The 55,963-nt window shown below is 72.1% G+C and carries 53 protein-coding genes, 2 pseudogenes and 1 riboswitch (2 of these 56 only partly in view); of the genes and pseudogenes, 29 read left to right on the forward strand and 26 right to left on the reverse strand.

Going from position 1 to position 55,963, the window contains the following annotated elements; translation table 11 throughout:
• Both FHR82_RS35675 and FHR82_RS46760 read right to left on the reverse strand, forming a co-directional pair.
• A protein-coding gene (locus tag FHR82_RS35675; RefSeq protein ID WP_184815006.1) for an AbeC-like domain-containing protein crosses the window boundary here: on the reverse strand, positions 1–1,583 show its 5' portion. The gene continues 103 nt to the left of window position 1, outside the view; only the first 1,583 of its 1,686 coding nucleotides appear in the window; the start codon lies at positions 1,581–1,583; the stop codon falls past the left edge of the window.
• Positions 1,580–2,254 carry a serine/threonine kinase C-terminal domain-containing protein gene (locus tag FHR82_RS46760; RefSeq protein WP_225943855.1) on the reverse strand — a complete coding sequence of 225 codons (675 nt, stop codon included), beginning with the start codon at positions 2,252–2,254 and terminating at the stop codon, positions 1,580–1,582. The genes FHR82_RS35675 and FHR82_RS46760 overlap by 4 nt, the downstream gene beginning before the upstream one ends.
• Before the next feature lie 84 nt (positions 2,255–2,338).
• On the opposite strand from FHR82_RS46760, the gene FHR82_RS35685 reads away from it, so the two are divergent.
• The 4 genes from FHR82_RS35685 (at position 2,339) to FHR82_RS35700 (ending at position 4,700) form a co-directional block, all read left to right on the forward strand.
• Positions 2,339–2,791: a hypothetical protein gene (locus tag FHR82_RS35685; RefSeq protein WP_184815007.1), complete on the forward strand. Its 453-nt coding sequence runs from the start codon at positions 2,339–2,341 to the stop codon at positions 2,789–2,791.
• A gap of 166 nt (positions 2,792–2,957) precedes the next feature.
• Entirely contained in the window at positions 2,958–3,701 is a 744-nt protein-coding gene (locus FHR82_RS35690; protein ID WP_184815008.1) for an EI24 domain-containing protein, read from the forward strand.
• The gene (locus FHR82_RS35695) at positions 3,702–4,133 is read left to right on the forward strand and encodes a tetratricopeptide repeat protein (protein WP_225943856.1); all 432 of its coding nucleotides are present in this window, start codon (positions 3,702–3,704) and stop codon (positions 4,131–4,133) included.
• 9 nt (positions 4,134–4,142) lie between these two features.
• Positions 4,143–4,700 (forward strand): GNAT family N-acetyltransferase, encoded by a 558-nt coding sequence (locus FHR82_RS35700; protein WP_311771433.1) that lies wholly within the window; start codon positions 4,143–4,145, stop codon positions 4,698–4,700.
• 18 nt (positions 4,701–4,718) lie between these two features.
• Here FHR82_RS35700 and FHR82_RS35705 read toward each other — a convergent pair whose 3' ends face one another.
• Positions 4,719–5,945 carry an acyl-CoA dehydrogenase family protein gene (locus FHR82_RS35705; RefSeq protein ID WP_184815009.1) on the reverse strand — a complete coding sequence of 409 codons (1,227 nt, stop codon included), beginning with the start codon at positions 5,943–5,945 and terminating at the stop codon, positions 4,719–4,721.
• Between the two features lie 57 nt (positions 5,946–6,002).
• Positions 6,003–6,713 (reverse strand): TetR/AcrR family transcriptional regulator, encoded by a 711-nt coding sequence (locus FHR82_RS35710; protein ID WP_184815010.1) that lies wholly within the window; start codon positions 6,711–6,713, stop codon positions 6,003–6,005.
• Between the two features lie 49 nt (positions 6,714–6,762).
• Here FHR82_RS35710 and FHR82_RS35715 point away from each other — a divergent pair, with 49 nt between their 5' ends.
• The 8 genes from FHR82_RS35715 (at position 6,763) to FHR82_RS35750 (ending at position 14,461) form a co-directional block, all read left to right on the forward strand.
• Positions 6,763–7,773, forward strand: coding sequence for an NADP-dependent oxidoreductase (locus FHR82_RS35715; protein WP_184815011.1), 1,011 nt, complete (start codon positions 6,763–6,765; stop codon positions 7,771–7,773).
• A 185-nt stretch (positions 7,774–7,958) separates the two neighbouring features.
• Positions 7,959–8,813, forward strand: a complete 855-nt coding sequence (locus FHR82_RS35720; RefSeq protein ID WP_184815012.1) for an SGNH/GDSL hydrolase family protein — start codon at positions 7,959–7,961, stop codon at positions 8,811–8,813.
• 87 nt (positions 8,814–8,900) lie between these two features.
• Positions 8,901–9,830 carry a DUF3048 domain-containing protein gene (locus tag FHR82_RS35725; protein ID WP_184815013.1) on the forward strand — a complete coding sequence of 310 codons (930 nt, stop codon included), beginning with the start codon at positions 8,901–8,903 and terminating at the stop codon, positions 9,828–9,830.
• Positions 9,831–9,914: 84 nt separating this feature from the next.
• Positions 9,915–10,244, forward strand: a complete 330-nt coding sequence (locus FHR82_RS35730; protein ID WP_184815014.1) for a spore germination protein GerW family protein — start codon at positions 9,915–9,917, stop codon at positions 10,242–10,244.
• Between the two features lie 3 nt (positions 10,245–10,247).
• Positions 10,248–11,021, forward strand: a complete 774-nt coding sequence (locus tag FHR82_RS35735) for a hypothetical protein (protein ID WP_221464677.1) — start codon at positions 10,248–10,250, stop codon at positions 11,019–11,021.
• A 30-nt stretch (positions 11,022–11,051) separates the two neighbouring features.
• Positions 11,052–11,924, forward strand: coding sequence for a nitroreductase family protein (locus FHR82_RS35740; protein WP_184815015.1), 873 nt, complete (start codon positions 11,052–11,054; stop codon positions 11,922–11,924).
• 121 nt (positions 11,925–12,045) lie between these two features.
• Entirely contained in the window at positions 12,046–13,308 is a 1,263-nt protein-coding gene (locus FHR82_RS35745; RefSeq protein WP_184815016.1) for an AMP-binding protein, read from the forward strand.
• Positions 13,309–13,540: 232 nt separating this feature from the next.
• Positions 13,541–14,461: an LLM class F420-dependent oxidoreductase gene (locus FHR82_RS35750; protein WP_184815109.1), complete on the forward strand. Its 921-nt coding sequence runs from the start codon at positions 13,541–13,543 to the stop codon at positions 14,459–14,461.
• 17 nt (positions 14,462–14,478) lie between these two features.
• Here the strand turns inward: FHR82_RS35750 and FHR82_RS35755 are convergent, their stop codons facing one another.
• Complete coding sequence (locus tag FHR82_RS35755; protein ID WP_184815017.1) at positions 14,479–15,165, reverse strand: TetR/AcrR family transcriptional regulator; 687 nt, start codon at positions 15,163–15,165, stop codon at positions 14,479–14,481.
• A gap of 78 nt (positions 15,166–15,243) precedes the next feature.
• Between FHR82_RS35755 and FHR82_RS35760 the strand changes: the two genes are divergently transcribed.
• Complete coding sequence (locus FHR82_RS35760) at positions 15,244–16,110, forward strand: NAD(P)H-binding protein (protein ID WP_184815018.1); 867 nt, start codon at positions 15,244–15,246, stop codon at positions 16,108–16,110.
• A gap of 3 nt (positions 16,111–16,113) precedes the next feature.
• Here FHR82_RS35760 and FHR82_RS35765 read toward each other — a convergent pair whose 3' ends face one another.
• The 7 genes and pseudogenes from FHR82_RS35765 to FHR82_RS35795 all read right to left on the reverse strand — a co-directional run bounded on the left by FHR82_RS35765 (position 16,114) and on the right by FHR82_RS35795 (position 23,318).
• Positions 16,114–16,470: a hypothetical protein gene (locus tag FHR82_RS35765; protein WP_184815019.1), complete on the reverse strand. Its 357-nt coding sequence runs from the start codon at positions 16,468–16,470 to the stop codon at positions 16,114–16,116.
• A 177-nt stretch (positions 16,471–16,647) separates the two neighbouring features.
• Positions 16,648–18,672, reverse strand: a complete 2,025-nt coding sequence (locus FHR82_RS35770) for a CocE/NonD family hydrolase (protein WP_184815020.1) — start codon at positions 18,670–18,672, stop codon at positions 16,648–16,650.
• A gap of 2 nt (positions 18,673–18,674) precedes the next feature.
• Positions 18,675–19,976 (reverse strand): ATP-grasp domain-containing protein, encoded by a 1,302-nt coding sequence (locus FHR82_RS35775; protein WP_184815021.1) that lies wholly within the window; start codon positions 19,974–19,976, stop codon positions 18,675–18,677.
• A gap of 117 nt (positions 19,977–20,093) precedes the next feature.
• Positions 20,094–20,990: a DUF4349 domain-containing protein gene (locus FHR82_RS35780; protein ID WP_184815022.1), complete on the reverse strand. Its 897-nt coding sequence runs from the start codon at positions 20,988–20,990 to the stop codon at positions 20,094–20,096.
• 82 nt (positions 20,991–21,072) lie between these two features.
• Positions 21,073–21,348: a YggT family protein gene (locus FHR82_RS35785; protein WP_184815023.1), complete on the reverse strand. Its 276-nt coding sequence runs from the start codon at positions 21,346–21,348 to the stop codon at positions 21,073–21,075.
• Positions 21,349–21,458: 110 nt separating this feature from the next.
• A pseudogene (locus FHR82_RS35790) lies at positions 21,459–22,547 on the reverse strand (aminotransferase class V-fold PLP-dependent enzyme); the annotation flags it as partial.
• An 18-nt stretch (positions 22,548–22,565) separates the two neighbouring features.
• Complete coding sequence (locus FHR82_RS35795) at positions 22,566–23,318, reverse strand: SDR family NAD(P)-dependent oxidoreductase (protein WP_184815025.1); 753 nt, start codon at positions 23,316–23,318, stop codon at positions 22,566–22,568.
• A gap of 86 nt (positions 23,319–23,404) precedes the next feature.
• Between FHR82_RS35795 and FHR82_RS35800 the strand changes: the two genes are divergently transcribed.
• Positions 23,405–24,241 carry a helix-turn-helix transcriptional regulator gene (locus FHR82_RS35800; protein ID WP_184815026.1) on the forward strand — a complete coding sequence of 279 codons (837 nt, stop codon included), beginning with the start codon at positions 23,405–23,407 and terminating at the stop codon, positions 24,239–24,241.
• A gap of 257 nt (positions 24,242–24,498) precedes the next feature.
• On the opposite strand, the gene FHR82_RS35805 is transcribed toward FHR82_RS35800, so the two are convergent.
• Entirely contained in the window at positions 24,499–25,071 is a 573-nt protein-coding gene (locus tag FHR82_RS35805) for a sigma-70 family RNA polymerase sigma factor (RefSeq protein ID WP_184815027.1), read from the reverse strand.
• 73 nt (positions 25,072–25,144) lie between these two features.
• On the opposite strand from FHR82_RS35805, the gene FHR82_RS35810 reads away from it, so the two are divergent.
• A complete protein-coding gene (locus tag FHR82_RS35810; protein ID WP_184815028.1) occupies positions 25,145–25,882 on the forward strand; it encodes a zf-HC2 domain-containing protein in 738 nt (245 codons plus the stop codon).
• Here FHR82_RS35810 and FHR82_RS35815 read toward each other — a convergent pair.
• Both FHR82_RS35815 and FHR82_RS35820 read right to left on the reverse strand, forming a co-directional pair.
• On the reverse strand, positions 25,800–27,071 hold the full coding sequence (locus FHR82_RS35815) for an MFS transporter (protein ID WP_184815029.1): 1,272 nt from the start codon (positions 27,069–27,071) through the stop codon (positions 25,800–25,802). The two genes, FHR82_RS35810 and FHR82_RS35815, sit on opposite strands and share 83 nt — an antisense overlap.
• A gap of 107 nt (positions 27,072–27,178) precedes the next feature.
• The gene (locus FHR82_RS35820; RefSeq protein ID WP_184815030.1) at positions 27,179–28,030 is read right to left on the reverse strand and encodes a LysR family transcriptional regulator; all 852 of its coding nucleotides are present in this window, start codon (positions 28,028–28,030) and stop codon (positions 27,179–27,181) included.
• Between the two features lie 69 nt (positions 28,031–28,099).
• Between FHR82_RS35820 and FHR82_RS35825 the strand changes: the two genes are divergently transcribed.
• The 3 genes from FHR82_RS35825 (at position 28,100) to FHR82_RS35835 (ending at position 30,694) form a co-directional block, all read left to right on the forward strand.
• Entirely contained in the window at positions 28,100–28,975 is an 876-nt protein-coding gene (locus FHR82_RS35825) for an EamA family transporter (protein WP_184815031.1), read from the forward strand.
• 165 nt (positions 28,976–29,140) lie between these two features.
• Positions 29,141–29,494 carry a YciI family protein gene (locus FHR82_RS35830; RefSeq protein WP_184815032.1) on the forward strand — a complete coding sequence of 118 codons (354 nt, stop codon included), beginning with the start codon at positions 29,141–29,143 and terminating at the stop codon, positions 29,492–29,494.
• A gap of 6 nt (positions 29,495–29,500) precedes the next feature.
• Positions 29,501–30,694, forward strand: a complete 1,194-nt coding sequence (locus FHR82_RS35835; protein ID WP_184815033.1) for an RNA polymerase sigma factor — start codon at positions 29,501–29,503, stop codon at positions 30,692–30,694.
• Between the two features lie 50 nt (positions 30,695–30,744).
• Here the strand turns inward: FHR82_RS35835 and FHR82_RS35840 are convergent, their stop codons facing one another.
• The 3 genes from FHR82_RS35840 to FHR82_RS35850 are packed head-to-tail and all read right to left on the reverse strand — an operon-like array spanning position 30,745 to position 33,476.
• Positions 30,745–31,953 carry a serine/threonine-protein kinase gene (locus tag FHR82_RS35840; RefSeq protein ID WP_184815034.1) on the reverse strand — a complete coding sequence of 403 codons (1,209 nt, stop codon included), beginning with the start codon at positions 31,951–31,953 and terminating at the stop codon, positions 30,745–30,747.
• Positions 31,954–32,010: 57 nt separating this feature from the next.
• Entirely contained in the window at positions 32,011–32,757 is a 747-nt protein-coding gene (locus FHR82_RS35845; RefSeq protein ID WP_184815035.1) for an ABC transporter permease, read from the reverse strand.
• Positions 32,754–33,476 (reverse strand): ABC transporter ATP-binding protein, encoded by a 723-nt coding sequence (locus FHR82_RS35850; protein WP_184815036.1) that lies wholly within the window; start codon positions 33,474–33,476, stop codon positions 32,754–32,756. Before FHR82_RS35850 ends, FHR82_RS35845 begins: the two co-directional genes overlap by 4 nt.
• Before the next feature lie 112 nt (positions 33,477–33,588).
• Here FHR82_RS35850 and FHR82_RS35855 point away from each other — a divergent pair, with 112 nt between their 5' ends.
• On the forward strand, positions 33,589–34,689 hold the full coding sequence (locus FHR82_RS35855) for a sensor histidine kinase (protein WP_221464678.1): 1,101 nt from the start codon (positions 33,589–33,591) through the stop codon (positions 34,687–34,689).
• The gene (locus FHR82_RS35860) at positions 34,686–35,330 is read left to right on the forward strand and encodes a response regulator (RefSeq protein ID WP_184815037.1); all 645 of its coding nucleotides are present in this window, start codon (positions 34,686–34,688) and stop codon (positions 35,328–35,330) included. Before FHR82_RS35855 ends, FHR82_RS35860 begins: the two co-directional genes overlap by 4 nt.
• A gap of 1 nt (position 35,331) precedes the next feature.
• Here FHR82_RS35860 and FHR82_RS35865 read toward each other — a convergent pair whose 3' ends face one another.
• A complete protein-coding gene (locus FHR82_RS35865) occupies positions 35,332–35,880 on the reverse strand; it encodes a GNAT family N-acetyltransferase (RefSeq protein WP_184815038.1) in 549 nt (182 codons plus the stop codon).
• 14 nt (positions 35,881–35,894) lie between these two features.
• Positions 35,895–36,209, reverse strand: coding sequence for a DMT family transporter (locus tag FHR82_RS35870; RefSeq protein ID WP_184815039.1), 315 nt, complete (start codon positions 36,207–36,209; stop codon positions 35,895–35,897).
• A 6-nt stretch (positions 36,210–36,215) separates the two neighbouring features.
• Positions 36,216–36,281: riboswitch (guanidine-III (ykkC-III) riboswitch) on the reverse strand.
• 177 nt (positions 36,282–36,458) lie between these two features.
• Between FHR82_RS35870 and FHR82_RS35875 the strand changes: the two genes are divergently transcribed.
• The 3 genes from FHR82_RS35875 to FHR82_RS35885 all read left to right on the forward strand — a co-directional run bounded on the left by FHR82_RS35875 (position 36,459) and on the right by FHR82_RS35885 (position 40,615).
• Entirely contained in the window at positions 36,459–38,819 is a 2,361-nt protein-coding gene (locus tag FHR82_RS35875; RefSeq protein ID WP_184815040.1) for a phosphoketolase family protein, read from the forward strand.
• Entirely contained in the window at positions 38,807–39,886 is a 1,080-nt protein-coding gene (locus FHR82_RS35880) for an acetate/propionate family kinase (protein ID WP_311771434.1), read from the forward strand. The genes FHR82_RS35875 and FHR82_RS35880 overlap by 13 nt, the downstream gene beginning before the upstream one ends.
• An 81-nt stretch (positions 39,887–39,967) precedes the next feature.
• Positions 39,968–40,615: a response regulator gene (locus tag FHR82_RS35885; protein ID WP_184815041.1), complete on the forward strand. Its 648-nt coding sequence runs from the start codon at positions 39,968–39,970 to the stop codon at positions 40,613–40,615.
• Position 40,616: 1 nt separating this feature from the next.
• Here FHR82_RS35885 and FHR82_RS35890 read toward each other — a convergent pair whose 3' ends face one another.
• A complete protein-coding gene (locus FHR82_RS35890) occupies positions 40,617–42,335 on the reverse strand; it encodes a GAF domain-containing sensor histidine kinase (protein WP_184815042.1) in 1,719 nt (572 codons plus the stop codon).
• 422 nt (positions 42,336–42,757) lie between these two features.
• Between FHR82_RS35890 and FHR82_RS35895 the strand changes: the two genes are divergently transcribed.
• On the forward strand, positions 42,758–44,866 hold the full coding sequence (locus FHR82_RS35895) for a vWA domain-containing protein (RefSeq protein ID WP_184815043.1): 2,109 nt from the start codon (positions 42,758–42,760) through the stop codon (positions 44,864–44,866).
• A gap of 96 nt (positions 44,867–44,962) precedes the next feature.
• Here the strand turns inward: FHR82_RS35895 and FHR82_RS35900 are convergent, their stop codons facing one another.
• The 3 genes from FHR82_RS35900 to FHR82_RS35910 all read right to left on the reverse strand — a co-directional run bounded on the left by FHR82_RS35900 (position 44,963) and on the right by FHR82_RS35910 (position 48,596).
• Positions 44,963–45,298 (reverse strand): hypothetical protein, encoded by a 336-nt coding sequence (locus tag FHR82_RS35900; protein WP_184815044.1) that lies wholly within the window; start codon positions 45,296–45,298, stop codon positions 44,963–44,965.
• Positions 45,299–45,390: 92 nt separating this feature from the next.
• The gene (locus tag FHR82_RS35905) at positions 45,391–46,965 is read right to left on the reverse strand and encodes a succinic semialdehyde dehydrogenase (protein WP_184815045.1); all 1,575 of its coding nucleotides are present in this window, start codon (positions 46,963–46,965) and stop codon (positions 45,391–45,393) included.
• Positions 46,962–48,596: a GMC family oxidoreductase gene (locus FHR82_RS35910; protein WP_184815046.1), complete on the reverse strand. Its 1,635-nt coding sequence runs from the start codon at positions 48,594–48,596 to the stop codon at positions 46,962–46,964. Before FHR82_RS35910 ends, FHR82_RS35905 begins: the two co-directional genes overlap by 4 nt.
• 111 nt (positions 48,597–48,707) lie before the next feature.
• Here FHR82_RS35910 and FHR82_RS48115 point away from each other — a divergent pair.
• From FHR82_RS48115 to FHR82_RS35920, 3 genes and pseudogenes are all read left to right on the forward strand, one after another.
• A pseudogene (locus FHR82_RS48115) lies at positions 48,708–48,911 on the forward strand (acyltransferase family protein); the annotation flags it as partial.
• A gap of 53 nt (positions 48,912–48,964) precedes the next feature.
• A complete protein-coding gene (locus FHR82_RS46770; protein ID WP_260418157.1) occupies positions 48,965–49,366 on the forward strand; it encodes an acyltransferase family protein in 402 nt (133 codons plus the stop codon).
• 1 nt (position 49,367) lies between these two features.
• Positions 49,368–51,653 (forward strand): bactofilin family protein, encoded by a 2,286-nt coding sequence (locus FHR82_RS35920; RefSeq protein WP_184815047.1) that lies wholly within the window; start codon positions 49,368–49,370, stop codon positions 51,651–51,653.
• Between the two features lie 27 nt (positions 51,654–51,680).
• Here the strand turns inward: FHR82_RS35920 and FHR82_RS35925 are convergent, their stop codons facing one another.
• Positions 51,681–53,318 (reverse strand): AMP-binding protein, encoded by a 1,638-nt coding sequence (locus FHR82_RS35925; RefSeq protein WP_184815048.1) that lies wholly within the window; start codon positions 53,316–53,318, stop codon positions 51,681–51,683.
• 315 nt (positions 53,319–53,633) lie between these two features.
• Here FHR82_RS35925 and FHR82_RS35930 point away from each other — a divergent pair, with 315 nt between their 5' ends.
• Positions 53,634–54,878 carry a GDSL-type esterase/lipase family protein gene (locus tag FHR82_RS35930; protein WP_311771435.1) on the forward strand — a complete coding sequence of 415 codons (1,245 nt, stop codon included), beginning with the start codon at positions 53,634–53,636 and terminating at the stop codon, positions 54,876–54,878.
• A gap of 51 nt (positions 54,879–54,929) precedes the next feature.
• Here FHR82_RS35930 and FHR82_RS35935 read toward each other — a convergent pair whose 3' ends face one another.
• Positions 54,930–55,856, reverse strand: a complete 927-nt coding sequence (locus FHR82_RS35935; protein WP_184815050.1) for an ArsR/SmtB family transcription factor — start codon at positions 55,854–55,856, stop codon at positions 54,930–54,932.
• A 79-nt stretch (positions 55,857–55,935) separates the two neighbouring features.
• Here FHR82_RS35935 and FHR82_RS35940 point away from each other — a divergent pair, with 79 nt between their 5' ends.
• Positions 55,936–55,963, forward strand: partial view of an MFS transporter gene (locus FHR82_RS35940; protein WP_184815051.1) — the start only. Its footprint extends 1,181 nt past the window's final position; 28 of the gene's 1,209 nt are visible here — the first part of the coding sequence; the start codon lies at positions 55,936–55,938; its stop codon lies off the right edge, out of view.

Below are 55,963 nucleotides of genomic sequence, written 5' to 3' on the forward strand. Positions count from 1 at the left end.
ACCACCGCCGCCGCCTGCGCGTCGAACGACGCGGGCGAGTACCCGGCAGTGCGCATCATCCGGCTCACCGCGCGGATCAGCCTGCCCTCCAGCATCTTCACGTAGCGGTCGACGTCGGCGAGCTGGAAGTAGTTGTGCACGGCGCGGTCCGCGGCCAGCTCCCGCAGGCTCGCGGCGGAGCCGTACATGCCGGGGTTGACCACGCCCCGGTCCTGCGGCAACGGGCGCAGGAACGACAGCAGGTGCACGAGCCTGCCCGGCACCGACGCGGGCAGTGCCAGCAGGTCCAGCACGGCGCGCGCGGCCGGCCGCAGCGGTGACCGGGACATCCCGTCGATCTTGCGGTAGGACCGGCGGATCGGCCGCAGCACGCACGGCGTCCACTCGACGTACAGCGCGCCCTCGCCGACGGCGACGTGCACGAACACGGTCACCACGAGGTCGCGGTCCCACGTCTCGACCTGGAAGCACTGGTAGTAGCGCGCCCACTCGAGCGGGTCGTCGCGGATCGCGGCCGCTCGTTCGCGGCGCAGCATCGTGAACGGCGCGACGCCGGGCTCGGTGAGGAAGTCGGCCGCCGCCGGCTCGGCGAGGTGGTCGATCAGCTCGTCCGCGGAGACGATCACCAGTTCGCCGATGCTGAGCTCACCGAGCCGCTGCCCCGGCGACAGTGTGCCGGCGGCCCGCAGCGACGTGATCTCTTCGTTGATGCCCGCGTACAGGGCGGTGGTCGTCAGGGCACCGGAGAGCTTCGCGTCGGGCAGCCGCTCCAGTGGCACCGCGATCGACCACGGGTCCTCCGGCAGTCCGGCGCCGACGAACGGCATGAAGTCGCGGTACACGACGAGGGGCACCGGTGGGCCGTCCCCCGAGGGTCCCGCCATGGTGTGGTGCGGCTCCGCGTACCGCCACAGCCCGGCGAGCTGGCGGTCGGGGCTGACCTGGAACACCGGCCGGTCCCGCAGCCACGGCCGCACCCTGGTGAGCCGGTTCGGCCAGAACCGCGTGGCGAGGTGGCGCCACACCACGAACCGGTCGGCGGCCAGCACCGCGAGCAGCAGCGCGGCGACGAACGCGGCGGCGATGACAGCGGCGTCCGGCGTGGCGCCCTCGGGATCGCCGGAGTAGCCGGAGGACCCGTACGGGTCCTCGCTCAGCTCGGCCAGCAACTGCGGGACCGCGAACACGAGCAGGGTCGCGACGACCGCCACCGCGACCAGGTAGGCGGTCACCTTCGCCGGGGCCTGCGTCCTCACCGCGGAGCCGATGGCGGGCAGGCTCACCACGATCGCGACGACGACCCACAGCACGAGGAACTCGATCGCGAGGAGGAACACCAGCCCCGCGAGCAGCAGGACCACGGCGAGGTCGCGGAGCTTGCGCCGGGTGCGGGCGGCGACCGCCTCCGCGAGCACCGCGGCGGCGTCGACACCCGGCGAGGACGGCACCGGGCGGGTGGGTTCGACGAGGAACTCGCGGATCGCGCGGTCCGCGAACGCGGTGTCCATGTGGGCGGCGGCGCACAGGTAGCGGGTGGTGTCGTCCCTGCGGGCCCGGCCGTAGTGCGGTGAGGTCGTGGTCATGGCGTCGAGTAGGTCAGCATGACGTCGAGGATCTTCCTGGTCTGTTCCCAGATCGGGACGGGTGAGGACGCGTAGACGAAGTACTCGTGGCCGTCCGCGAGCCAGTACACGGACCGCACGTGCCTGCGCACGTCGGCCGCGTCGTACTCGAACTCCCAGTCGATGGCCGGCATGCCGCGCACGACCGTCCTCTCGAGACGGATCGACACGTAGGCCTGTTTGCCGGAGGCGAACGTCCGTTCGTAGTCGGCGTGCACGTCGTAGGTGTCGGTGGCCGGGGTGGCGGACCCGCCGTAGCGCAGCATCGTCGTCGTGCCCGTCGGGTCGTCGGCCTGCGTCGAGCCCTTCCCGGAGGCCCTCTTGGTCGGCCAGCCCGCCGGGATGCGGGTGGTCATCCCGCCAGGGCCGGTGACCTCGGTGAACCCGCCGCCGAGGCCGGGGGCCTGGCCGGCCGTCGGCTCGTCGCGCGGGACTGGTTCGGTCCGCTGGGCCGGTCCGTCGCGAGTCGGTGGTGCTCCGGTGGTCGTGGCCGGGGTGAACGCGGCGGGTGTGCTCCCGTCGCGGGCGGCGCCCAGCACCGCGACCACCCCGCCGCAGACCACGAGGTTCGCGACCACGACCACCGCCGCGAGGGCGCGGCTGCTCGGTTGCCCGTTCACCTGTCCTGTCACCGGTCCCCCAGTTCGATTCTCGCTTTTCCGCGGTGCGCGTGGGTAGCATCCGGCTGTCCGACCGGCACCGCGAAAGGAATTACGGTGTACGACGAACCAGCCGACCGGCACCGAATTGCCATGGATATCCGCGCCGAGGCGTTCGCCGCGTTGAGCGTGACCCGGGACAACCAGGTGGAAATCACCAGCGTCCGCCAGTTGCGCGTCCTCGAAGAAGCCGCGAAGCGCATTCTCGACATGCGCCTCGAGGACGAGACGGTCAACGACCTCGCACGGTCGATGCTGGACCGGGTGGCGTTCGCACGGCGGTGGACATGGGTGGACGTGCCCGTCGCCGCCGCGCTGGCGGTCGTGGCGCTGGCGACGGGTGTCGGCGCCGCGGTGCTCGGCGGAACAGGGGGCAACATCGTCCTCGCGGTTATCGGTGGGATTGTCGGTAGTGTGCTGCTCGGCATTGTGGTGATCAGATACCGCCGCGAGAACTGGCGAATCAGAGCGGAGCGGATCGCGCCGATGATCTGGCACCACGGGGTGTAGGTCGCAAGACTACCCCGCGCCGTTCCGGCCGTTTGCCGGAATTCACCCACTCGGGTATGACAAATCAAGGACAATTCCAGGGCCCCGCCCCTGATTGGTCCACAATGGACAAATAGCGCGACCGCCCGGTGCCGATGATGATCACGGTTACTGGTAGAAGTACGCCGTGCGCGATTTCATCCTCGGTGTCCGGTTCTTCGGGCGTGGACTGGGCATCCTGCTCCGGTCCCCGCGACTACTGCTGCTGGGCGCCCTGCCCGCTGTCCTGACCACTGCCCTGCTGAGCGGCGGGCTGATCGCGCTCGCCGTCTGGATCGACGACCTGGCCACACTGGTCACGCCGTTCGCGGACGACTGGTCGACGACCTGGCAGACGGCCGTCCGGATCGCCGCCGGGATCGGCGTGTTCGGGGCGGCACTCGTCATCGCGCTGATCACCTTCTCCGCGCTGACGCTCGCGATCGGCGCGCCGTTCTACGAGCTGATCGCGGAGAAGGTGGAGGACGGCCTCGGCCTCGCGCCCGCCGAGGACATGACCTGGTGGCGAGCACTGGGCCTCGGTCTCCGGGGCGGGCTGGCGCTCGTGCTGCGGTCACTGCTGTTCACGATCCCGCTGGTGATCGCCGGGTTCATCCCGGTGGTCGGCCAGACCGTGGTGCCGGTGCTGCTGGCACTGGTGACGGCGTGGTTCTTCGCGCTGGAACTGGTGGCGGTGGCGTACTACCGCCGCGGCATGTCCCTGAAGGAGCAGCGGACCACCCTGGCCAAGCGCCGAGGGCTCGCGCTCGGCCTCGGACTGCCCGCGTCGCTCCTGTGCGTGGTTCCCATCGCCGCGATCGTCGTCATGCCGATCGCGTTCACCGGCGGTGTGCTGGTCGCCCACGAGGCGCTCCGGAATGAAGCAAGATAGTTGAGCGTTGAACCGCCCGTGATCGACAACTTCGACGACTACCGGCCCAACGGCGAGGTGGCCCCCGACCGCTGGGTGACCGCCACCCACCTGTTCGAGACACCGCACGAGGAGACGACCGCCGAGCACTGGGAGCGGGCACAGGCCCTGTTCGACGCGAACGACTACACGGCGGCGGCGACGCTGCTCGCCGAGGTCGTCGCTGAGCACCCCGAGCAGACCGGACCCCGCCTCCTGCTGGCCCGCGCTTACTTCCACTCGGCACAGCTGCGGCGCGCCGAGGAGGAGCTGCGGGTCATCGTCGAGCGCGACCCGGTCGACCACTACGCGCACCTGATGCTGGGCCGCACCCTGGAACGGCAGAGCAGGCACGCCGAGGCCGCACCGTGGCTGCGAATGGCGGCGGCGTTCGCGGGGGAGATCACCGGATAGGGTTCTCCCGTGTCCCAACCAGTTCTGCGCGCGGCGAGGCCGTCCGACGTGACGGCCATCGCCGCGCTGATGCGCCAGTCGGTGCTCGACGTGTTCCCCCGGTTCCACGACGAGGCCGAGACGGCGGCCGCCGCCCGCTACCTGACCGAACCGGACACGGTCCTCATCACCGACGGCACGTACTTCGTCCACGACGTGGCGGGCGAGGTCGTCGCGTGCGGCGGCTGGAGCAAGCGGGACAAGCTCTACACCGGCTCGGGCGCCACCCCGGCCGACGACCGGCTCCTCGACCCGGCCACGGAACCGGCCCGCGTCCGCGCGATGTTCGTCCACGGCGAGTGGACCCGCCGCGGCCTCGGCCGGGAGATCCTGAACAAGTGCGTGGCAGCGGCCCGCGCGGAGGGCTTCACGTCCCTCGTCCTCATGGCGACGCTGCCGGGAGTGCCGCTGTACCGGGCGTTCGGGTTCCGCGAGGTGACACACACCCGGCTTCCGTTGCCGGACGGCAGCTCCCTGGGCGGCGTGTCGATGGAGTACCCGCTCCAGCCCTCCGCCGCCATGCCCTGAAAAGACGCTTTCAGGGCATCAGCGGGCGGTCTTGCCGAACGACGGGTCGTAGCGGCGCAGTTCGGTCAGCGCGAGGGTGCGCTTGTGCACCTCGTCGGGGCCGTCGGCGATCGCCAGCGCCCTGGCCTGGACGTAGAGGTGCGTGAGCGGGAAGTCCTCGGTCATGCCGCCCGCGCCGTGGACCTGGATGGCGCGGTCCGCGATGAGCTTCAGCATGGCCGGGGCGGCGACCTTGATGGCGGCGATCTCCACGCGGGCCTCGCGGTTGCCCACCGTGTCCATGAGCCAGGCGGCCTTCATGGTCAGCAGCCGGGTCCGCTCGATCTCGATGCGGGCCTCGGCGATCCAGTCCTGGATGTTCGACCGCGCCGCGACCGGTTCGCCGAACGTCACCCGCGACAGCGCGCGCTCGCACATCAGCCGCAGTGCCCGCTCCGCCATGCCGATCGCGCGCATGCAGTGGTGGATGCGGCCAGGGCCCAGCCGGGCCTGGCCGATCGCGAACCCGTCGCCCTCGCCCGCGATGAGGTTGGTCGCCGGCACGCGGGCGTCGGTGAAGGTGATCTCGCAGTGCCCGCCGTGTTCCTGCATGCCGAACACGGGCATGCTGCGGACGACCTCGACGCCGGGCGTGTCCATCGGGACGAGGACCATGCTCTGCCGCCGGTGCGGGGCCGCGTCCCGGTCGGTCCTGCCCATCACGATCAGGATGCGGCAGTTGGGGTGCGCCGCGTTGGTGGCCCACCACTTGCGGCCGTTGAGCACGTAGTCGTCGCCGTCGCGGGTGATGTCCAGCTCGATGTTGGTGGCGTCGGAGCTGGCGACGGCGGGCTCGGTCATCGCGAACGCGGACCGGATCTCCCCCGCCAGCAACGGGTCGAGCCACTCCTTCTTCTGCTGGTCGGTGCCGAATAGGGTCAGCACCTCCATGTTGCCGGTGTCGGGGGCCGAGCAGTTGCACGCCTCCGCCGCGAGCATGCTCCGGCCGTGGATCTCCGCGAGCGGCGCGTACTCCACATTGGACAGACCGGCGCCGAGACCGGGGTCCGGGTGGAAGAGGTTCCACAGCCCCCGGCGCTTCGCCTCGGCCTTCAGCTCCTCCATCACGGGTGGCTGGAAGTGCGGGTCGCCCGCGGCGCGGAGCTGGTCGGCGTAGACGGGTTCCGCCGGCAGGACGTGCTCGTCCATGAAGGCGAGCAGGCGGTCCCGGTAGTCCTTGGCGCGGTCGGTCGGTGTGAGATCCATGAGCTGGCTCCTTGCGGCACGCGGGTGCCCCGAGCATCAACGAACTTGAACTCAGCGTCAAGTCTGGTCGCGGAGCCGCTCGATCTCGCCGAGCGCGGCGCGCAGCTGTGCGGCGGTCCGGTCGAGCGCCGCACGCCCGTCACCAGGGGGCCGGATCCGCAGCGCGTTGACCCACAGCGTGGTCAGCGTCGACACGAGCGCCTCGAAGTCGACGCCGGGTCGCAGGCCGAGCGCGAAGGTCATGTACGCGTGCCGGGAGACCATCGACGACAGCGCGGCGGCGGTCAGTTCCGGGTCCAGCGACGGGTCGGCGAGACCCTGTTGCTGCAACCTGCGGATGCCGCGCACGTTGCGTTCCTCGAACGCCCGCGCCCGCCCGAGCCGCAGCTCGAGGAACCGCTCGTCGATGCCAGTGACCTCTTCGAACGCCCGCAACAGCGCGGCGTTGTCCCGGTAGTAGACGAGGTAGGCGCGGGTGGCGTCCTCGATCGCCGCGACCGGGTCGGCTGCCGTGTTTCCGCTCGTGTCCTGGATGCCAGGGTGCAGCATCTCCTCCTGCACCTCGTGCCACAGCGCGACGAAGATCTCGTACTTGTCGGTGAAGTGGGTGTAGAAGGAGCCGTTCGCGACGCCCGCGGCCTTGGCGATCGTGGTGGTCGTGGTCGCGAGGTAGCCGTGCCGCGCGAACACCTCGCGTGCCGCGGCCAGCAGCGCGTCCCGCGTCTGCCTGCCCCGCCTGGTCTGTGGCAGCCCGCGTTCGGTCTCCATGCGCGGAGTGTACTTGAACTCGACGTCAAGTTCGGGCTAGGGTGCCGTCATGGCGACTCCCAACCGGCAGGTCCGGCTCGGCGCCCGTCCCGTCGGCCTGCCGACCGCGGCCGACTGGCAGCACACGACCGAGGACGTGCCGGAGCCCGGCGACGGCCAGTTCGTGGTGCGGGCCGAGTACGTATCGCTCGACCCGGCGATGCGCGGGTGGATGAACGACGCGCGGTCCTACATCCGGCCGGTGCGGATCGGCGAGGTCATGCGCGCGGCCGCGCTGGGCCGCGTGACCGCGTCGAACCACCCCGACTTCGCCGTCGGCGACCACGTCACCGGCACGTTCGGGGTGCAGGAGTACGCCGTGTCCGACGGACGCGGCGTCATCAGGGCCGACCCGGCGCGCGCGCCGCTGCCCACCTACCTCGGCGTCCTCGGGCTCACCGGCCTGACCGCCTACTTCGGACTGCTCGACGTGGGCAAGCCACGCGCGGGTGACACCGTGGTGGTGTCCGGCGCCGCGGGCGCCGTCGGCAGCGTCGTCGGCCGGATCGCGAAGCACCTCGGCTGCCGGGTGGTCGGGATCGCGGGCGGACCGGACAAGTGCAGGCTGCTGACCGAGGATCTCGGCTTCGACGCGGCGATCGACTACCGCGCAGGCGACGTGCGCGCCGGCTTGAAGGAACACGCGCCCGACGGCGTGGACGTGTACTTCGACAACGTGGGCGGCGAGATCCTCGACCACGTGCTCGCGCGGCTGCGCCTCGGTGCGCGGGTCGTGCTGTGCGGTGCGATCTCCCAGTACAACGCCACCGAACGACCCGCGGGCCCGGCGAACTACCTGTCGCTGCTCGTGAACCGCGCGTCGATGACCGGGATGCTGGTGTTCGACTACGAGAAGCGGTACGCCGAGGGCATGTCCGTGCTCGCCGACTGGCTGGCCGCCGGGGTCGTGACGGCGAGCGAGACCGTCGTGGACGGCACGATCGACGACTTCCCCGAGGTGCTGCTGAAGCTGTTCGCCGGGGAGAACACCGGCAAGCTGCTCCTGCGGATCGCGGACTGAGTCGACCCCTCGAGGTCCGCGCGACCTTCCTGTCCGTCGGCGGCGGTCCAGTCGTCGTTTCGGCGCCTCGGCGAAGCCGGGCGAACACCCACCGTTGACGCCCGGCTCCGCATGGCTCACGATTGGCTCGCTTACCTACTCGTGAGTAGTGTCCAGACGCCGTCATCGATGCCGGAAGAGGAACCATGTCTCGTCGTCTTTTCGCGGCCGGAGCCGCCGCGGTCGCCGCGCTGAGTCTCGTCACGACCTCGTCCGCCCAGGCCGAGACCGGGCCGCTGAACTACGTCGCGCTCGGCGACTCCTACAGCGCCGCCTCCGGGGTGCTGCCCCCCGATCCCTCAGCGCCGCTGCTGTGCCTGCGGTCCACCCGCAACTACCCGCACGTGCTCGCCGCCCAGACCGGCGCTGACCTGACCGACGTCACCTGCGGCGCCGCCGAGACCAGGCACTTCACCAGCGCGCAGTACCCGGGCGTCGCCCCGCAGGTCGACGCGCTCGGCGCGGACACCGACCTGGTCACGATGACCATCGGCGGCAACGACAGCGGCGTGTTCATCAGCGCGATCCTGGCGTGCGGCACGGCGGGCCTGCTCACGCTCGGTCACGGCAGCCCCTGCAAGAACACCTACGGCTCCCGGTTCGAGGACACCATCCGGAACACGACGTACCCCGCGCTGGTCTCGGCGTTGCAGGCGGTGCGGGCGAAGGCGCCCAACGCGGAGGTGGCGATCCTCGGCTACCCGTGGATCCTCCCGGCGACCGGCGGCTGCTTCGACAGGATGCCGGTCGCGACCGGTGACGTGCCGTACCTGCGGTCGCTGCAGACCACGCTCAACGACGCCGTCGGGCGCGCGGCCGCGGCGACCGGGGCGACCTATGTGGACATGAACGCGGTCTCCGAGGGCCGCGACGCGTGCCAGCGGCTCGGGGTGCGCTGGATCGAGCCGGTGCTGCAGACCACCAACCCGGTGGTCGTGCACCCGAACGCGCTCGGCGAGGCCGCCATGGCCGCACAGGCGATCGCGGTGCTCGGCCTGTAGCAGGCGAGCAGGTGCGACTTTCCCCGCCACGGCGAACAATGACAACCGGCGAGGCAACCGACCGGGCCGTGGACGGGGAGGTCGCACATGGCGAGACGGGTGTTGGCGACCACGGTCGCTGCCGCGGTCGTCGCCGTGGTCGCTGCCGTGGTGGGCGCCTGTGACCTGCGGACAGGCGGGACCGACGAGGCACCGGACGGCACCCCCACGGCCCCGGTGCTGGCCGTCAAGATCGACAACGTGCCCGCGGCCCGGCCCCAGACCGGGCTCGGCGCCGCGGACGTCGTCTACGTCGAACCCGTCGAGGGTGGGCTGACCCGGCTCGTCGCCGTCTTCTCCGCGACGCTGCCCGACGAGGTCGGCCCGGTCCGCAGCGCGCGCCGCACCGACCTCGATCTGCTCGCGCAGTACGGGAAGCCGGTCCTCGCCTACTCCGGCGCCGCGCCGGAACTGTTGCCCGCGTTGCGGTCCGCCGACCTGGTGAACGCGTCACCGGCCGAGGCCGGGTCCGCCTTCCACCGCGACCGGGACCGGCGCGCACCGCACAACCTGTACGTGCGGCCCGCGGAGCTGCCGGGCGGCGCGACCGGGCCCGCCGAGGCGCCACTGCTGTTCGGGGCGGCGCCGGAGGGCGGTACGCCGAGTGCCGGGCACGACGTCGCGTACTCCGCCGCCCACTTCGGGTTCACCTGGTCCGCGCCGGACGGGCGGTGGCGGGTCGCGATGAACGGGTCGCCGATGACGTCCACCGAGTCCGGACCGCTGACCGCGGCGACGGTGGTCGTGCAACGGGTCGTCGTCACGGCGGGCGAGACCGGCGAGGACGCGGCCGGGTCGGCGTCACCGGTGGCCCAGACCGTCGGAAGTGGACAGTCGGAAGTGCTGCGGGACGGCCGGGTCTTCGCCGGCACCTGGTCGCGGCCCGCTCCGGACGCGCCGACGCGGTTCCGGACGGCCGCGGGCGCGGAGCTGCCGCTCGCGGCGGGTCCAGTGTGGGTCTTGCTGGTCCCGGCATGATGACCGTGCCTGCACACGATGGCGGGACGTAGTGCCCTGGCGACGGACGGCGTCCGGTAGCAGGGTGGACTCCAGGAGGTCGGCATGAAGATCGAGGAGCTGTTCACGAAGGCGCGGAACTCGGTCGAGGCGAGGATGGTCTTCGCGGAGCCCATCGAACGGGGCGGGCTCACGGTCATCCCCGCGGCGCGGGTCGCCGCGGGCGGTGGCGGCGGCAACGGCCGCGACCAGCACGGGCAGGAAGGTGAGGGCGCCGGCCTCGGGCTCACCGCCCGGCCCGTCGGCGCGTACGTCATCGAGGACGGGAAGCTGCGGTGGGAACCCGCCGTCGACGTGAACCGCATCGCGGCGGTCGCGGGCGCGATCGTGGTCGCCGCGCTGTGGTTGTCCAAGCGCAAAGCGGGCAAACCGTAGACCATGAGCATCCATCGCCCGCGGTTCCTGGCTGTCGTCCTCCTCGCGGCCGCCGCGGGTGCCGCCGCGTGCGGCCAGAGCCCACCAGCAGGCCAAGTGACCAACTCGACGACCAACCCGGTCGGCACGGCGGAAGCCCCCACGGACACCACCACGACCACAACTGCCGAGCGGGAGTTCGCGTACCAGCCGCTGTGGCCGTTCGCCGACGCCGACGAGGCGGCCGCCTGGCAGGACAGCTACCGCACGAGCGGCCACCAGCCGTGGCACCTCGACGCGGAGGAGACCGCGGTCGCGTTCACCACCGGCTACCTCGGCTTCGCGGAGATCGACCAGGCCCTGTCCAGCGACGTGGACGGCGACGAGGCGTGGGTGACGGTCGGCTACGCGGTCGAGCAGAGCGACCCGGGCCCGGCCGCGGTGGTGCACCTCGCGCGGATCGGCACGGGCGACGACGCGCCGTGGGAGGTCGTCGGGACCCGCGACACGACGCTCACCCTCACCGAACCCCGCTACGGCACCACGATCACGACGCCGGTCACCGTCGGCGGGCAGGTCACCGGCATCGATGAGAGCATCCGCGTGCAGGTCCGCAAGCTGTCGGGCGTGCTCGGCGAGTCCTGTTGCCTCGCCGCGGGCGGGGAGAACACGCCGTGGACGACCGCGGTGTCCTACGAAGGCGCGGACAGCGCGCCCCTGACCATCGTCGCGTCGACCGGCGGGCACGTCGCCGATGTCGAGCGGTTCGCCATCACGGGCGTGCGGCACGGCGCCTGACACCGGGATTCGACGCGAGGAGGCGTCGCGATGAGAACCACCACCACCCTTCCTGGGCACCAGACGGTGCTCCGCGCGCTCCGGCTCGCGAACCGGGCGCCGTCGGCGCACAACACGCAGCCGTGGCACTGGTTCGTCGGCGACTACTCGATCCACCTGATGGCCGACCGGTCCCGGCACGTGCCCGGCACCGACCCCTGCGAGCGCGACCTGGTGATCAGCTGCGGCGCGGCACTGCACCACCTCCGGACCGCGCTCGCCGCGGCAGGCTGGTACGCCGAGGTGGACCTGCTGCCCGGCGCCGACCCCGACCACCTCGCATCGGTCGAGATGTCGCGCCGCGCTCCGTCCGAAGAGGACATCATGCTGGCGAGGGCGATCCCCCGGCGCCACACCGACCGCGGCGCGTTCGCGTCGTGTCCGATGCCGGACGGGCACCTCGACCTGCTGGCGGGCCACGCCGCGGCGGAGGGTGTCGCGCTGGTGCCGGTGACCGATCCGGCGCACCGGCACGTCGTCACCACCGCCATCGCCGCGGCCGCGGGATGGCAGGACGAGACGGCCACACCCGAGGGCGGCGGGCCGTGCGCCGAGGAACTGGTCGTGCTCGCCACGCCGGCCGACGACGTCGTGTCCCGGCTGCGTGCGGGTGTGGCGGCGAGCGCGGTGCTGCTCGCCGCCACCAGCCTCGACCTGGCCACCTGCCCGCTGACCCGGCTGTTCCGGGTCGGGCACACCCGCGACCGGCTCCGCCACGAGGTGCTGTCCGGGGCCACGCACCCGCAGCTGGTCCTGCGGGTCGGCCGGGCCGCCGCCGAGCCGGTCGCCCGGTCACCGCGCCGGTCCGTCGACGAGACCGTCACCTACCTGCCCGGCACCGGCCCCCGGCGCGCCGGGCACTGACCGTTGCCCGGTCACCACGGTCTCCGTGCGGTCCGCCGCGGCAGCGTCGAGGTTCCCTCCTCACCAGGGCCCTTCGACCCCGGCCTGTGCGGTCGGCCGGGCATGCGCGCACGATCAGGACATGGCCATCGAGTTCGGCACCCCGGCGCGGTACCTGCCGGCACCCAGGGACAACGCGACCGGCGACCTGACCCGCAACGCGCTCAGCGTCCCCGACGCGCCCGCGTTCGCGCGGTGGCTGGGCGGCACGTGGCACACGATCACGTGGTCCGAGTTCGCCGACCTGGCCACCACGCTCGCCGCTGGACTCGTGGCGGCCGGGATCGCACCGGGCGACCGGATCGCGCTCATGGCGGCCTCGGGTGTCGAGTGGGTGCGCGCGGACTACGCGATCTGGCTGGCCGGCGCGGTGTCCGTGCCCATCCCGGCCACGGCGGCACCGGCGGAGGCCGAGTGGATCCTGCGGGACTCGGGTGCCGTCGCCGCCTTCACCGGTGACGACCGGCAGTACGCGCTGATCGAGGCTGCCGGGGTGCGGCACATCTGGTCGACCGCCGCGGGCGGGGTCGAGGAACCCGCCGCCCTCGCGGAGGTCGAGCGGCGCAGGCGGGCCCTCACCTCGGGCACGACGGCCACGATCGTCTACCCACCCGGCGCGGCGCACGGCTGCCGCCTGAGCCACGGGAACCTGACCGCGGCCGTGCACGCGGCCGCCGAGTCGCCCTTCGACCAGTACACCGAGCTGCTGATCGGCCTGCCGTGCACGGACGTCCTCGCCAGGGTGACGCAGCTGAAGGCGGTGCACAGCGGCGCGCTCACGGCACACGCGACCGATCCGGCGCACCTCGGCGACGCGCTCCTTTCCTTCCGCCCCACCGTGTTGCTGGCCGCGCCGGAGGTACTGGACCGGTTCGACCCGGGGACGGCACGGACCGCGGTGGCGTACGGGCAGGCCCTCGACGCGGGACGGGTGCCGCTCTCCGTGCGGCTGCGCCGCGGGCGCCACCCCAAGCAGCTGGCGCGGTTCGGGGGCCGCCTCACCCACGTCGTGACGGGCGGACCGCTGGTGCCGCGGCTCGCGTGGTTCCTGCGTGGCATCGGCCTGACGGTGCTCGACGGCTACAGCCGCGCGGAGACGAGCGGACCAGTCACGTGCAACCTGCCGGGCGGCACCCGCACCGGTACGGCGGGCAGGCCGCTGCCGGGCTGCCGGTTACGCATCACGCGGGACGGGGAGGTCCTCGTCCGCGGCGCCACCGTGTTCCAGGGCCACTGGTCCGCCCCGACCCCGGAGCTGGACGGGGACGGCTGGTTCCACACCGGCGACCTCGGCCACCTCGACGACGGCTACCTGACGATCACGGGCCGCCGGGGCGTGCGGTGAGCCCGGTGCGCCGGACCGGGGACGTCGCAAACCGGTGATCGACTAGTGTCCCGCGCCAAAAATGCGGTGATTGAGTCGGTGGATCCAGGTTTCTGCCGGCAAGGCGCCGGTTCGTCCTCGTACTGGATCGTACTTGGGCGGACCGGCAACGCCGCCGGCAGGAAGCTGGGCCGCCGAATCAGTTTCCTGATTTCCGGCTCGGGACACTAGCGTGCCGGTCGTGGACCTCGGCATGCGGCTCTTCACCGACCCCCACCAGGGCGCGACGTACGACGACGTGCTACGCATGGCGCGCTGCGCGGAGGACGCCGGTTACGACGCGTTCTTCCGGTCGGACCACTACCTGCGGATCACCCCGGGCGACGGGCTCCCCGGCCCGACCGACGCGTGGCTCACGCTGGCCGGGCTGGCGCGGGACACCACCACCATCCGGCTGGGCACCCTCGTCACCGCGGCGACCTTCCGGCAGCCGGGGCCGCTGGCGATCGCGGTGGCGCAGGTCGACCGGATGTCCGGCGGGCGGGTCGAGTTCGGGCTCGGGACCGGCTGGTTCGAGGCGGAGCACCGCGCGTACGGCATCCCGTTCCCGCCGCTGCGCGAGCGGTTCGACCGGCTCGAGGAGCAACTGGAGATCATCACCGGGCTGTGGCAGACGCCGGTGGGTGAGACGTACTCGTTCCAGGGCGAGCACTACACGCTGCGCGACTCCCCCGCGCTGCCCAAGCCGCTCCAGCGCCCGCGTCCGCCGGTCCTGGTGGGCGGTGGCGGCCGCACGCGCACGCCGGCGCTCGCGGCGCGGTTCGCCGACGAGTTCAACCTCCCGTTCGTCGACGAGGAGACCGCGGCCGCGCAGTTCGCCAGGGTGGACGAGGCGTGCGCCGCGGCCGGGCGCGCCCGGTTGCCCAAGTCGACCGCGCAGGTGCTGTGCGTCGGCCGCACCGGCGCCGAGCTGGCGCGCAGGGCCGAGGCGATCGGGAAGCCGGTCGACGAGCTGCGCGCGACGGGCCTGGCCGGCACGCCAGCGGAGGTGGTGGACCGGCTCGGCCGGTGGCGTGCACGCGCCGGCGTCAGCCGCGTCTACCTGGAGACCCTGGACCTGTTCGACCTCGACCACGTCGAGCTGGTGGCGGCCGAGGTGTTCCCCCAGCTCTGAAGAACAGTCCTGCCCGGTCAGTCGCGGTCCAGCCACTCCGACAGCAGTGCGCGTTCCGCCGGGGTGAGCATCGGCAGCGTGGGGGCGACGGCCCGGATCGCGACGGCCACCTCGGCCGGGCCGCCGGCCGGCAGAGCGGGTGCGGCGGTGAGGATCGAGCGGGCGACGGCCTCGTACATCGCGTCCGCCAGCCCGGGGTCGCGGGCCTCGGGCGGTGCCGACAGCAGGGTCAGCACCGCGCCGGTGCCCGCGGCGTGGATCAGCTCGACCGCGCGCCGTTCGGTGACCCGCAGCCTGCCCGCCTCCGCGACGCGGCGCACCCGCCCGCGCAGCACGGCGAGCCCGGCGTCCGCCGCCGGGGACGGTGTGTCGCGGGCGGGGTCGGTGAGCAGCCCGAACAGCGCCGCGTTGGCGAGACCGAAGCCGATGTGCGCGTCCCAGCCCGCCTTGAGGTCGGCCACGGGGTCGGCGCTCTCCTCGGCGAGTGCCTTCGCGGCGACGTAGTCCGCGAACACGTGCTCGGCCACGGCGTCGAGGAGCGCGTCCTTGTCCGCGAAGAACCGGTAGATCGTCGGCGCCTGCATGCCGGCGGCCTGCGCCACCGCACGCGTCGTGACCGCCGCCGCGCCGTCCTCGCGCAGCAGCCGCGCCGCGGCCGCCACGATCCGGGTGCGTGTCTCGAGCCTGCTCGCCACCTCCACCATGTTGCCGACGATAACGCATAACTGCTATCAATGTTGCTAACCTTGATAATAACGTTGCTAACAGCGGAAGGGGCAGTCATGATCATCATCACCGGAGCCACCGGCACCCTCGGTGCCCAGATCGTCGACCGGCTGCTCACGCGCATCCCGGCCGACCAGGTCGGCGTCAGCGTGCGCGACCCGAGCCGTGCGGCGGACCTGGCCGCGCGCGGTGTGCGGGTGCGGCGCGGCGACTACGGCGATCCTCGGTCCCTAGCGGAGTCGTTCGAGGGCGCCACGCAGGTGCTCGTGGTCTCCGCGGGCCAGACCGGCGCGGCGGGTGTGGCCCTGCACGTCGCGCCGGTCGACGCCGCGCTGGACGCCGGCGCGCGGCGGGTGCTCTACACCAGCCACCAGGGCGCGGCGGAGGACTCGCTGTTCGCGCCGATGCCCGACCACGCCGCCACCGAGCACTACCTGGCGAAGACGGGCGCACCGTTTACGTCGCTGCGGAACGGGTTCTACACGAGCACGATCACGGCGATGTTCGGCCAGGCGCTGGAGACCGGCGAGCTGGTCGCACCGGCCGACGGCCCCATCTCGTGGACCGCGCACGCCGACCTCGCGGAGGCCGCGGCGATCGCCATCGCCGACGAGGGCCGGTTCGACGGGCCGACCCCGCCGCTGACCGCACCGGTCGCGCTCGACCTGGATGACATCGCCGGGGTGCTCACCGACATCACGGGACGCACGATCCGCCGCGTCGTCGTCGACGACGAGGAGTGGACGGCCACGCTCACCAGCCGCGGTGTGCCCGCGGACCGGGCGGCACTGCTGCTCGGCATGTTCCTGGGTGCCCGCCGCGGCGAGTTCGCCACGGTAGCGCCGGATCTCGAGGAGCTCCTGGGACGCCCGCCGACCCCGGTCCGGCAGGTGCTGGCGGACGCCGCCGGCCTGCCGCGGTAGTCCTCACGACCCGACGCGCAGCACGCCCTGGCCACCGAGGACCGCGACCACGGTGAACTCCTGCGAGTTCAGCACCAGCTGCTTGCCCGCCGCACCCGCCGCGGACAGTTCCGAGGAGTTGCCCTGCCCGTCGTCCGAACGGGACGCGACCTCCAGCATGTCCTCCTCGATGGCGACCTCGACCCGGCCCAGGCCGGGGAGGTCGAGGACGTCCCCCGTCTCGACCAGCACCTCGCAGGTGCCGTCCGCGCACGCCCCGAGGTCCGCACCGTCGGCCGCGGCGGGGAGCGAGTCCTCCCCGCATCCCGACAGGACGAACACCAGCACCGACACGACCGCGAGCTTTCCTTTGCCCAGCATGGGAAAAGCGTAGGAGTCCGGCGGTGCGGCAGCGGGGTGGTCGGCAGGTTCCTGCCGACCACCCGGCCGCTCAGCTCATGGCGGCCAGCAGGTCGCGGCAGGCCTTCTCGCACGCCCGGCGGTGCTCGTGGCTCTCCGCGCGGGAGTCGTCGTGGCTTTCGGTGGCGCGCCGTCCGGTCAGACCAGGTTCCTCGGTACCGCGACGTCCCAGTTCCTGGAGCGGACGCGGACCGCGCCCTCGAACGCGTCCAGGCGGGCGTGCACGTGGAACTCGGTCGGGGTGCAGGTCATCACCTGGCAGGTCTCGACGCGGGTCTGCCAGTCGCCGCGGGCGAAGGTCATCGTCCACTCCGTCCGGCCGCTGGCGGAGGTGAAGTCGTCGGCCGCCCAGCTGTAGCGCTCGTGGACGCGTTTGCCGATCTCCACGCCGGTGTCCTCGTACCGCACGGTGCCGGTGTCCTTGACCACGTCGAGCGCCGACTCGTAGTTGATCATGTCGCGGGTGACGTCCCAGCGGTACTCCCCCGGGCTGCGCACCGTCGTCGCCAGCGGCGACGCCCCCTCCGGTTCGTCGAACGGGCGGAGCGTGACCTCGTCGGACACCGCGACCGGCCGGATCGGCAGCACGAGCGCGCTGCCTTCGGTGTGCACCGACAGCCGGACCGGCTCCGGCGGCGGCCACGCGAGCGGCCAGTACGAAGTGGACAGTGACAGCCGGATGCGGTGCCCGGCCGGGAACGCCTGCGCCACACCGTTGAGCGGGATCTCGACCCGGTAGCGGCGACCGGGTTCGAGCGGCTCCGGCTCTTCGTGGGAGTCCCGGTGCGCGAGGTTGAGCAGGCCGTAGGTGACACGGGTGGCGCTGCCGTCCTCGGCCACATCGGACAGACGGGCCGCGACCATCGCGGTGGGCCGGTTCGCGCACACGTCGAGCCGCACCACGGGCGCGCCGAGGATCTCGCACGGCTCGGTGAGCACGTCGGTCTCGAACACGAGCGAACCGCCGTCCTCCTCGCGCTGGTCGTAGGGCAGGTCCGGCGGTGCGTTGTAGGAGCACCACTTCCCGGCGAACTGCCCGACCGACAGCGGCGACTCGACCGACAGCACCTCGTCGCCGAGCGCCGCGTCGCGGGGCGCGATCCGGTGCGGGGCAAGGGGATGGACGTCGTGGCGGATGTTCGGTGACGGCCACGCGCGTTCGCCGACCCAGCGGCCCGGCCGCTCCTCGTACGAGGTGGACGGTGGCACGCTGTCCTGCATCCACGCCCGCAGCACCGGCTCGTCCGGCCCGTCGGCCGGTGCGTCACGCAGCCAGCGGTCGAACCAGCGGACCACCTCCTGCAGGTAGCCGATCGCCGGGCCCGGCACGCCGAGGTGCGGGTACTTGTGCGACCACGGGCCGATCAGCCCCATGCGCGGCACGTCGAGCCCTTCCATCAACCGCAGCACGGCGTTGGAATAGCCGTCTGCCCACCCGCACGACGCGAACACCGGCACCTGGATCGCCGAGTAGTCCTCGCACACCGACGCGTGCCGCCAGTAGTCGTCGCGGCGCTGGTGGTTCAGCCACTCGACCACCCACGGCCGCGCGGCGTCCAGCCGCTCCAGCCACATCCGCCGCCAGTCCTCTCCGGTCAGCGCGGGATCGGGCGGGCAGGCGCTGTAGGCGAACATCGTGCCGGACTCGGCGAGGTTGTCCGACAGCAGACAACCTCGCATGTAGTGCATGTCGTCGGCGAAGCGGTCGTCGGTGAACGACGCGATGCAGATCGCGCCCAGGCTCGGCGGCCTGCGCGCGGCGACCTGCAACGCTGCGAACCCACCCCACGAGATCCCCATCATCCCCGTGCGGCCGTCGCACCACGGCTGCGCGGCGAGCCACGCCAGCACGTCCTCTGCGTCGCGTTGCTCCTGCTCGAGGTACTCGTCGACGAGCACACCGTCCGACTCGCCGCTCCCCCGGATGTCCACCCGCACGCACGCGAAGCCGTGCCCGGCGATGTAGGGGTGCGCGATCGAGTCGCGGACGGAGGTGAGGTCCCGTTTGCGGTACGGGATGTACTCGAGCACCGCCGGCACCGGCCGGTCGTCGGAGTCCAGCGGACGCCAGATCCGGGCGGACAGCCGGGTGCCGTCCGCCACCGGGATCCAGACGTGTTGCTCCTCCTTGATGTCGGTGGGCAGCGAGGTGACGACTCGCATGCTCAGGTCTCCCCTCGTTCTTCCGCTTCTTCCGCCTCTTCCGCGAACTCGAACCGCAGCGCGGCGACGCACCGCTCGTACTTCTCCGCCAGCTGGTCCTCGTCGGCCGCGCCGACGATGATCTGCGCGAGCTCGTAGCTGTAGCTGTCCGCGTACCGCCCTTCGGACAGCCGCGTGCCGTCGGGGGCCTTGCGGTACACGCGCACCCCGTCGAGGTCTCGCTCCAGCGCCGCGATCTCGTCCTCGGCCGGCCCACGTAAGAGCGCGCCGTCGGTGAAGCGGCGCAGGTACCACCGCGCCGAGATGGCGTACGGGCCGTCGCCCGCCGCGGCGGGCGTCTCGCCGAGCGCGACGTTGACCATGTACCGGTGGTTCGGGTACCCGTCGACGTGCTCGAACAGCTCGGCGTGCGCCTGCGAGTGCCGAGGGTTGATCTCCAGCAGGTTGACCTCACCGGTGGCGGGGTCGCAGAAGTACTCGATGCTGAACGTGGTGTTGTCGAGCCCGATCCCCGCGATGACCCGCCGGGACACGTCCGCGAGGCGTTCGCACAGCCAGTCCGGCTGCTGCGACGGGTACTGGTGGCGCAGGAAGCTCGCCACGCCGGGGTACACCAGCGAGTCCAGCACGCCGTACACGACGACCTCGCCGTCGCGGACATAGCCTTCCACCGCCGCGCGGTCCCCCGACAGCGCCCGTTCGGCCAGCGCCGCCTGCCCACCGGCCTCCGCGATCTCCGGTGGCAGGTCGACCTGCTTGAGCAGGTACTCGAACGGCTCCCCGACAGTGCCGATCCCCTCGCGCAGCCGTTCGACCGCGTCGGCGAACTCCTTCTCGTCGGTCACCTCGAACGCCAGCTTGGAGGAGAACGACTTCACCGGCTTGAGCCAGCACGGGTAACCGACCTCGGCGGGAAGCCGCGGCGCGTCGAGGTCGACCACCGCGAACGGCGGGTACTCGTCGATGACCTCGCGCTGGACCAGTCTGCTCCAGTACTTGTGCTCACACCGCAACACCGCGTCCAGCCGCGCGCCGCGCAGCCCGAACCGCTCGCACAGCACGGGCACGATCGTGCTGACCGGGAAGTCCCAGAACCCGACGATGGCGTGCACGTCCCCGTCGAATGCCGCGATCCGCGCCTCGGCGGTGTCGAGGATCTCGCCGATCGGGATGCCGTCCTGCGACTGCATGTCGTGAATGGACATCAACGGGTGGAACTCGTACCGGTCCGCGTCCGGGATCCGTTTCAGCAGGTCCAGGTTGGTCTGATCGAGCCCGAGCACCACGACGTTCATCCGCGACATACAGCTCTCCATTCGGGTACGCGTCATCCGGATCTTCGGCACCGCGTACCCGATTCGCCGCGGGTTATGGCCCCCGTACGCGATCGGACGCCCTTCGCGCAGGTCAGACGGGGGTGTTTACGGCTGTGGCGCCACCGGTGCCGGGGTCCGGCGGCGGCGCCACCACCGGACGACCAGCACGGCGGGGATGCCGAGTGCGAGCAGGAACGGCAGCACGGCGCCGACCACCCGCGACGTGACCGCGCCCGCGTCGAGGAACGCGCCCCAGCCGTCGGACAGGCCGGCGAGGAACCCGCCCCGGTCCTCCTGCACCGGCGGGGGCGGCGGCGCGTCGGACTTGCCGACCCGCATGGTGACCGTGGACATCGCGACCTGGCCTGCCAGTGCCTGCCTGCGCTGCAGCAGCGACTCGAGCTCCGCCTCGCGGGTGGTGACCTCCTGCTCGATCCGCACGATCTCGTCGACCGTGCCCGCCCTGGCCAGCAGCGCCCGGACCCGGTCCACGCTGGCGCGCTGGGTCCCGATCCGGCTGTCCAGGTCGACGACCTGCTCGGTCACGTCCTCCGCGGACTGCTCCCGGGAGACCACCTCACCCAGCGCGGACAGCTCGTCGAGCGCGTGGTCGAACCGGTCGGAGGGGATGTGCAGGGCGAGCGTCGCCGACTCCTCCCGGACGGACTCCCGCCCCGCGTAGCCACCTTCGGCGGCGGCGATGTCCCGTGCGCGGTCGACGGTGTCGCGCACGTCGCCCGCGGACAACTCGAGGTCCGCGGTGCGCACCAGCGTCCGGTCCACGCCCGGCTGGCTGACGTTCCGCTCCCCCACCGCGCCCGGTTTCTCCCCCTGGCCGGTCGACTGCGACTCGTCCGCGCTGCCGGCACCGCCGCTCGCGTCCTGGGCGGCCTCCGGCGCCAGGGCCACGCTCTGCCCCGAGTCACTGGCGCCCGTGCACGCCGTGACCAGGCCGGTCGCGAGCCCCACCATCAGCGCAACGCCGACGAGTCTGCCGTTCATCTGTCCTCCAGGGTGTCGTCTGATGCCCGGAGGACGGAGGAACAGCGGGAACCCGTTGACCGCGCGGTGGTCACAAGTCGGTCTACAGGCTGAACGCGACCCCGCGCAGGATCAGGGCCAGGATGAACACGGCGGTGAACGCCAGGTCGAACGACAGCCCGCCGGCACGCACCGGCCGCAGCACCCGCCGCACCGGCGCGATCACCGGTTCCGTGACCGTGTGGGCGAACGCGCGGGCCTTGCGCACCCTCGGTGACCCGTAGGACACCGTGCCAGCCCAGTCCAGGATCATGCGCGCGACCAGCACCAGGATGAAGGCCGTCAGCACGTACCCGAGCAGTGTTCCGATGACGCTCATGGCGAACTCCTCCGCGGCGGCCACGTCGACCGCCTCACCGGGACAACGCTAGGCACCGGGCCTGAAGTGTCGCTTTCGCGCGTTTCTCAGCCGACTATCAGCCGAGGTCGCAGGCCCGCCAGGGCCGCGCGGACCCGTTCGACCGCACCCGCGCCCGTCGAGGCGTGCGGGGACAGCCGCACCTCGTCCGGGCGGACCGTGGCGGTCACCTCGGCGCCGGTGAGGGCGGCCGCCACCGCCGCGGTGGCACGGCCGGGCACCCGGAACGCCAGGATGCCGGCGCGCCTGCCGGTCTCGGACACGATCTCGGCGCCCGCCGAGCGCAGCAGCTCCTCGAGCTCGGCCACCCGGTCGGTGACGCGGCGGGCGATCACCGGCGGCCCGATCTCCTCGACCAGTTCCAGCGCGGTGGCGAGCGCACCCGAGGTCACCGGGCTCAGGTTGCTCACCGACCAGGACTGCGCGTCCGGTGCCTGCTCGTGGATCTCGTCGTCGAACACGCCAGGGTCGCGGGCGCCGGTCCAGCCCGAGATCAGCGGGTCCATGCGGGCCAGCGCCCGGTCGGACAGCACCGCGAACCCGGTGCCCCACCCCGCGCGCAGCCACTTCTGCCCGCCGCACACCAGCACGTCGGCGGCCGCCCACGGCTCGTCGACGACGCCGAACCCCTGGATGCCGTCCACCACCAGCAGCCGGTCGCCGACGACCTCGCGCAGTGCGGCGAGGTCGGCCCGGTAGCCGGTGCGGAAGTCGACCGCGCTCACCGAGACCACGCCCGTGTCCCCGGTCACCGCGGCGGCGACCGCCTCCGGGGTGACCGGGCCGCGCGGCAACCGGCGCACGATCAGCCTGCCCGCCCGCTCGGCCCGCGCCCACGGGTACGTGTTGGCCGGGAACTCGGCCGCAGACACCAGCACCTCGCAGGGCGGGACGGCGAACGCGGTCTGGAACAGGCCGTGGCTGGTGGTCGGCACCAGGACCACCCGGTCGGCGGTGGCACCGGACAGCCGCGCCACCGCCGCCTTCGCACGGTTCTCCCACGCCATCAGCTCGTCCACAGTGGACGAACCGGCGCGGGCCAGCGTGCCGAGCAACGCGGCGCTCGTCTCGACGACGGCTCGCGACGGCGGCCCCACGCGGGCGAAGTCGAGGTAGCCGGGCGACTCGTCGAACTGGTCGGACCACAGATCATCCGTCACCGCGACAGTCAAACACGGTCAGACGCCCGCGCCCCCGGTGACCGGCAGCACCGCGCCCGTCACGAACGAGGCGCGGTCGCTCAGCAGCCAGGCGGCCGACTCGGCGATCTCCTCCGGCGCGGCGGCCCGGCCAAGCGGTGTGCCCGCGACGATCCGCTCGACCACGCTCGGGTCGTGCCGGTTCCACTCCTCGACCATCTCGGTCATCGTGAGGCCCGGCGCGATCGCGTTGACGCGGATGCCCGCCGGGCCGTAGGTGACGGCCGCCGACTCGGTGAGGCTGTTGACGGCCCGCTTGGCCGCCCCGTACGCGGGCAGTGCCGGGTTGCCGATCAGGCTGCCCACGCTGCTGGTGTTGACGATCGCCCCGCCTCCGGTCCTGCTCATGGCCTTCACCTCCGCGGACACGGCGTAGAAGACGCCTTTCAGGTTGACCCGCAGGACGAGGTCGAACTGGTCTTCTGGGAAGTCCGCGACGGGGTGGGGCGGCACCCCGACGCCGGCGTTGTTGAAGGCGAGGTCGAGCCGCCCGTGGCGTTCGACGACGGTGGCCACCGCGTGCTCGACGCTCGCCACGTCGCCGAGGTCGGCGACCACGTACGAGGCGCCGGGGAGGTCCTCGGCGAGCGCCTTCAGCGCGTGCTCGGTGCGGGCGGCCAGCACCACCGTCGCACCCTCCCGGGTGAACAGGCGTGCCGCGGCGGCTCCGATGCCGCGGCTCGCCCCGGTGACCAGGGCGATCTTGCCGGTCAGCATTCCGTTCTCTGTCATGTCACCACCGTGCGGCGGCGCGGGCACCCCGTGACAGGCCCTGGCGGTACCTGGCTGATTCGCCGCCGCCGGGTCATGCTCGACAGGTGGACAAGCACGAAATGGGCCGTTTCCTGCGGCTGCACCGCGAGCGGCTGACGCCGTCGACGGTCGGCCTGCCCTCGGCCGGGCCCCGCCGCACACCGGGGCTGCGCCGCGAGGAGGTGGCCCAGCTCGCGCACATCTCGACGCAGTACTACACGCGCCTCGAACAGGCCCGCGGGCCGCACCCGTCGCGCCACGTGCTGGCCGCGATCGGCCGGGCGCTGCGCCTCAACGACGCCGAACGTGCCCACCTGTACACCCTCGGCGGTCAGCAGGCCGAGCCGCCGGGGCCGTCGGCCGACGTGCCCGACCGGATCCTCGACATGATCGAGCGGCTGCCGCACACCGCGGCCGTCGTGCTCGACGCGAAGTACGACATCCTCGCGTGGAACCCGCTCGCCGCGGCCCTGCTGGAGGACTTCTCGGCCCAGCCGCGCCGGGAACGCAACATGATCCGCCGGTACTTCCTGCACCCGGACCCGGCCCGCAGGCACTACGGCATCTCCGACGGCGCCGACTTCGGCCGGTTCGCGGTCCGGCACCTGCGTGCGGCCGCCGCCCGGTACCAGAGCGACCCGGCGACGCAGGACCTGGTTCGTGAGCTGCGCGCCGGCAGCCCCGAGTTCGCCGCGCTGTGGCCGAGCCCCGAAGTCTCCGGCCAGCGCCACCTGGTCAAGGTGGTCGACCACCCGCAGGTCGGCCCGATCACCCTGAACTGCGACATCCTGCTGGTCCCCGAACGCGACCAGCACGTCGTGCTGTTCACCGCCGAACCGGGCACCCCGGCTCACGACGCGCTGCGACTGCTGTCGGTGATCGGCCTCCAGCAGATGACCTAGCGCGCCGTACCGGGGGCGGGCTGGTTGCCGTGAAAGGCGCGTTCAGGACATCGCCGCCGCTGTGAAGGCGCGCAGGCGCGAAGGGGCGCGAGCCCCACACCACACCCGAGGCTGCCTGCCATCCCAGAGACCTGCCCCTCCGGCGAGGAGCCGCCGGAGGCAAACCCATCCGGCAAGGACAAACCACGAACCCACCCCGGCCACCGCAAGTGGACACAGCACCAGCAGCAGGGCCGGCGTACCCGGCGGAGTACGGCTCAGCCGGTGCCGTCCTGGCGGGCCTCGTCCGCGTCGAGGAGGTCCTGCCTGCCGCGTGACACGCGGGACCGGATGGTGCCGACCGGCACGCCGCAGATGTCGGCCGCCTCCGCGTAGGACAGGCCCAGCACCTGGGTCAGGACGAGTGCTTCCCTGCGCTCCGGCAGGAGCCCGTCGAGGAGGAGGTCGAGCTCGACGATGTCCTCGAAACCCGCCACGTTGTCGTGAGCGGCGGCCTGCCCCCGGTCGGCGACCTGGGTCCAGTCCACGGCGCCGGTGGTCCTCGGCCGAGACGTCACGGTCCTGATGTGGTCCACCACGACCCGCCGCGCGATCGACATCAACCACGTCCGCGCGGACGACCGGCCCGCGAACGACGACAGACTGGGCAGCGCCCGCAGATAGGTCTCCTGCGTGAGGTCGTCCGCGAGACCGACACCAGCGAGATGCGCGACAAGCCGCCACACGTCCCGCTGCGACGCCCGCACGAACCGCTCCAGCGCGCCGCGATCGCCCTTGCCCGCGGCGAACGCCGACTCGGTCAGCTCGTCGACGTCCCGAGGAGTCCCCACAGGCCCGGAGCGTATCCGACACACCGCCGGGAACCACACGCCTCGTCAGAACGACAATGAGACCGTGGATTGCGTGACGTGTCGTGAGTCCCTGTCGGCCAGGCTGGACGGCGAGGCCGAGCCCGCCCCCGCCGAGCAGGTCGACGCGCACCTGGCCGAGTGCGGTGCGTGCCGGGCGTGGCAGCGCCGGAGCGAGGAGCTGAACCGCTCGCTGCGGGTGCGCCCCGCCACCCCGGTCCCCGACCTCAGCGAGGCGATCCTGGCGAACGCGCCCGAGATCGAACCCGCGCAGGGCTGGTGGGTGCGGGGCGCGCTGGTGTGCGTGGCCGTCGCGCAGGTGACGCTGGGGCTGAGCCAACTCGTCGGGATGGGCACCACCGCCATGCACGTGGGGCACGAGACCGCACCCGCCGTCGCAGGCCACCTGTTCAACGAGAGCACCGCCTGGAACCTGGCGCTGGGCATCGGGATGCTGTGGGCCGCGTTCCGGCCGAGGGCGACGTCCGGGCTGGTGCCGGTGCTCGCCGGGTTCGTGGTGGTGCTGTTCGCGTACTCGGCCCACGACCTGGCCACCGGTGCGGCACCGGTCTCCCGCGTCCTGGGGCACGGCCTGCTGGTGCTGGGGCTGGGCCTGATGATCGTGGTCAACCGCCGCCACCGCCCGCACGCCCCGGACGGCACCAGGGCCGCCACCACGGACGGCACGGCGTCGGGTGCGGCGGGCGGCGTCACCGATCCGGCCGCCCCGGACGTGGCGGGCCCGACCGGACGGCCACACCTCCGCCCGGCCGGTCACCACCGCGCGGCCTGACCACCGGGCACAGCAACAGCGGGCTGGCCAGGGCGACCAGTCCGACGACGGTGATCGCGGCACGTGGGCTGGTGGCGGAGGCCAGCACACCGGCAAGGGCGGTGCAGGCGGCGATGGCGGCGCTGCTGCTGACCGACCACGCGGCCAGCGTGCGCGCGATCCGGTCGTCCGGGGTGTGTTCGAGCCGGTAGGTGGCGAGCACCGGGTTGAACAGGCTGACGCTGACGATGATCGCGAACTCCAGGACCATCACCAGGACCAGACCGCCGACCCCGGCCGGGGTGAACGCCAACCCGATCAGCCACACGGCGCGCAACGACCCCGCCACCCGGAGCACGGTCCCCCGCCCGTACCGGCCCACGACACGCCGGGCCAGCCGCGACCCGATGAGCCCGCCAGCACAGGGCACGGCGAACGCGAGCCCGAACTGCCATGGCGCGAACCCGAGCGGGCCGAGCATGAGCACCGCCAGCAGCGGCTCGGTGGCGATGATCGACCCGTTGACGAGCAGGACGTTGACGTAGAGCGCCCGCAGCCCGCGGTGCGCGAGGATGTGCCGCCAGCCCGCGACCAGCTCACGACCACGACGTCCGGGAGTCCGGACCGGACGCTCCTCCCGGCCGCGAACCGCGATGATGCCCAACGCGGACAACAGGTAGCCGCACGCGTCGGCCACCGCGGTGACGACCGGCCCGAACAGGCCGATCGCCGCGCCACCCAGCGGCGGCCCGATCGCGGTGGCACTCCACGTCGTCGACTCGAACCGGGCGTTCGCGACGAGCAGGTCGTCCGGCCGCACCACGGCCTTGAGGAAGGCCCCGCCCGCCGCGCCGAACGCGATCTTGGCCGCGGCCAGCGCCGCCGACACGACGAGCAGCTGAACGAAACCGAGCCACCCCAAGGCATACGCGACCGGTACGGACAGCATCGCGAGGAACCGCAGGAGATCCATGGCGATCATCACCGGCCGCTTGCGCCGGAACTCCACCCACGGCCCGAGCGGCAACGCGATCAACGCCCCCACCGCGGGCCCCACCGCGGACAACGCCGACACCTGCGCCGGACTGGCGTGCAACACGAGCACGGCGATCAACGGCAGGGCGCCGAACCCGAACCCGGAACCGTACGCACTGACGGCGTAGGCCGCCCACAACCACCCGAACCGCCGCCCCAGCCGCCGCCGCGCCACTTCCGCCGCCTTCCCTCGGTGAACGGCGCACAGCACAGCGGGCAACGACGGGCAAGATCCAACAACCGCGCCCGCGGCGCGTCACAACAGCCGGTTGTACCGGCCGGTCAGGTCCGGTACAGCTCGGTGAGCAGTGCGACGGCGGCACGGGTCGACGGGTGCGGGTCGTCGCGCCACCAGATCAGCCGCACCGGGATGGGCGTGGCGTCGCGGACGGCGCGGAACGTCACGCCGGGTCGCGGGTACTGGGCGACGGTGCTCTCCGCGGTGACGCCGACGCAGCGACCGGTGGCGATGACCGTCAGCCAGTCGTCGACGTCCTGGGTGTACTCCACCTCGGGCCTGCCGTCCGGCGGCCACAGGTCGGTGGTCGTCGTGCCGCTGCGCCGGTCGATGACGAGCCTGCGGTCCGCGATCTCGGCGAGCCGCAGGGACCGGCGGCGCACCCACGGGTCGTCCGAAGCCATGGCGCAGTACCGCCGCTCGAGGCCCACGATGACGCCGTCGAAGCGCCGCCGGTCGGGTTCGGTGCGCGTCACCGCGAGATCGCACGCGCCTTCCGCGAGCCCGCCGGTGGCGGAGTTGGTGCGCACCATGTGGAGTTCGACGTCCTGGTGCAGCACGGCCCAGCGGCGCTGGAACGCCACGGTGTGCCTGCCCATGGCGGACCACGCGTAGCCGATGCGCAGCGCGCTGTGCCCCGAGGTCGCCTCGCGCACCAGGTCGCCTGCCTCGGCCAGCAGGCGCCGGGCGCGCGTGATGACGCGGCCGCCGACCGCGGTGGGCACGACCTCGCGGCTGGTCCGCCGCAGCAGCCGGACGCCGAGCGCGGACTCGAGCGCGGCCAGCGTGCGGGAGACGGCCGCCTGGGACACCCCGAGCGCACCGGCCGCGTCGGTGAACGTGCCCTCGTCCACGATCGCGACGAGGCACCGCAGCTGCCGCAGCTCGACATCCATGACCAGAGCGTATAGCCGACGCGTCCGATGCATTTTGCGCAACCGTCGCGGTGGCGCAGTCTCGGTCCCATGCGGACGACGGCACAGCGGGCTCCGGCCGGCCCGGCGGCACCGGCGGAACCCGGCCGGGCCGCCGGGATCGCGATGATGCTGGGCAGCGGGGTGTCGAACCAGACCGGCGCGGCACTCGGCGCGACCGCGTTCGACGTGCTCGGCCCGGCCGGCGTGGTCGCGGTGCGCCAGTGGGTCGCGGCCGCGGTGCTGCTGGCGATCGGCAGGCCGAGGGTGCGGTCGTTCACCTGGGCGCAGTGGTGGCCGGTACTGCTGCTGGCGGCGGTGTACGCGACGATGAACCTGTCGCTGTACACCGCGATCGACCGCATCGGGCTCGGGCTGGCGGTGACGCTCGAGTTCCTCGGTCCGCTCGCGGTGGCGTTGTCCGGCTCCCGCCGCGCGCTCGACCTCGGCTGCGCGGCCGTCGCCGCGGCAGGCGTGGTGGCACTGTCCCGCCCGCAGCCGACCACGGACTACGTCGGCATCGGCCTCGGCCTGCTGGCCGCCGCGTGCTGGGCGTCGTACATCCTGCTCAACCGGTCGGTCGGGCGGCGGCTGCCCGGCGTGGCGGGGACGGCGGCCGCGGCCGGGATGTCGGGGTTGCTGTTCGTCCCGGTCGGTGTGGTGGTGCTGCTGTCGCACCCGCCGACACCGGCCGCGCTGTGGTGCGCCGCGGCGGCCGGGGTGCTGTCGTCCGCGGTGCCGTTCCTCACCGACGTGCTGGCGCTGCGGCGGGTCCCGGCCCACTTCTTCGGGGTGTTCATGAGCGTCAACCCGGTGGTGGCCGCGCTGGCCGGGCTGTTGTTCCTCGACCAGACCCCGGAGGCGATCGAGTGGCTGGCCATCACGGCCATCGTCACCGCGAACGCCATCAGCACCTGGCGCGGATGATCACCGGGCCGTCGCCGCGTTCCGCTACCTTGCGCGTACGCGGGTGGGTGGCCGTCGGAAAATTCTTCCTCGGTGGTGTCGAATGGCGTCGCGCCCGTTCGTGGCCTGGGTGAGAGACCGGCAACGGACCGGTCACCGCCTGTCTGATCCTCGGAGGGGTTCGCCATGAAGCAGTACCTGCTCGCCGTCCAGCTCGACGAGAGCGCGCCGGAGTCCGACGAGGAGACGCGGCGGCAGATGGCCGCGACGGGCAAGGTCACCGACGAGATGAAGGCCGCCGGGTCGTGGGTGTTCGTCGGCGGCCTGCTGCCGTCGCACGCCTCCACGGTCGTCCGCCCCTCGGGCGGCACGACCACGATGACCGACGGCCCGTTCGCCGAGACGAAGGAGCAGCTCGGGGGCTTCTGGGTCATCCAGGTCGACGACCTCGACCAGGCGCTGGCCTGGGCCGACAAGTGCGCACTGGCCTGCGGGCGCCCGATCGAGGTGCGGCCGTTCAACATCGTCCCGGGGGAATGAGCGCGGATGGACCTGGACAGCGTCTACCGGGCGGAGTACGGCCGGTGCGTGGCCACGCTGACGCGCCTCCTCGGAGACATCGGGCTCGCCGAGGAGGCCGTGCAGGAGGCGTTCGCGGTGGCCGTCCGGAAGTGGGACGAGGAACTGCCCGCCAATCCGGGCGCGTGGATCGTGACGACCGCCCGCAACCGGGCGATCGACCGCCTGCGCAGGGAATCCACCCGGCACGCCCGCCACGCACAGGCGCTGCTGCTGAACCAACCCGGCGAACCCGAGGAGGTGGGACCGGTGCGCGACGACCAGCTCCGCATGATCTTCACCTGCTGCCACCCCGCGCTGTCGCCGCTCGCGCAGACCGCGCTCACCCTGCGACTGCTCGGCGGCCTGGACGCGCCGGAGATCGCGCGGGCCTACCTGGTGCCGGAGGCGACCGTCTACCAGCGGATCGTCCGCGCGAAGAAGAAGATCCGCGACGCGGGCATCCCCTACCGGGTGCCCGACGCCGCCGAACTCCCCGGCCGGCTGGCCTCGGTGCTCACCGTGCTCTACCTGATCTTCAACGAGGGGTACACGTCCACCTCGGGGGACCTGCTGCGGACCGACCTGAGCCTGGAGGCCGTCCGCATGGCGCGAGCACTCGCCGACCTGATGCCCGACGAGCCGGAGGTGACCGGGCTGCTGGCGCTGCTCCTGCTCGTCGAAGCCCGGCGGCCCGCGCGGATGGGACCGGCGGGCGAGCTGGTGCCGCTCGCGGAGCAGGACCGGTCGGCGTGGAACCGGGAACTGATCGCCGAAGGGCACGAGCTGGTGCGGCGGTGCCTGCGCCGGGGCCAGCCGGGGCCCTACCAGCTGCAGGCCGCGATCAACGCCGTGCACACCGACGGGCCCGCGACCGACTGGACACAGGTGCTGTCGCTCTACGACCAGCTGTTGGCGCACACCCCGACCCCGATCGTGGCGCTCAACCGCGCGGTCGCCGTCGCCGAGGTGCACGGACCGGCGCTGGCGCTGGCCATCGTCGACGAGCTGGACCTGCCGGGCTACCACCTGCTGCCCGCCACCCGCGCGGACCTGCTCGCCCGCCTCGGCCGCACCGCCGAGGCCGTCGCCGCCTACGACGAGGCGATCACCCTCGCCACCAACGACACCGAACGATCCTTCCTGGCGACGCGACGGGAACGCCTGTCGCGGGAACCCTGACACCGGACCGCGATCACGTTCCGGCCATCACGAGGGCATGGCAACCCGGTTCACCGGGGCTTGTTTCCCTTGCCCTGCTGGCCGTCCTTGCCCTTGTCCGCGCCCTTGCCCTGGCCGTTGTTCGCGTCGGGGCCGCTCGGCGGGGTGCTGTCCGAGCCGTTCGCCGCGCCGCTGTTGGCACCACCTGCCGGGACATCGGCCGGGACCGCGGGACCGGGGCCCCGCTGGGAGCCCGTGGCGTCCTGGTCGGCGGGTGCCGGCGGCCGTACCCCCGGCGCCCGGTCGGTGGTGCCTGAGATCCCCGGCGTCACCGCCGCGGGCTCGCCCAACGGCCGCCCTGGCACGGTCTGCGGCACGGCGGCGACCGCGCCGGCCACCGCGAGGAGCGCCAGCGCCACCAGACCGGTGTGGACGGGTCGCGGCGAGACCGACCGGGGTCGTGGCACCTCGACCGTGACCTTGTCGGTGACGGCGGCCAGCAACGCGGCACAGCGAGCGGCGTCCGGGCGGGCGGCAGGCTCCCGCGCGGTCATCGCCGTGAGCACCGCCGACCACGAACCCGGGAGGGTGTCGGGGATCCGCGGTGGCCGGGACAGGCGGGCCACCGCGGTCTCCGCCACGTTCCCCGTGTACTCGGTGCGTCCGGTGAGGCATTCGAGCAGCAGCAGGCCGAGCGAGTAGATGTCCGCGGCCGGACCCACGTCGGGATCGGTGATCTGCTCCGGCGCGAGGTAGGCCGCGGTGCCGACGTACTGCCCCGGGCTGGTCAGGTGCGTCGCGCTCCTGGCGCGGGCGAGCCCGAAGTCGGTGAGGTGGCAGGCACCCGACGAGTCGACGAGGACGTTGCCGGGCTTGATGTCCCGGTGCACCACGTCGTGGGCGTGGACGTAGGCCAGGACCGTCGCGAGCCGGACACCGATCCGCGCCACCGCGGCCGGTTCGAACGCCCCGCCCGCGAGCAGGTCACGCAGGCTGGGCCCGTCGACCAGGCGCAGCACCAGGAACGGCCGGTCGCCGTCGAGGTCGACGTCGTACACGGTCACCAGGCCCGGGTGCGACAGCCCGGCCAGCAGCCGCGCCTCGGACGCGAACCGGTAGCGCCCCAGGGGATCCACCGCCTCGAACAGCTTCACCGCGACCCGGCGGCCCAGCACGACGTCGACCGCCTCGTACACGGTCGCTGCGCCACCCTGCCCGACGAGGGTCCCGAGCCGGTAACGGCCACCCAAGAGACGCCCGCCCGGGTCGTCGACGTCCATCCGGTGATCCCCTTTCATCCGGGGACCTGTACCCACGACAACCCCGGCCCAAACCACTCAGTTCCAGCGGAACCACACCGTCGCCACGGTGACGCCCGCCGCGGTCACGGCGACCAGCGCGGCGATGGTGTCCGCCGGGACCGGAGCGCCCGCCCAGGCGTGGGACAGGGCGTCGACGGTGGCGCCGAACGGGAGCCACGAACCCACCTCGGCCACCACGTCCGGGAGGGCGTCGACGCCGCCGAACATACCGCCCACCGCGCCGAGGACGAAGAACGCGATCAGGCCGATGGCGACCGCCGAGTTCGGGGTCGGCGCCAGCGACGCGACCACCATGCCCACCGCGTACAACGCCAGGATCGACAACGTCATCGCCAGCACCGCCGCGCCTGCCGCCGCCGGGGGGCGGGCGCCGAAACCGAGCACGGCCACCGCGAACGCCAACCCGATGCCGATCAGCGCCTGCGCCAGGCTCACCAGCAGCTGGGCGACGAGCACCAGCAGCGGTGACACCGGGGTGACGGCGAGGCGGCGCAGGATCCCCGCACGCCGGTAGTAGGCGAGGAAGCTCGGCATGTTGATCACACCGATCGACGCCAGGACGATCGCGAACACCAGCGGCAGCACGTGCATGTCCAATGCGGAGCGGCCGCCGGGGACCTCCTGTCCCGCCGCGGCCGACGCGTTCATCACCAGTACCAGCATCGGCAGCGCGATCGGCACCACGAGCCCTGCCGTGTCGCGCACGACCATCCGCGCCTCGCACTTCGTCAACGTCAGCCACGCGGCCATCGGGGTGCTCATGCTTCCTCCGGTTCGGTTCCGGTCAGTGCCATGAAGGTCTCCTCGAGCGAGCTCGCGCCCGCCTTCGCGATCAGCTCGGCGGGTGGGCCGAGCGCGACGATCCGGCCGTGGTCGAGGACCGCGACCCGGTCGCACAGCCGCTCCACCTCGTCCATCGCGTGGCTCACCAGCAGCACGGTCTCCTCACGCAACGCGTCGATCGCCGCCCACACCCGCCGCCTGGCACGCGGGTCGAGGCCGGTGGTCAGCTCGTCGAGGATCACCACCTTCGGCCTGCCGACGAGGGCGAGCGCGATCGACAGCCGCTGCTGCTGGCCGCCGGAGAGCCGCTCGAACCGGGTGCCGCGCTGCTCCCCCAGCTCGACCACGTCGAGCAGCTCGGCCGCCGGTCTCGGAGCGCGGTAGAAGCTGCGGTACAGGTCGACGAGCTCGGCGACGGTGAGCGAGTGGTGCAGGTACGGCTCCTGCAGCTGCACCCCCAGCACCTGCCGCAGTGCCGCCCGGTCCCGCCTCGGGTCGAGGCCGAGCACGGCGACCCGGCCGCGGTCCGGGGTACGCAGCCCGGCGACCATCTCCACCGTGGACGTCTTGCCTGCGCCGTTGGCCCCGACGATCGCGACCACCTCGCCGGGCTCGACAGTCAGGGTCACGTCGTCCACCGCGACGACGTCGCCGTACCGCTTGTGCAGGTGTGCCACCAGGATGGCCGGTTCACTCATGACGGCGACGCTAGGTGCGGCGGCCCCCGGTCCGCGGGTGCCGCCGGTCAGTGATCGTGACCATGACCATCGGCACCCCCGTCCGCGATGTCCGTTTCTCTAGTGTGTTGGCATGAACCGGTTCGGACCGGACGAGTGGTCGGGTCTCGCGATGCTCGTCGTGTGCGTGGGTGTCGGGGTGCCGGTGGTGCTGGGCGCCGAGCCCGACGTGCCGCTCGCGGTGTGGCTGACCGGCTTCGCGACCGTGCTCGGCGCGGCGCTCGCGGCGTTGTTCACCGAGCGCGGGACCGTGCGGTACAGCCTCTTCGGGCTGGCGGTCGTGGTCAGCTGGGGCCTGGTCGTGTCCGCGCCGGGCGCCGGGTTGCTGCCGGTCCTGCTGGTCGCGCTCGCCGCGCTCGGCGCGGAGGTCGTCGGTGTGCCGGTCGCGTTCACTGTCGCCTGCGCGAACACCGCGGTCGTCGCCGTGACCGCGGGCAGGCAGGGCGCCGACGCCGTCACCGTGCTGACCGCGAGCGGGTTCTACGCGCTGATCCAGGTCGCGTCCGTGCTCAGCATCGCGGCGTCGCTGCGGGAGCGCCGGGTGCGCCGCGAGCTGACCGAGATTAACGTGGAGCTGAGTGCCGCGGGGGTGCTGCTGGAGGAGTCCGCGCGCACCGCGGAGCGGCTGCGGATCTCGCGCGAGCTGCACGACCTCATCGGGCACCAGCTCACCGTGCTGACACTGGAGCTGGAGGCGGCGCGGCACCGGGCGGACGGCCCGGCGCGCGAGCACGTCGAGCGGGCGCGCACGGTGGCGCGGGACCTGCTCGCGGACGTCCGCACGACCGTCGGCACCCTGCGCACCGAGCACGCCGCCGACCTGGCGGAGGCGTTGCGGCGCGTCGGCAGACAGGTGCCCGGGCTGGCGGTCGCGGTCCACATCGACGACGCGGTCACCACCGACGAGGAACAGACCGCCGTGCTGGTGCGCGCGATGCAGGAGATCGTCACGAACACGCTCCGGCACGGGAACGCGAGCACGCTGCGGGTCGAGGTGGTCCGCGACGGCGACCACATCCGGCTGACCGCGGCCGACGACGGGTGCGGCGCCCCGGACGTGCTGGCGGGCAACGGGTTGCGTGGCCTGTCCGAACGCGTCACCGCCCTCGGCGGGGCGGTCGACGTCGACGGCGCCGCCGGGTTCACGGTCACGGCGACGGTGCCGGTCCGATGACCCGCGTGCTGCTCGTCGACGACCAGACCCTGGTGCGCCACGGCATCCGCGCCCTGCTCGACCTGGCGGGCGTCGAGGTCGTCGGCGAGGCCGACGACGGCGGCGCCGCGCTCACGGCGATCGAGGAGACCAGGCCCGACGTGGTGCTGCTCGACCTGCGGATGCCCCGCCACGACGGCATCTGGACGCTCAACCGGTTGCGGGAACGCGGCGTCGACCTGCCGGTGCTCGTGCTGACCACGTTCGACGACGACACCCTCGTGCTCGACGCGCTGCGCGCGGGCGCCCGCGGCTACCTCCTCAAGGACGTCACCCTCGAACAGCTGACCCACGCCGTCGCGACCCTCGCGGGCGGCGGCACGCTCATCGCCCCCGCCATCACCGACCGCCTCGTCCGCGCGATCCGGTCCGGCCCGTCCCCCGCCGGCGCCGACGCACCCCCGGTGCAGGACCTCACCGAACGGGAGCTGGAGGTGCTGCGGCTCATGGCGCAGGGCTGCACCAACCGGGAGATCGCGGAACTGCTGTTCCTCGCGGAGGGCACCGTCAAGAACCACGTGTCGACGATCCTGCTCAAGCTCGGCGCCCGCGACCGCACCAAGGCGGTGCTGCGCGCGCTCCACGAGGGCATCCTGCGCTGACTCACCGCACTACGACGTCCGGGAGGTCCGGCCAGACGAAGCGCCGCATCAGGGGCACACCGTCGAGCCGCTGTGGCACGCCGCCAGGCGGTGGCACCGGCGTCAGGTCGAGGCCGGTGCCACCGATCGCGCGGTAGAACCCCTGGGCGGCGGTGTTCTGCTCCAGCACCCACAGGTACATCGCCTTGCGCACCGCGTGCGACGCGACCGCTGCCGCCGCGCGTGCCATGAGCGCGGCGCCGATGCCACCGCGCTGCCGGTCGTGGCTGACGTGCAGGTTGTCCACCAGGCTGCCCCAGCGGTCGTCCTTGTCGAACATGACGTGCACGAAGGCCGCGAGCCCTGCGGGGTCCTCGGCGAGCACGGTCGCGGTGCCGGTCTGGTCGGCGAGCCGCGCGGACCACTCCGCGACGCGTTCCTGGACGACGTCGCCGTCGAGGTACGCGTCGGCGTAGGCACCCCGGTAGTGCCTGCGCCAGCTCTCCGCGTGCAGCAGGCCCACCTTCTCGGCGTCACCGCGAGCCGCGGCGCGGAACCGCGGCGATGTCATACCCCTCCCCAGTCTCAGTGGGCCAGTTTCAGCCCCACGACACCCGCGACGATCAGCAGCAGGCAGCACAACCGCACGACGGTGACCGGTTCGTCGAGGTACAGCATGCCGAACACGGCGGTGCCGACGGCGCCGATGCCGACCCACACCGCGTAGGCGGTGCCGACCGGGATGGTGCGCATGGCGATGGCGAGGCCCGCCATGCTCGCGACGAGTGCGACGGCGAACACCGCTGACGGCACGAGGCGGGTGAAACCGGCGCTCTTGCCCAGTGCGATCGCCCAGACGGTTTCGAACAGGCCGGAGACGGCCAGGATGATCCAGTTCATGGTGGTGGTGCGTCGTCTTCGCCGGGCCGGGTACGACGCGCTCGTCCGGAACGACGCGTGCCGCGCCGTTGGCGCCACCATAACCGACCAGTCCGTCCGGTTCGGCCGGTGGAGACGAACCTCACCATCCACAAAGGACTACCAGGTCGCCCGCCACCCGATCGGAGGTGGCGGGCGCGGCCACGCATAGGTCCGGCCCCGGACGGGCACCCCCACCCCACGAAGGCCGACCACGGGGAGCGAACACCGGTGACCGACAACGCACTCGACCAGCAGGCCCTCGACGCGTACTGGCGGGCGGCGAACTACCTGTCCGCGGGCCAGATCTACCTGCTCGACAACCCGCTGCTGCGCGAACCGCTGCGCCGCGAGCACATCAAACCGCGGCTGCTCGGGCACTGGGGTACCACGCCCGGCCTGAACTTCCTCTACACGCACCTCAACCGCGTGATCCGGGCGCGTGACCTCAACACCATGGTCGTGATCGGCCCCGGCCACGGCGGGCCCGCGATGCTCGCGAACACGTGGCTGGAGGGCAGCTACACCGCCGCCAACCCGGCCGTGCAGCGCGACGAGGCGGGCATGCGCGCGCTGTTCAGGCAGTTCTCGTTCCCCGGTGGCGTGCCGAGCCACGTCGCGCCGGAGGTGCCCGGGTCCATCCACGAAGGTGGCGAGCTTGGCTACTCGCTCGCCCACGCGTACGGCGCCGCGTTCGACAACCCGGACCTGGTCGTGGCGTGCGTCGTCGGTGACGGCGAGGCGGAGACCGGGCCGCTCGCGACCAGCTGGCACGCCAACAAGTTCCTCGACCCGGTGCACGACGGCGTGGTGCTGCCGATCCTGCACCTCAACGGCTACAAGATCGCCAACCCGGCCGTGCTGGCCCGCATCCCGGAGGAGGAACTGGACGCGCTGCTGCGGGGCTACGGCTACGCGCCGCGCTACGTCACCGGCTCCGGCACTGACACCGCACAGACACACCGGGACATGGCCGCGGCGCTGGACGGTGCGCTCGACGAGATCGCCGCCATCCAGCAACGCGCCCGCACCGGCGGCGACCGCACCCGCCCGCGCTGGCCGGTGATCGTGCTGCGCTCCCCGAAGGGCTGGACCGGTCCGTCCGAAGTGGACGGTGTGCCGGTGACGGACACGTGGCGGGCGCACCAGGTTCCGCTGTCCGGGGTGCGGGACAACCCGGAACACCTCGCGCTGCTGGAGGAGTGGCTGCGCTCCTACCGGCCGGAGGAGCTGTTCGACGACAACGGCGCGCCGGCGGCCGAGCTGCTGGACCAGGTGCCGGACGGCGACCGCAGGATGGGTGCCAACCCGCACGCCAACGGCGGTCTGCTGCTGCGTCCGCTGCACCTGCCGGACTTCCGGGACTACGCGGCGGAGGTGGGCAAGCACGGCGGCACGACCTCGGAGCCGACCCGCGTGCTCGGCCATTTCCTGCGGGATGTCGTCCTGGACAACGCCGACGCGCGGAACTTCCGGCTCTTCGGGCCCGACGAGACGGCGTCGAACCGGCTCGACGCGGTGTACGAGGCGACCGGGAAGCAGTGGCAGGCCGGCGTGCTCCCGGTCGACGAGCACCTGGTCCACGACGGGCGTGTGGTCGAGGTGCTGTCCGAGCACCTGTGCCAGGGCTGGCTGGAGGGCTACCTGCTCACCGGCCGCCACGGCCTGTTCTCCTGCTACGAGGCGTTCATCCACATCGTCGACTCGATGTTCAACCAGCACGCCAAGTGGCTCAAGACCAGCAAGGCGCTGCCGTGGCGGCGGCCGGTCGCGTCGCTGAACTACCTGCTGACCTCGCACGTGTGGCGGCAGGACCACAACGGTTTCTCCCACCAGGACCCCGGGTTCATCGACCACGTGATGAACAAGAAGGCCGAGGTCATCCGCGTGTACCTGCCGCCGGACACGAACACGCTGCTGTCGGTGGCGGACCACTGCCTGCGCAGCCGCGACTACGTCAACGTCGTGGTGGCAGGCAAGAACGAGAGCCCGGACTGGCTGCCGATGGACGAGGCGGTCCTGCACGCCACCCGCGGCGCCGGCATCTGGGACTGGGCCGGGAACGAGGACGGCGGTGATCCGGACGTGGTCCTGGCCTGCGCGGGTGACGCGCCCACCCTGGAGGTCATGGCCGCCACGTCCATCCTGCGCGAGCAGCTGCCCGAGCTGAAGGTGCGGGTGGTCAACGTGGTCGACCTGATGCGCCTGCAACCGCACACCGAGCACCCGCACGGCATGACCGACCCCGAGTTCGACGCCACGTTCACCACGGACAAACCGGTGATCTTCGCCTACCACGGCTACCCGTGGCTGATCCACCGCCTGACCTACCGGCGCACCAACCACCACAACATCCACGTGCGCGGCTACAAGGAAGAAGGCACCACGACCACCCCGTTCGACATGCTCGTGCTCAACGACCTCGACCGGTTCCGGCTGGTCATCGACGTGCTGGACCGGGTGCCGCACCTCGGGGCGCGCACCGCGCTGATCCGGCAGCGCATGGCCGACCTGCGGGCCCGCCACCACCAGTGGACCCGCGAGCACGGCGAGGACCTGCCCGAGGTCCTCGACTGGGTGTGGCCGTACTGATGGGGCGCGTGCTGGTCGTCAACGCGGGCTCGTCGAGCCTGAAGCTCGCGCTCGTGGCCGACGCGGACGAGGTCGTCGAGGCCACCACGCTCGAACGGTGGGACGGCGAGACCGGGGGACTGGCGGACTTCGTCGCCGGGCTGCCCCACGTGGACGCGGTCGGGCACCGGATCGTGCACGGTGGCGCCGAGTTCAGCGAGCCGGTCCTGCTCGACGAGGACGTCCGCGACCGCGTCGCGGCCCTCACCGAGCTGGCACCCCTGCACCAGCCGCGCGGCGTGGCCGGCATCGACGCCGTCGGCACCGTCCTGCCCGGCGTGCCCTCGGTCGCGTGCTTCGACACCGCGTTCCACCACGACCTGCCTGCCGCGGCCAGGACGTACGCGCTGCCCAAGGAGTGGAACGAGCGGTGGTCGTTGCGCCGCTACGGGTTCCACGGCCTCTCGCACGCGCACGTCGCGCGGCGGGTGGCCGAGCTGGCCGGGCCGGACCGGCGGATCGTCAGCTGCCACCTGGGCGCAGGCGCGTCGCTCGCGGCGATCGCGGGCGGCCGGTCCGTCGACACGACGATGGGGTTCACGCCGCTCGCCGGTCTCGTGATGGCGACGCGGTCGGGTGACGTCGACCCGGGGCTGGTGCTGTGGCTGCTGCACCACGGCGGCGTGTCCGCCGACGAGCTGTCGGACCTGCTCGAACACCGCAGCGGGCTCGCCGGGCTGACCGGTGGCAGCGGCGACCTGCGCGACATCGTGGCGAACGAGGCCGACCAGCCCGCGCTGGCGGTCTACCTCCACCGCCTGCGGCGGGAGATCGCGGCGATGGCGGCGGCCATGAACGGCGTGGACGTCCTCGTGTTCACCGGCGGTGTCGGCGAGCACCAGCCGGTCGTCCGTGCCAGGACCGCGGCAGGCCTGGCGTTCCTCGGGGTGGCGGTCGACGCCGATCGGCCGGTCGACGGGGACACCGAGATCACCGCGCCGGGTGCGGCGGTGCGCAGCTTCGTCGTCACCGCGCGCGAGGACGTCGAGATCGCTCACCAGGTCAGGTCCATCGTGCGCGGTGCTTGACTTGTCGCGCCCCGAGTTCGAGTCTTGCCAGCGGGCACACCTCTGGGTCGAGCGGGAAACCGGTGTGCCGAGGAGGCAGTCGTGTCTTTGCGTGTCCTGCTGGTCGACGACCACGAGATCGTGCGGCGGGGCATCGCCGACATCATCGGCACCGCGGCCGACCTCGAGGTGGTCGGCGAGGCCGCGGGCGTCGAGGAGGCACTCGCGCGGGCGCCGCAGGTGAACGCGGACGTCGCGGTGCTCGACGTGCGGATGCCCGACGGCAACGGCATCGAGCTGTGCCGTGACCTGAAGTCGCAGCTGCCCGACCTGCGGTGCCTGATGCTGACGTCCTACGCCGACGACGACGCGTTGTTCGACGCGATCATGGCAGGCGCGTCCGGCTTCGTGCTGAAGCAGGTGCTGGGCCTTGACCTGCTGGCCGCGATCCGCACAGTCGGGGCGGGCGGCTCGCTGCTGGACCCGAGGACCACGGCCGCGCTGATGAACCGCATCCGCCGGGAACGCGAGGAGCACAACCCGCTGAACGCGCTCACCGAGCAGGAGCGGGCCGTGTTCGACCTCATCGGTGAGGGTCTGACCAACCGCCAGATCGGCGAGAAGCTCTTCCTCGCCGAGAAGACGATCAAGAACTACGTCTCGCACCTGCTGAACAAGCTCGGCATGCAGCGCCGCACCCAGGCCGCCGTCCTGGCCGCCGAGCTCCGCTCCCGCAAGCAAGGCGGCTGAATCATGGCGGGGTGAGCGGCACGCGCCACACGAGGCGGGTGCCGCCGTCCTGGTTCGGTGACACGCTGACCGCGCCGCCGCACTCCCTGGCCCGTCGCTCGAGGTTGAGCAGCCCGCTGCGCGCCACGTCCGGCGGCATGCCGACCCCGTTGTCCGTCACGCCGATCACCAGGTCGGCGCCCGCCTCCACCGTCACCACGATGTCGGACGCGCGGGCATGCCGCACCGCGTTGCTCACCCCTTCCCGGAGCGCGGCGAGCGCGTGCTCGGCCACGTCCGGCGGGACGAGCGTGTCCACCGCACCGGAGATCCGCACCGCGGGTGACCGGTCGGTGTTCGCGCTGGCCTCGGCGACCAGGTCGAGCATCCGCCGCCGCAGGCTGGTCGAGCTCTCCTCCCCCGCCGTGTGCAGGTCGAAGATCGACGTGCGGATCTCCCGCATCGTCTCGTCGAGCTGGCCGACCACCCGGCTGACGCGGCCGCGGGCCTCGCCGTCGGTGATGCGGCCGACGATGGCCTGCAGGCTCATGCCCGCCGCGAAGAGCCGCTGGATCACGTGGTCGTGCAGGTCGCCCGCGATCCGGTCGCGGTCGGCGAGCAGGTCAAGCACCCGCTGCTGGCGCTGCTTGTCCGCGAGCTCGATGGCGAGCGCGGCCTGCGCGGCGAACGACGCGAGCATCGGCAGCTGGTCGTGGCCGAACTGGGTGTCCCCCTTGTTCCGCAGGGCGAGCAGCACGCCGCTCACCCCGGTCGCCGAGCCGAACGGCACCGCGTCGGCGGGCCCGAAGTCGCCGAACATGTCGGCGTCCGGGCCCAGCGTCAGCGCGAAGTCGGCGTACACCGTCGGTTCGCGGTCGTTGATGACCGCCGCGATGCCTCGGGTGGTCGCGGACAGCCTGCGGCCGATCACGTCCTCGCCGCGGGACCCGCTGCCCGCCTCGACGGTCAGCGTCTCGCCCTCCTCGTCGGCCAGGAGGATCAACGCCGTGTCGGACCCGGACAGCTCGCAGGTGCGCTGCGCGATCAGCCGCAGCGCCTCCGCGCTCGACCCGCCTCCCAGCAGCAGCCCGTTGACCTCCGCCGACGCGTGCTGCCAGCGCTCACGCAGCCGGGCCTGCTCGAACAGGCGCGCGTTCTCGACGGCCACGCCCGCGGCGGCGGCGAGTGCCTCGAGCACCACGGCGTCGTCGTCGTTGAACTCGATCTCGCCCTTCTTCTCGGTCAGGTAGAGATTGCCGAACACCTCGTCGCGCACCCGGACGGGGGTGCCGAGGAAGCTGCGCATCGGCGGGTGGTTCGACGGGAAGCCGACCGAAGCCGGGTGCTCGGCGAGATCGGGCAGCCGGATCGGGACCGGGTGCTCGATCAGGTGCCCCAGCAGGCCCTTGCCCTCGGGCAGGTGGCCCATCCGCGCGCGGGTATCCGGGTCGATGCCGACGTAGACGAACTCCGAAAGGCCCTCGTCCCCGAGCACGCCCAGCGCGCCGTAGCGGGCGTCGACCAGCTCGACCGCGGTCTCCACGATCCGCTGCAGCGTGCCGGCCAGCTCCAGCCCCGCGCCGACGGCGACGACCGCGTCCAGGAGGCCCTGCAGGCGGTCGCGGGTCTTGCCGATCTCCGCCAGCCGGTCCTGCAGCTCGATCAGCAGCTCGTCGAGGCGCAACCCGGCGAGCGACGCACCGACAGCGGAACGCTTCGATCTCGCACCGGGGTCCGCCATCGGCACTCTCCCGCTCTCGAACCGGCCGTGACCAGGGGCTGCCGCGACGCCCGCTGGACGCCCATCAGCCTATCCGTCGCGGCAATCGAGGAACCCCGGCGACACCGTGCAGAGCATGGCCTCGCGGTCAGCGGTGGACCGGGCCCCGGCCGGCGAGGACACACCACACACCAGACCCGGCCAACGAAGGCGAACACAGCACCAGCCCGTGTCACTTTCCGCAACCGGCTCGCGCGGGACTTTCGCCAACAGCCCAGTGGGACACCGGAATCCGACCCTTCCCTCCCCCTCGCGGGTCATGACGTTCGTCATGTGAATCGGCCGGTCAGGTACGGCGTCGTTCACTGAATTGTTGGAGCAACGGGAAGTTCGCCAGCCCGATGTACAAGGTCGGGGACCTGACGACAACGAGGAGTGACGGGATGACACGAAGAACCCTGGCGTTATCCGGAATTTCCGCATGCGCGGCGATGGCCTTGTTCACCGGCACGGCCGTCGCCGTCGACGGCCAGCTGCCCGGCGGCACCGCGATCTCGGTGACGATCGACAGTCCCGCCGACAACACGGTGTTCCCGCAGGGACCGGTGACGGTCGAGGGCACGGCGTCGGTCGGCGAGGCCGCCGTCGTGAAGGACACCGGGCTCACCTACGTGGTCGACGTGTCCGGGAGCACGGCGGCGAGCTGTGACGGCACCGCGCGCACCGTGCTGCAGTGCGAGGTGCAGGCCTCGCAGGCGCTCAACGGGCTCGCCGCGGACCCCGACTCCCCGATCAACTCGGTCGGCGCGGTGATCTTCGGTTCTTCGGCGGCCGTCGCGGACGTGCAGCCGGCAGGCGGGGACCAGGTGCTGACCGGTCCCGCGACCGACCAGAACGCCAACAGCGCCAGGGACGTCGAGGAAGTGCTCGGCTCGATGAGCCAGGGGCACGTCGGCCAGTTCTCGGTGCGCAACGTCGCCACGGGCACGTTCTTCCCGGACGCGGTGGTCAAGGCGACCACGGTGACCAACGCCCAGACCGAGTCGCGCAAGATCGTGGCGTTCCTGTCCGACGGCGCGTCGTCGGGCAACGTCAACCCGGCGCTGGACGCGGTCCCGGAGAACGTCGACATCCACACGTTCGCCGTCGGCGCGGGCTCCGCCTGCCAGACCGGCGCGTACAGCGACAGCCTGCAGCTGATCGCGGACCGCACCGGCGGTGAGTGCACCCACGTGCCCGACCCGGCGAACCTGCCGGACGTGCTGCCGGACCTGCTCGCCTCCGAGCTGTCCTCCCTCACGGCCACGGTGGACGGCGGCCTCGCCGCACCGGTGACCGCGATCAGCCCCGGTCTGCCGCAGGACGGTCCGGCCACAGTGGACTACTCGTACACCACCGGCAACCTCACCTCCGGCACCCACGAGATCTGCGTGACCGCCCACGGCGAGGACAGCGGCGGCCCCGGTGCGGTGACCGACTGCGTGACCGTGATCATCAACGACCCGCCGACGGCCGACCCGAGCGGACCGTACGCGGGCCAGGAGGGCACCCCCGTCTCGATCGCCGGCCTGGTGACCGACCCGGACGGCCCGAACCTGACCACGCAGTGGAGCGCCACCCCGGCCTCCGGTGTCGACGCGGGCGCGACCTGTTCCTTCGCCGACGCCTCGGCCGTCACCACGACCGTGACCTGCACCGACGACGGCGTGTGGACGCTGCGCCTGACCGCTGACGACGGGCTGAACCCGCCGGTGGCGGCCACGACCCAGCTGACGCTGACCAACGTCGCACCCGAGGTGACGATCAGCAGTCCCGCCGACGGCACCCTCGTGCTGCGCGGCACCCCGGTGACCGTCACCGCGCCGTTCACCGACATCGCGACCAACGACTCGCACACGTGCACGGTGGACTTCGACGACGGTTCGGCTCCGGCCGCGGGCACGGTCGACCAGGGCGCGGGCTCCGGCAGCTGCGCGGCGACCCACACCTACACCGGCGTCGGCGCGCACCTGGTGGTCGTGACGATCACCGACGACGACGGCGGTTCGGCGACCGCGGTGGTCAAGCTGGTGTCGCACGTGCGGGCCGAGGCCTGGGCCATCAGTGCGAGCGGGCTGATCAACGTGGCGAAGACGCCGCACGCGACGTGCCCGCCGAACACCGACCTGACCACGGCGTCGCTGACGGTCCCCGCGCTGGCGTCGGTGCAGGCACTGCACGCGGAGTGCACGCTCGACCCGTCGACCGGCCACACCGACGCGTCGGCGGAGATCAGCGGTGCGACGTTGCTGGGCGGCGCGATCAGCCTCAGTGACATCGAGACCAGTTGCGTGGCAACGGAAAGTGGGCTGAGCGGGTCGTCCAGGGTGGGCACGCTCAACGGCCAGCCGATCGGCACGGCGCCGACGACGATCTCGATCCCGCTGGTGGCGACCGTCTACCTCAACCAGACGGTGAACGGTCCGAACGGACAGCTGGCGCAGTACTCGGTGCGGGTGGTGACACTGCTGGGCCAGGAGATCATCCTGTCCGGCTGCCGCATGGGCTTCTGACCGGCTGATGTGGACGGTCCGGCCCGGATCGGGTCGGACCGTCCACTCGGGAGAAGCACCGGCACCGGCCAAGTTCCGGCCGCGGCAGCCGCCTGATCACTCCGCCGGATAGCGGTAACTCATGGCGCTGAATCCGATGTCGAACCCGAAGTAGCCGCTTATCTCAGCTTGTTGTCCGGTGCAGTCGCTTTCCGAATACACCGTCGCGGTCACGTTCGTGTGGTACGAGCGCGACGGCGGAAGTGTGTAACAACCATGATAATAGATGACGGTCCGGTACTCCGTCCCGTGGAACGACGGCTCTGGGTAGAAGCAGGCGTTGAAGATGATGCTGTCGCACGGATACGACGGGGCGGCGCTGGCGGGGGTCGCGGTGACAACGAGCGCCGCCGCGGCGGCGACCAGTACCGCGGGCAGTTTCGTGGGCGTCATACCGGCAGAATATGAGGTAGGTGTCCCCGCAGAAATCCGCCGGGACGGTGACGGACCTGCCGGAATTCGACGGCGAGAATGCTCTCGGCCTGCTACCGGATGCGCGTTTTCCGCATCATCTTCAGGCCGGATAGCACGCGGTCGACGTGCTTCGCGTAGTCCTCACCGGGCCGGGGGCCCATGACCTGTTTCTTCAGCACGGCCATGTTCTGCACGTCGGTGTACTTGAGCAGACCCTGGTCGCCGTGGCGGGAGCCGACACCGGAGTTCTTGACACCGCCGGACGGTGTGCCTTTCGAGGCGTACGCGGTGGCGAGGATGTCGTTGATGTTGACGTTGCCGGACTCGATGCGCGCGGCCACGGCACGGGCCGCGCCGAGGTCCCCACCCCAGACCGAGGCGTTGAGGCCGTAGTCGGTGTCGTTGGCGAGCGCGACCGCCTCGTCGACGGTGCGGTACCTGTGCAGCGCCACGACGGGGCCGAAGGTCTCGGTGACGCCGCAGAGCATGTCCTTCGTGACGTCCTCGAGGATCGTCGGCTCGAAGAACGCCGGGCCGAGGTCGGGGCGGGGCTTGCCGCCGCAGAGCACGGTGGCGCCCTTGGCGACGGCGTCCTCGACGTGCGACTGGACCCGGCGCAGGTGGTCGACGGACACGAGCGAGCCCATCTCCGGGCCGAAGTCGTACGCGGCGCGGACGTCGAGCGCCTCCGCCGCCGCAACGAACGCGTCCCGGAACTCGTCGTACCTGGACTCCGGCAGGTAGAGCCGTTCGATGTGCATGCAGATCTGCCCGGTGTTGCCGAAGGCGCCGAACACCGCGCCCTGCACGGCTTCCGCCAGGTTCGCGTCCTCGAGCACGACCATCGGGTTCTTGCCGCCGAGTTCGAGGCAGCACCCGATGAGGTTCCTGCCCGCCCGTTCGCCGATCACCCTGCCGGTGGCCGTGGAGCCGGTGAACATCACGTAGTCGGCGTTGTCGATGAGCGTGGGGCCGACGTCCGGGCCCTCACCGCACACCACCTGGAACAGGCCTGCGGGCAGGCCGGCCTCCTCGAGCATCCGCACGCCGAGAAGCGGGGACAGCGCGGTCTTGTTGTCGGGCTTCAGCACGACGGCGTTGCCTGCCATCAGCGCCGGGACGGCATCGGAGATCCCCGTGGCGAACGGGAAGTTCCACGGCGCGATGATGCCGACCACGCCCTTGGGCTGCCGGATCTCGGTCGAGTTGCTCAGCAACGGCACCGGCCCGCCACGCCGCACCGGAGCGAGCAGCTTGGCGGCCCGCTTGAGGTAGTGGCTCATCACCATCGGCGGGTCGCAGGTCTCCTCGATCGCCATCCGCCGGTTCTTGCCGCTCTCGGCCTGGATGAGGTCGGTGACGGTGCGCGCGTTGTCGACGAAGAGCGTGTGCGCGCGCCGGAAGACCGCCAGCCGCTCCTTGACCGGGGTGGCGGCCCACTGCCGCTGTGCCGCGCGGGCGGTGGCGAACGCCGCCTCGATGTCGGCGGGTGTCGACTGCGGCAGCTCGACGAGGACCTCACCGGTGTACACCTCGGTGAGCGGCCAGGTCGCACCGGCAGAACCCGGCACCCGGTCGACGAGTTGCCGCAGGAACGTGTCGGTCACCGAGGCAGGGCGGGTGATCTCGAGCGGGGTGACGGTCATGCTTCCCCTCCAGAGAGGACGAGTCGCGCACCCATCTCACCGATCATGATGCAGGGCGCGTTCGTGTTGCCGCCGGTGATCGACGGCATGATCGAGGCGTCGCAGACCCGCAGTCCGTCGACGCCGAGGACCCTGAGGTCCGGCCCGACGACCGCGAGCTCGTCGACGCCCATCCGGCAGGTGCCGACGCCGTGGTAGACCGACGTGGCGCGGTTGGGGATCGCGTCGCGCAGATCCTGGCCGCGCAGCGCATCGCCGGGATGGGTCTCCCCCTTGATCGACCCCTGGAACGCGGGTGACGCGAAGATCTCGCGCACCATCTCCGAGCCCTCGGCGAGCACCTCGAGGTCGGCGGGGTCGGCCAGGTACTGGAAGTCGATGAGCGGCGCCGCCGTGGGGTCGGCCGACGCGAGCCGCAGCGTCCCCCGGCTCTTCGGGTAGATCAGCGTCGTCAGCACGGTGAGCGAGGTGCGCTTGTCGACCTTGTGCCGGATCGGTTCGTCCTGGTTGGGCGACACGTACGCCCACGGGAGCAGGTGCAGCTGGAGGTCGGGCACCTCCTGGGCCTGGGAGGTCCTGAGGAACGCGAGCACCTCGAAGACCGAGTTCGCCATGAAGGTGCTGCCGGGCCGGACCATCTCCCTGGCGAGGCCACGGGCGAAGTACGGCGCCGTGCCCTTGTGCCTGCTCGACGACGCCTGGAACGTCAGCGCGTGGAACATGTGGTCGTGCAAGTTGTCGCCGACCGGCAGGTCCGCGACCACGTCGATGCCGTGCTCCCTGAGGTGCGCGGCGTGGCCGACGCCGGACAGCATGAGCAGCTGCGCGGAACCGACGAACCCCGCCGAGAGGATGACCTCCCTGCCCGCGCGGACGGTCCGCCGGGCGCCGTCGGAGTCGGTGACCTCGACGCCGACGGCGCGGCCGTTCTCGATGACCACCCTGGTCACCAGCACGCCGGACTGCAGCTCCAGCGTCGGGGCCGCGAGCTGGTGGAGATAGCCGCGCGATGCGCTGTAGCGCCACCCGCCTGCGGCGTTCTGCTGCATCCGGCTGACGCCCTCCTGCGACTCGGCGTTGTAGTCGTCGAGGACCGCGCAGCCGATCGTGTCGGCCGTGGCCTGGAGGAACTGCAGCGACCCCTCCTGGGGAATCCTGTTGCGCGTGACCCGGATCGGTCCACCGGCGCCCCGGAACGCGTTCTCGCCGTCCTCGAAGTCCTCCATCCGCTTGTAGGCGGCGTTGACGCTGTCCGCGTCCCAGCCCACGTTGCCCTCTGCGGCCCAGGAGTCGAAGTTGGCGCGGTTGCCCCGGACGTAGACCATGCCGTTCACGGAGCTGGAGCCGCCGACCACCTTGCCGCGCGGCACCGGCATCTGCCTGCCGAGGAGGTGCTTCTGCGGCACCGAGTAGTAACCCCAGTCGACGAGCTTCTTCAGCTGGGGCACCGAGTGCAGCGGGCCGATCATGCCGGGCTTTCTGACCAGCATGGTCTCGTCCGTCCTGCCCGCTTCGAGCACGATCACCCGCGCACCCGACTCGGCCAGCCGACCCGCGATCGCGGCTCCCGAGCTGCCGGAGCCGACCACCACGTAGTCGGCCTCGCTGCTCCGCGCCACCTTCTTGGCCATGCCCGCTCCTTGATCCACCACAACCGGCCACAACTGTAACCTGTTCTAGTTCTGCTGGACCAGAGGTGGAGTTCAGGTCAACATCGGCGGGGGAAGCGCGTCCAGACAGGTATGGGACCCGCACACCCCGCGCGGTCGGGCTGGCTGGACGCGTTGCGGGGCATCGCGGCGCTGGTCGTGGTGTTCGACCACTCGTCGTACGCCTTCATGGCGGAGTTCCGGCGGGAGCTGATGCCGGAGTTCAACACCAGCAGGTACGGCATCATGGTGTTCTTCCTGGTGAGCGGCGACATCATCCCCGCGTCGCTGGAGCGGCGGGGCAGCGTCCGCGCGTTCTGGACCGGGCGGGTGTTCCGCATCTACCCGCTGTGGATCGCTGTCGTCAGGCGAGCGCGTACTGGCACGGGGACGGGACCCACTTCACCCGGCGTGCCTGGATCGCGGCGTTCCTGCTGGCGGTGCTCACCTTCGGCGTCGGCCTGGTGTCGCGCCACCGGCGGATACCGCGCTGGCTGGCCGGTCTTGGCACGATCAGCTACTCGGTCTACCTGGTGCATCCGGTGCTGCTGGCGGTGAGCGACGGCACGATCGGCCGGTCGCGGCAGGACAACCCGGTGCTCGAGGTCGCCTTCTACGCCGTGCTGCTGCCGTTGTGCGTGCTGACCTACCGCTACATCGAGGCGCCCTGCCAGAAATGGGGACGAATGCTGACCCGCCGCGCGGGAACCGGAAGAATGCCGATTTCCGGTTCCGGCACGAGGACGGGGTGACATGAGGCGGACGCTGCTGCGAGCGGCGAGCACGGGCAGCTGGGGCGACTTCCGGCACCGGCCGGTCGACGCGGCACACCTGCGCGACCTGTGCCGGGCGCCGGAGCGCGTCGACCCGCGCGGACTGATGATCCGGAACGCGAAGATCGCGGGCCTGCTCGACCTCAGCGGCATGGACATCCCGTTCCCGCTGCGGTTCGAGGCGTGCGAGTTCGCCGAACCGCCGCTGTTCGACGGCGCGCGGCTGCACGAGCTGGCGCTGCTGCGCTGCGGGCTGCCCGCGGGGCTGCAGGCCAACGGGTTGCGGGTGACCCGCGATCTCGACCTGTCGCGGTCGACGATCGCGGGTGCGTTGCAGACACCGGCGAGCACGTCGAAACAGTCCGCGATCTGGCTGTGCGAAGCCGAGATCGGCGGCAGGCTGCTGTGCGTCGGCACCCGGATCCGGCCGGGCGGGATCCGCGCGATCCACGCCGACCGGCTGCGGGTCGCCGGCGCGGTGCGGCTGATCAACGGGTTCGAGGCCGACGGTGAGGTCCGGCTGATCGGCGCGCACATCGACGGTGCGCTCGACCTGTCGGGCGCCCAGCTCCGCCGCCCCGACGGCGGGGTCGCGCTGGCCCTGAACGACATGAACCTCGGCGGCAGCCTGTTCCTCATCGGCGACGCGACGCACCGCAAGCCCGTGGTCGAAGGCCGGATCGACATGGGCGCGGCCCGCATCGCCGGGCAGATGATCGTGCGGGACGCGGAGCTCGGCGGCACCGCGCCGCTGACCGGTCCGTACGCGAGCAGCCGCAGCGGCGGCACGGCCATCAGCGCACCGAGGGCCGCGGTCAACGGCGACCTCAGCTTCGAGGGGGTGTGCCGCGTGCACGGCGGCATCGACCTCTCGCTCGGCGAGTTCGGGTTCGTGCACTTCACGCCGGAGTGCGTGCTCGACGCGGCGGGTGGTGTCGCACTCGACCTGCGCAACGCCGACCTGCGGTCCTCGGTGGAGCTGGCCGACGGCGTGACCGTGCGCGGGACGATCACGCTCGACGGCGCGTCGGTCGGCGGGAACCTCCTGCTGCGCGGGGTCCGCCTGTCGAAGCCGGGCGATGGCCCGCTGCTGTCGGCGCGGAGCACACGGGTGCTCGGCGACGTGGAGGCGCAGCGGCTGCACGCCGAGGGCGGGTCCGTGGACCTGCGCGGCGCGGAAGTCGGCAACAACCTGGACCTCGAAGCCGCGACACTCTTCAACCCGGAGCGCTTCACCCTGTACCTGCACAACGCGACGATCAACGGTTCGGTGCGGCTGGACGCCGGGTTCTCCTCGGACGGCGAGGTGCGGCTGTCCCGCACGACCATCGGCGGCAGGCTCGACCTGCGCGGCGGCACCTTCACCGACCGGGACGGCCACGCCATCGAGGCCGAGGGCCTGGTGTCGCGCGGCGGCATGTACCTCGGGTGGGCCAGGGTCTCCCCCAGCGTCAACCTGACCGGCGCGCAGACCACCACGCTCGCCGACGACCCGGACACGTGGCCCGGGGAGTTCCTCATCCGGGGTTTCACGTACGAGCGGTTCGGCCCGCTCACGGCGGAGAGCCCGCCGAACTGGGACGCGGGCCCCCGGATCGCCTGGCTGGCACGGCAGAGCTCGTTCGAGGCCGGCCCGTACGAGCACGCGGCCAGGGTCTTCCGCGAACACGGCCACCTGGCGGCCGCCGAGGAAGTGCTGATCAGCCAACGCAGACACGCCCGCCACGCGGCGACGCGACAGGCGGGTGCGAGCCCGCGGATCCGGCTGTGGGCGCTGATGGACCGGCTGTACAGCCTGTTCGGCTACGGCTACCGGCCGGGTCGCGCGGGCTGGCCGCTGGTGGCACTGCTGGTGGCGGTGTTCGTGCTGATGCTGGTGCCCAGCGGCGCGGGCACCCTGCGCGCGACCGACCCGCGCGGCAACGTCTACACCCCGACGGGGCGGCTCGTGACGGTGAGCCCGGTGAGTCCACCGGCGCCGGGCACGCTGCCGGACCGCGTGGGCGACTACAGCACCCACACCCCGTCCCGCCCGTCACCGGATCCCTGCGGCGACGGGCAGGTGCGGTGCTACAACGCGTTCTTCTACGCGATCGACACGGTCGTGCCGCTGGTGTCGATGGGCCAGCGCGCCACCTGGTACCCGGACACCCACACGCCGAGCGGCGAGTTCCTCATGTGGTTCCTGAACATCGCCACCCTGTTGGGGTGGGTGCTGTCGTCGGTCCTGGTGTTCTCGTTCGCCCGCCTGGCACGCAGCGTGTAGCCCGCCGCGGTCACGTTCGCCGGGCCGTCACTCGGCGTCGTACATCTCGCGGAGTTGGTACTTGCGCAGTTTGCCCATCGGGTCGCGGGGCAGTTCGTCGACGAACTCCAGGCGGTCGGGGTAGTACGCCTCGGTCATGCCGCGCTCGCGCAGGAGGTCGTGCAGGTCCTCGAGTGTCGGAGGTTCGCCGCCCGGTACCACGACGGCGCAGACGCGTTCCCTGGCACCGTCCTTGCAGCTGATGATCGCCACGTCCTTGACGCAGGGGTGCTGTGCCAGCTCCTCCTCCACGTCCCGCACCGGGATCATCACCTCGGCGTTCACGTCGTAGACGCGGTCGGCCACGCGGCCCTCGATACGGATGCCGCCCCGGCCGTCCGGGCGGGCGACGTCGCCGGTGTCGAACCAGTCGCCGTGGCCGGTGCCGGTGGTGGTGATCGTCCCGATGTCGCCGGTGATGGTGCCCACGCACATCGACGCGCCGCGCACCTGCAGGGCCCCGGTGGCGCCTTCGGGCTCCGGGGTGACCACGCGCACCTCCAGGCCGGGCAGCGGTGTGCCGTCGCTGTGTGCGGACCAGTCGTGCGGGGCGTCGGCGCGCACGGTCGTGCCGACGACGTTCTCGGTCATCCCCCACACCGCGCGCAGCGGCACGCCGAACGTCTCGCGCACCATCGGCACCATGCCGGGTGGGACCGTGGTGCCGCCGGTCATGACGGTGCGCAGCGACGGCAGTTCGCGGGGCCGCTCACGCTGTGCGGCGATCAGCTTGGCGAGGCTGGGCGGGGAGGTCAGCAGACGGCTGGTTTCCGCTCGCACCATCAGGTCCAGCATCTGGTCGGGATCCGCCCCGTCCTGGAACACGCCCGCGCCGCCGGTCAGCAGGACCCCGAACACCGCCCACAGCGGGCACGCGATGTGGCTCACCCGCATGGTGGACGCCGCCCGGTCGGCACCGGGTTCCCGGACCGCCTCGGCCATGAACCCGGCGGCACCCGCGTAGATCGTGTTGCAGGTGTGCAGCACGCCCTTGGGCTCGCCGGTGCTGCCCGAGGTGAACAGCACCATCGACGGCTGGTCCGGGTGCACCGGCGACACCGACGAGAGGTCCGGGTCCGGCCGGTTGACGAAGCACTCGTGGAAGTCCAGCGCGCCGGTGTCGGCGGCGTCGCCGTACACGACCCGGTGCCGCAACCGCGGCAGTCGTGGCGCCATCTCGGCGATCGCCCGCGCGTGCCCGTAACCGGCCCAGCTGTCGACGGTGACACAGACCCGCGCACCCGTTCTGGCCAGCGCGCGCTCGATCTCCCGCGCCCGCAGCTGCGGCACGATCGGCTGTGCGACCACACCGGCCCGCAGGCACGCCAACAACAACGCCGCCGTTTCCCACCAGTCGGGGAGCTGGAAGGCGACCACGTCACCGGCACGCACATCCAGGTCGTCGAGGCTGCCCGCGATGCGCCGGACCAGCTGGTCGAACTCGCGGTAGGACACCACCCGAACCGTGTCGTCGACGGTGCGACCGTTGATCAGCACCGGGCTGTCCGGCCGGCTCCGCACCGATTCGGCCAGGTCGTCGAGGAATGTCGTGTCCCGCCACCAGCCGTTGTCGCGGTACCGCCGCGCCAACTCGGGATCAGCGGCCAATTCAACAAGGGACGTCATTCCTGCGGCCTCCGCGGAATTCCGAAAGTCGGCGAGCCGGACAGTGATCGACACCCGCCTTGACGACGACGGAATATACCCGACCAATTGCGACCGTCAATTGTTCCCCCGTGACTGATTCCGATCCTGGGTGATCGCCGATCTTGATGCCCCATCCGCAGCCAATCGCTTGGTACGGAGGCAGGTGACGCACGTCCACCGGATGGCCGCGCGCACCGCGACACGCCCCGATCTTGACTACGCGGTGGACACGCGTCGACACTCCAGGTCAACCGATCGACGGCGAACCGGGGGTCCGTGGTGAAGCGTCACACTGTGCGAAGGCTGGCGACGGCGTTGACGGTCGCGGCGACGATCGCGGCCGGTACGGGGGCCGCGTCCTCGGCCGCGGGTGCGAACGCCGGGCCCCGGCCGTGGTTCACCTCGTGGGCCCAGTCGCAGCAGCGCCTCGCGCCCACGGCGCTGGACAACCAGTCCGTGCGGATGATCACGCACCTCAGCCAGGGCGGCGACGCACTGCGGATCCGCGTCCAGAACACCTTCGGCACCACCCCGCTGGTGGTCGACGCGGCCACGGTCGCGCGGAGCGGCGGCGGTCCTGCGCTCGCGGGCCCGGCCCACGCCGTCACCTTCCTCGGGCGCGGGTCCGTGGTGGTGCCGCCGGGTGGCGACCTGCGGAGCGACGCGGTACTCCTCAGGACGGACGCCCAGCAGGACGTGGCCGTGTCCCTGTACTTCTCCGGCCGAGCCACCCCCGGCGAGCACACCAGCGCGTTCCGGCAGAACTACCTCAGCCCCGCCGGTACCGGTGACCACACCCGGGACAGCGCGGGCACCGCGTACACCGCGACCACCACCGCCACCTACGTGGTCAGCGCGGTCGACGTGGCCAACCCCCGGGTGAAGGGCACCATCGTCGCGTTCGGCAGCTCCGTCGTCGACGGCACCGGCAGCACCGACTGCGGGCCGGGCTGCACCGAGCAGGGCACGAACCGCCGGTGGACCGACGTCCTCGCCCGCCGGATCACCGCCGAGCTTCCCGCGCACCGGCAGTACACCGTCGCCAACGCGGGCATCGGCGGCACGACCAGCTCCGCCGCGTGCCCCAACACCCCCGGTCCCGTGGCCGGGCTCGACGCGCTGAGCCGCCTCGACCGCGACGTGCTCGCACTCCACGGCGTGACGGCCGTTCTGTACTACTACGGCACCAACGACCTCGCCAACGCCTGTGGCGCGGACCAGATCCTCGACAGCTACCGGCAGGTCTTCAGCCGGCTGCACGACGCGGGCATCGACGTGTACGTCACGCCGATCACGCCCCGGCCCGGCTACAGCGACCAGAACAACCTCGACCGCCACGCCGTGGCCGCCTTCGTCAGACACGGCAACGACTGCGCCACCACGTGCGACGGGGTCATGGACTTCGACCAGGTCCTCAAGGACCCGCTCGAGCCGAACAGCATCCTCCCGGCCTACGACACGGGCGACGGAGTACACGCGAACATCGCAGGACAGCAGGCTCTCGCCGACTACGTCTCCCTGCCGACGATCACGAACTGAGCCGGCACGGCGTGGTGGGCAGAGGGGTCCCGGCCAGGTTCGCCTGAGCCGTCAGTGCCGCGTGACCAGTCGCGCGAGCTCCTCGCCGACCGGCGTGAGCTCGTAGTAGACCGCACGGCCGCTCCTGCGCGCCGTCACGACGTCCGCGGCACGCAACGCCGCCAGGTGAGCGGACACGGTGCCGAGCGAGACGCCGAGCACGGCCGCCAGCTGTGACGGTGTCGCCGGCATGCGCACCTCGGCTACGACCCGGGCCCGGCCCAGCCCGAGGAGCCGGGCCACCCCGGCGTCGCCCAGCGAGTGGTCGGCCAGGGCGCCCTTGGCCGGGTACACGAACGCGATCCGGGTCGGTGTCTCGCAGATCCACCGCCCGGACATCCCCGTGTGCGGGACGAAGGTCAGGCCGTCGCTGCCGATGTGGCGGTCGGGGTAGGTCTGGGTGGAGAACCGGATCGCGTCGTGGCCTGCCCACTCGACGTCGGGAGCCATGCCGTCCAGGGCGTGCCGCCAGCCGCTGACCGCGATCACACCGGCGCGGTGGTGGATGTCGCGTTCCATGATCGCCCGGCGCCGGGTCCAGTCCGGTTCGACGAACCGCGTCCAGCACTCCGCGAGGAAATCGGCGGCGCGGCCGGTGATCCCGGTGACGTCGGCCCAGGCGAGCCCGTCGCTCGCCCAGGCGAACCGGTGCGCCTCGACGAGCGTGGCACGTGCTTCGGCATCGCCGATCCGGCGCATCGCGGCCAACTCGTCGGCGAGGTCGCGGCCGGGAGGGATGGCCACGAAGTCCGGGAGGTACTTGGTGGCGGTCACCAGGTCCACCAGTCCCCTGACGAACGGGTCCTCGTCCAGCCTGCCGGCCAACACCCCGGCTCGGGTCTGCCGCAGCCGGGTGAGCTCGCTGAGCGTCTCGGCCAGCGGGGACACGGCGAACCGGCTCACGTGCAACGCGTCCGGTCCGAAGCGCAACAGGGTCACCCCAGCCATTGTCGGCGGTTGTTGCGCCTCTTGTCGCAAGAATTCACCCGCGCTCGCGTGCCCGGCGACAGTACCCGGCATGCATCTGTTGACAGGCCGCTTCGGCT

It is taken from the genome of Actinophytocola algeriensis, from assembly GCF_014203735.1.
Lineage (GTDB): Bacteria > Actinomycetota > Actinomycetes > Mycobacteriales > Pseudonocardiaceae > Actinophytocola > Actinophytocola algeriensis.

Bases quoted from the DNA above. Each gene is read 5' to 3' on its own strand.
- FHR82_RS35705 (WP_184815009.1), bottom strand. From the start codon at position 5,945: ATGGATCTCACACCGACCGACCGCGCCAAGGACTACCGGGACCGCCTG.
- FHR82_RS35710 (WP_184815010.1), bottom strand. From the start codon at position 6,713: ATGGAGACCGAACGCGGGCTGCCACAGACCAGGCGGGGCAGGCAGACG.
- FHR82_RS35715 (WP_184815011.1), top strand. From the start codon at position 6,763: ATGGCGACTCCCAACCGGCAGGTCCGGCTCGGCGCCCGTCCCGTCGGC.
- FHR82_RS35720 (WP_184815012.1), top strand. From the start codon at position 7,959: ATGTCTCGTCGTCTTTTCGCGGCCGGAGCCGCCGCGGTCGCCGCGCTG.
- FHR82_RS35725 (WP_184815013.1), top strand. From the start codon at position 8,901: ATGGCGAGACGGGTGTTGGCGACCACGGTCGCTGCCGCGGTCGTCGCC.
- FHR82_RS35730 (WP_184815014.1), top strand. From the start codon at position 9,915: ATGAAGATCGAGGAGCTGTTCACGAAGGCGCGGAACTCGGTCGAGGCG.
- FHR82_RS35735 (WP_221464677.1), top strand. From the start codon at position 10,248: ATGAGCATCCATCGCCCGCGGTTCCTGGCTGTCGTCCTCCTCGCGGCC.
- FHR82_RS35740 (WP_184815015.1), top strand. From the start codon at position 11,052: ATGAGAACCACCACCACCCTTCCTGGGCACCAGACGGTGCTCCGCGCG.
- FHR82_RS35745 (WP_184815016.1), top strand. From the start codon at position 12,046: ATGGCCATCGAGTTCGGCACCCCGGCGCGGTACCTGCCGGCACCCAGG.
- FHR82_RS35750 (WP_184815109.1), top strand. From the start codon at position 13,541: ATGCGGCTCTTCACCGACCCCCACCAGGGCGCGACGTACGACGACGTG.
- FHR82_RS35755 (WP_184815017.1), bottom strand. From the start codon at position 15,165: ATGGTGGAGGTGGCGAGCAGGCTCGAGACACGCACCCGGATCGTGGCG.
- FHR82_RS35760 (WP_184815018.1), top strand. From the start codon at position 15,244: ATGATCATCATCACCGGAGCCACCGGCACCCTCGGTGCCCAGATCGTC.
- FHR82_RS35765 (WP_184815019.1), bottom strand. From the start codon at position 16,470: ATGCTGGGCAAAGGAAAGCTCGCGGTCGTGTCGGTGCTGGTGTTCGTC.
- FHR82_RS35770 (WP_184815020.1), bottom strand. From the start codon at position 18,672: ATGCGAGTCGTCACCTCGCTGCCCACCGACATCAAGGAGGAGCAACAC.
- FHR82_RS35775 (WP_184815021.1), bottom strand. From the start codon at position 19,976: ATGTCGCGGATGAACGTCGTGGTGCTCGGGCTCGATCAGACCAACCTG.
- FHR82_RS35780 (WP_184815022.1), bottom strand. From the start codon at position 20,990: ATGAACGGCAGACTCGTCGGCGTTGCGCTGATGGTGGGGCTCGCGACC.
- FHR82_RS35785 (WP_184815023.1), bottom strand. From the start codon at position 21,348: ATGAGCGTCATCGGAACACTGCTCGGGTACGTGCTGACGGCCTTCATC.
- FHR82_RS35795 (WP_184815025.1), bottom strand. From the start codon at position 23,318: ATGACAGAGAACGGAATGCTGACCGGCAAGATCGCCCTGGTCACCGGG.
- FHR82_RS35820 (WP_184815030.1), bottom strand. From the start codon at position 28,030: ATGGATGTCGAGCTGCGGCAGCTGCGGTGCCTCGTCGCGATCGTGGAC.
- FHR82_RS35825 (WP_184815031.1), top strand. From the start codon at position 28,100: ATGCGGACGACGGCACAGCGGGCTCCGGCCGGCCCGGCGGCACCGGCG.
- FHR82_RS35830 (WP_184815032.1), top strand. From the start codon at position 29,141: ATGAAGCAGTACCTGCTCGCCGTCCAGCTCGACGAGAGCGCGCCGGAG.
- FHR82_RS35835 (WP_184815033.1), top strand. From the start codon at position 29,501: ATGGACCTGGACAGCGTCTACCGGGCGGAGTACGGCCGGTGCGTGGCC.
- FHR82_RS35840 (WP_184815034.1), bottom strand. From the start codon at position 31,953: ATGGACGTCGACGACCCGGGCGGGCGTCTCTTGGGTGGCCGTTACCGG.
- FHR82_RS35845 (WP_184815035.1), bottom strand. From the start codon at position 32,757: ATGAGCACCCCGATGGCCGCGTGGCTGACGTTGACGAAGTGCGAGGCG.
- FHR82_RS35850 (WP_184815036.1), bottom strand. From the start codon at position 33,476: ATGAGTGAACCGGCCATCCTGGTGGCACACCTGCACAAGCGGTACGGC.
- FHR82_RS35855 (WP_221464678.1), top strand. From the start codon at position 33,589: ATGAACCGGTTCGGACCGGACGAGTGGTCGGGTCTCGCGATGCTCGTC.
- FHR82_RS35860 (WP_184815037.1), top strand. From the start codon at position 34,686: ATGACCCGCGTGCTGCTCGTCGACGACCAGACCCTGGTGCGCCACGGC.
- FHR82_RS35865 (WP_184815038.1), bottom strand. From the start codon at position 35,880: ATGACATCGCCGCGGTTCCGCGCCGCGGCTCGCGGTGACGCCGAGAAG.
- FHR82_RS35870 (WP_184815039.1), bottom strand. From the start codon at position 36,209: ATGAACTGGATCATCCTGGCCGTCTCCGGCCTGTTCGAAACCGTCTGG.
- FHR82_RS35890 (WP_184815042.1), bottom strand. From the start codon at position 42,335: ATGGCGGACCCCGGTGCGAGATCGAAGCGTTCCGCTGTCGGTGCGTCG.
- FHR82_RS35895 (WP_184815043.1), top strand. From the start codon at position 42,758: ATGACACGAAGAACCCTGGCGTTATCCGGAATTTCCGCATGCGCGGCG.
- FHR82_RS35900 (WP_184815044.1), bottom strand. From the start codon at position 45,298: ATGACGCCCACGAAACTGCCCGCGGTACTGGTCGCCGCCGCGGCGGCG.
- FHR82_RS35905 (WP_184815045.1), bottom strand. From the start codon at position 46,965: ATGACCGTCACCCCGCTCGAGATCACCCGCCCTGCCTCGGTGACCGAC.
- FHR82_RS35910 (WP_184815046.1), bottom strand. From the start codon at position 48,596: ATGGCCAAGAAGGTGGCGCGGAGCAGCGAGGCCGACTACGTGGTGGTC.
- FHR82_RS35920 (WP_184815047.1), top strand. From the start codon at position 49,368: ATGAGGCGGACGCTGCTGCGAGCGGCGAGCACGGGCAGCTGGGGCGAC.
- FHR82_RS35925 (WP_184815048.1), bottom strand. From the start codon at position 53,318: ATGACGTCCCTTGTTGAATTGGCCGCTGATCCCGAGTTGGCGCGGCGG.